The 54,181-nt window shown below is 70.5% G+C and carries 63 protein-coding genes (2 of these 63 only partly in view); 15 read left to right on the top strand and 48 right to left on the bottom strand.

Going from position 1 to position 54,181, the window contains the following annotated elements; genetic code table 11:
• The 3 genes from ACF08N_RS06815 to ACF08N_RS06805 form a co-directional block, all read right to left on the bottom strand.
• Positions 1-1,012 carry the 5' portion of a sensor histidine kinase gene (locus tag ACF08N_RS06815; RefSeq protein WP_392323515.1) on the bottom strand. 191 nt of this gene lie to the left of the window's left edge, so 1,012 of the gene's 1,203 nt are visible here — the first part of the coding sequence; the start codon lies at positions 1,010-1,012; the stop codon falls past the left edge of the window.
• A 63-nt stretch (positions 1,013-1,075) separates the two neighbouring features.
• Positions 1,076-1,843: an ABC transporter permease gene (locus ACF08N_RS06810; protein WP_392323514.1), complete on the bottom strand. Its 768-nt coding sequence runs from the start codon at positions 1,841-1,843 to the stop codon at positions 1,076-1,078.
• A complete protein-coding gene (locus ACF08N_RS06805; protein ID WP_392323513.1) occupies positions 1,840-2,796 on the bottom strand; it encodes an ABC transporter ATP-binding protein in 957 nt (318 codons plus the stop codon). Before ACF08N_RS06805 ends, ACF08N_RS06810 begins: the two co-directional genes overlap by 4 nt.
• 483 nt (positions 2,797-3,279) lie before the next feature.
• On the opposite strand from ACF08N_RS06805, the gene ACF08N_RS06800 reads away from it, so the two are divergent.
• The 8 genes from ACF08N_RS06800 (at position 3,280) to ACF08N_RS06765 (ending at position 10,629) form a co-directional block, all read left to right on the top strand.
• Entirely contained in the window at positions 3,280-3,480 is a 201-nt protein-coding gene (locus ACF08N_RS06800; protein WP_392323512.1) for a hypothetical protein, read from the top strand.
• A gap of 74 nt (positions 3,481-3,554) precedes the next feature.
• Positions 3,555-3,716, top strand: coding sequence for a hypothetical protein (locus tag ACF08N_RS06795; protein WP_392323511.1), 162 nt, complete (start codon positions 3,555-3,557; stop codon positions 3,714-3,716).
• Between the two features lie 138 nt (positions 3,717-3,854).
• A complete protein-coding gene (locus tag ACF08N_RS06790; RefSeq protein ID WP_392323510.1) occupies positions 3,855-5,747 on the top strand; it encodes an alpha/beta fold hydrolase in 1,893 nt (630 codons plus the stop codon).
• Positions 5,744-6,352, top strand: coding sequence for a hypothetical protein (locus tag ACF08N_RS06785; RefSeq protein ID WP_392323509.1), 609 nt, complete (start codon positions 5,744-5,746; stop codon positions 6,350-6,352). Before ACF08N_RS06790 ends, ACF08N_RS06785 begins: the two co-directional genes overlap by 4 nt.
• Positions 6,353-6,483: 131 nt before the next feature.
• Entirely contained in the window at positions 6,484-6,645 is a 162-nt protein-coding gene (locus ACF08N_RS06780) for a hypothetical protein (RefSeq protein ID WP_392323508.1), read from the top strand.
• The gene (locus ACF08N_RS06775; protein ID WP_392323507.1) at positions 6,642-7,427 is read left to right on the top strand and encodes a class I SAM-dependent methyltransferase; all 786 of its coding nucleotides are present in this window, start codon (positions 6,642-6,644) and stop codon (positions 7,425-7,427) included. The genes ACF08N_RS06780 and ACF08N_RS06775 overlap by 4 nt, the downstream gene beginning before the upstream one ends.
• Complete coding sequence (locus ACF08N_RS06770) at positions 7,424-9,124, top strand: ABC transporter ATP-binding protein (RefSeq protein WP_392323506.1); 1,701 nt, start codon at positions 7,424-7,426, stop codon at positions 9,122-9,124. Before ACF08N_RS06775 ends, ACF08N_RS06770 begins: the two co-directional genes overlap by 4 nt.
• The gene (locus ACF08N_RS06765; RefSeq protein WP_392323505.1) at positions 9,121-10,629 is read left to right on the top strand and encodes a phytoene desaturase family protein; all 1,509 of its coding nucleotides are present in this window, start codon (positions 9,121-9,123) and stop codon (positions 10,627-10,629) included. The genes ACF08N_RS06770 and ACF08N_RS06765 overlap by 4 nt, the downstream gene beginning before the upstream one ends.
• A gap of 23 nt (positions 10,630-10,652) precedes the next feature.
• On the opposite strand, the gene ACF08N_RS06760 is transcribed toward ACF08N_RS06765, so the two are convergent.
• From ACF08N_RS06760 to ACF08N_RS06720, 9 genes are all read right to left on the bottom strand, one after another.
• Complete coding sequence (locus tag ACF08N_RS06760; protein WP_392323504.1) at positions 10,653-10,838, bottom strand: hypothetical protein; 186 nt, start codon at positions 10,836-10,838, stop codon at positions 10,653-10,655.
• A gap of 161 nt (positions 10,839-10,999) precedes the next feature.
• Positions 11,000-11,512, bottom strand: coding sequence for a tRNA (adenosine(37)-N6)-threonylcarbamoyltransferase complex ATPase subunit type 1 TsaE (tsaE, locus tag ACF08N_RS06755; RefSeq protein WP_392323901.1), 513 nt, complete (start codon positions 11,510-11,512; stop codon positions 11,000-11,002).
• Positions 11,484-12,719 carry an alpha/beta fold hydrolase gene (locus ACF08N_RS06750; RefSeq protein ID WP_392323503.1) on the bottom strand — a complete coding sequence of 412 codons (1,236 nt, stop codon included), beginning with the start codon at positions 12,717-12,719 and terminating at the stop codon, positions 11,484-11,486. Before ACF08N_RS06750 ends, tsaE begins: the two co-directional genes overlap by 29 nt.
• A 10-nt stretch (positions 12,720-12,729) precedes the next feature.
• Positions 12,730-13,920: an alanine racemase gene (gene alr / locus ACF08N_RS06745; protein ID WP_392323502.1), complete on the bottom strand. Its 1,191-nt coding sequence runs from the start codon at positions 13,918-13,920 to the stop codon at positions 12,730-12,732.
• A gap of 57 nt (positions 13,921-13,977) precedes the next feature.
• Positions 13,978-15,444 carry an NAD(P)H-hydrate dehydratase gene (locus ACF08N_RS06740; RefSeq protein ID WP_392323501.1) on the bottom strand — a complete coding sequence of 489 codons (1,467 nt, stop codon included), beginning with the start codon at positions 15,442-15,444 and terminating at the stop codon, positions 13,978-13,980.
• A 402-nt stretch (positions 15,445-15,846) separates the two neighbouring features.
• Positions 15,847-16,215, bottom strand: a complete 369-nt coding sequence (locus tag ACF08N_RS06735; RefSeq protein ID WP_392323500.1) for a holo-ACP synthase — start codon at positions 16,213-16,215, stop codon at positions 15,847-15,849.
• 31 nt (positions 16,216-16,246) lie between these two features.
• Positions 16,247-18,094 carry a glutamine--fructose-6-phosphate transaminase (isomerizing) gene (gene glmS, locus ACF08N_RS06730; RefSeq protein ID WP_392323499.1) on the bottom strand — a complete coding sequence of 616 codons (1,848 nt, stop codon included), beginning with the start codon at positions 18,092-18,094 and terminating at the stop codon, positions 16,247-16,249.
• A 72-nt stretch (positions 18,095-18,166) separates the two neighbouring features.
• Positions 18,167-18,976, bottom strand: coding sequence for an ABC transporter permease (locus tag ACF08N_RS06725; protein ID WP_392323498.1), 810 nt, complete (start codon positions 18,974-18,976; stop codon positions 18,167-18,169).
• Positions 18,973-20,016 carry an ATP-binding cassette domain-containing protein gene (locus ACF08N_RS06720; RefSeq protein ID WP_392323497.1) on the bottom strand — a complete coding sequence of 348 codons (1,044 nt, stop codon included), beginning with the start codon at positions 20,014-20,016 and terminating at the stop codon, positions 18,973-18,975. The genes ACF08N_RS06725 and ACF08N_RS06720 overlap by 4 nt, the downstream gene beginning before the upstream one ends.
• Before the next feature lie 165 nt (positions 20,017-20,181).
• Between ACF08N_RS06720 and coaA the strand changes: the two genes are divergently transcribed.
• Together coaA and ACF08N_RS06710 are read left to right on the top strand one after the other, a co-directional pair.
• A complete protein-coding gene (coaA, locus tag ACF08N_RS06715; RefSeq protein WP_392323496.1) occupies positions 20,182-21,177 on the top strand; it encodes a type I pantothenate kinase in 996 nt (331 codons plus the stop codon).
• Positions 21,178-21,188: 11 nt separating this feature from the next.
• Positions 21,189-22,145: a DUF389 domain-containing protein gene (locus ACF08N_RS06710; RefSeq protein WP_392323495.1), complete on the top strand. Its 957-nt coding sequence runs from the start codon at positions 21,189-21,191 to the stop codon at positions 22,143-22,145.
• Between the two features lie 31 nt (positions 22,146-22,176).
• Here ACF08N_RS06710 and glmM read toward each other — a convergent pair whose 3' ends face one another.
• The 4 genes from glmM to ACF08N_RS06690 all read right to left on the bottom strand — a co-directional run bounded on the left by glmM (position 22,177) and on the right by ACF08N_RS06690 (position 26,598).
• On the bottom strand, positions 22,177-23,535 hold the full coding sequence (glmM, locus tag ACF08N_RS06705; protein WP_392323494.1) for a phosphoglucosamine mutase: 1,359 nt from the start codon (positions 23,533-23,535) through the stop codon (positions 22,177-22,179).
• Between the two features lie 171 nt (positions 23,536-23,706).
• Positions 23,707-24,219, bottom strand: a complete 513-nt coding sequence (rpsI, locus tag ACF08N_RS06700) for a 30S ribosomal protein S9 (RefSeq protein ID WP_392323493.1) — start codon at positions 24,217-24,219, stop codon at positions 23,707-23,709.
• A gap of 41 nt (positions 24,220-24,260) precedes the next feature.
• On the bottom strand, positions 24,261-24,704 hold the full coding sequence (gene rplM / locus ACF08N_RS06695) for a 50S ribosomal protein L13 (protein ID WP_177148633.1): 444 nt from the start codon (positions 24,702-24,704) through the stop codon (positions 24,261-24,263).
• A gap of 274 nt (positions 24,705-24,978) precedes the next feature.
• Positions 24,979-26,598, bottom strand: coding sequence for an ABC-F family ATP-binding cassette domain-containing protein (locus ACF08N_RS06690; protein WP_392323492.1), 1,620 nt, complete (start codon positions 26,596-26,598; stop codon positions 24,979-24,981).
• A gap of 55 nt (positions 26,599-26,653) precedes the next feature.
• Between ACF08N_RS06690 and ACF08N_RS06685 the strand changes: the two genes are divergently transcribed.
• Positions 26,654-27,619, top strand: a complete 966-nt coding sequence (locus tag ACF08N_RS06685; protein WP_392323491.1) for a hypothetical protein — start codon at positions 26,654-26,656, stop codon at positions 27,617-27,619.
• A 201-nt stretch (positions 27,620-27,820) separates the two neighbouring features.
• Complete coding sequence (locus ACF08N_RS06680) at positions 27,821-29,095, top strand: LPXTG cell wall anchor domain-containing protein (protein ID WP_392323490.1); 1,275 nt, start codon at positions 27,821-27,823, stop codon at positions 29,093-29,095.
• A gap of 75 nt (positions 29,096-29,170) precedes the next feature.
• On the opposite strand, the gene truA is transcribed toward ACF08N_RS06680, so the two are convergent.
• The 32 genes from truA to ACF08N_RS06520 form a co-directional block, all read right to left on the bottom strand.
• Positions 29,171-30,028 carry a tRNA pseudouridine(38-40) synthase TruA gene (gene truA, locus ACF08N_RS06675; RefSeq protein WP_392323489.1) on the bottom strand — a complete coding sequence of 286 codons (858 nt, stop codon included), beginning with the start codon at positions 30,026-30,028 and terminating at the stop codon, positions 29,171-29,173.
• Positions 30,029-30,111: 83 nt separating this feature from the next.
• Positions 30,112-30,597 carry a 50S ribosomal protein L17 gene (gene rplQ, locus ACF08N_RS06670; RefSeq protein ID WP_392323488.1) on the bottom strand — a complete coding sequence of 162 codons (486 nt, stop codon included), beginning with the start codon at positions 30,595-30,597 and terminating at the stop codon, positions 30,112-30,114.
• Between the two features lie 107 nt (positions 30,598-30,704).
• Positions 30,705-31,727 (bottom strand): DNA-directed RNA polymerase subunit alpha, encoded by a 1,023-nt coding sequence (locus ACF08N_RS06665; protein WP_003956430.1) that lies wholly within the window; start codon positions 31,725-31,727, stop codon positions 30,705-30,707.
• 123 nt (positions 31,728-31,850) lie between these two features.
• Positions 31,851-32,255 (bottom strand): 30S ribosomal protein S11, encoded by a 405-nt coding sequence (gene rpsK, locus ACF08N_RS06660; protein ID WP_003948617.1) that lies wholly within the window; start codon positions 32,253-32,255, stop codon positions 31,851-31,853.
• A gap of 64 nt (positions 32,256-32,319) precedes the next feature.
• Entirely contained in the window at positions 32,320-32,700 is a 381-nt protein-coding gene (gene rpsM, locus ACF08N_RS06655) for a 30S ribosomal protein S13 (protein WP_177148628.1), read from the bottom strand.
• 190 nt (positions 32,701-32,890) lie between these two features.
• Positions 32,891-33,004, bottom strand: a complete 114-nt coding sequence (gene rpmJ, locus ACF08N_RS06650; protein WP_003956441.1) for a 50S ribosomal protein L36 — start codon at positions 33,002-33,004, stop codon at positions 32,891-32,893.
• A 58-nt stretch (positions 33,005-33,062) separates the two neighbouring features.
• The gene (gene infA / locus ACF08N_RS06645) at positions 33,063-33,284 is read right to left on the bottom strand and encodes a translation initiation factor IF-1 (protein ID WP_003956442.1); all 222 of its coding nucleotides are present in this window, start codon (positions 33,282-33,284) and stop codon (positions 33,063-33,065) included.
• A 170-nt stretch (positions 33,285-33,454) separates the two neighbouring features.
• Positions 33,455-34,291 carry a type I methionyl aminopeptidase gene (map, locus tag ACF08N_RS06640; RefSeq protein WP_392323487.1) on the bottom strand — a complete coding sequence of 279 codons (837 nt, stop codon included), beginning with the start codon at positions 34,289-34,291 and terminating at the stop codon, positions 33,455-33,457.
• Positions 34,292-34,389: 98 nt separating this feature from the next.
• Positions 34,390-35,055: an adenylate kinase gene (locus ACF08N_RS06635; protein ID WP_392323486.1), complete on the bottom strand. Its 666-nt coding sequence runs from the start codon at positions 35,053-35,055 to the stop codon at positions 34,390-34,392.
• Complete coding sequence (gene secY, locus ACF08N_RS06630; protein ID WP_392323485.1) at positions 35,055-36,374, bottom strand: preprotein translocase subunit SecY; 1,320 nt, start codon at positions 36,372-36,374, stop codon at positions 35,055-35,057. Before secY ends, ACF08N_RS06635 begins: the two co-directional genes overlap by 1 nt.
• Before the next feature lie 213 nt (positions 36,375-36,587).
• Positions 36,588-37,043 carry a 50S ribosomal protein L15 gene (gene rplO / locus ACF08N_RS06625; protein WP_177148624.1) on the bottom strand — a complete coding sequence of 152 codons (456 nt, stop codon included), beginning with the start codon at positions 37,041-37,043 and terminating at the stop codon, positions 36,588-36,590.
• A gap of 1 nt (position 37,044) precedes the next feature.
• The gene (gene rpmD / locus ACF08N_RS06620; protein WP_392323484.1) at positions 37,045-37,227 is read right to left on the bottom strand and encodes a 50S ribosomal protein L30; all 183 of its coding nucleotides are present in this window, start codon (positions 37,225-37,227) and stop codon (positions 37,045-37,047) included.
• Positions 37,227-37,832: a 30S ribosomal protein S5 gene (gene rpsE / locus ACF08N_RS06615; protein ID WP_005313527.1), complete on the bottom strand. Its 606-nt coding sequence runs from the start codon at positions 37,830-37,832 to the stop codon at positions 37,227-37,229. The genes rpmD and rpsE overlap by 1 nt, the downstream gene beginning before the upstream one ends.
• A gap of 39 nt (positions 37,833-37,871) precedes the next feature.
• Positions 37,872-38,255, bottom strand: coding sequence for a 50S ribosomal protein L18 (gene rplR, locus ACF08N_RS06610; protein WP_177148623.1), 384 nt, complete (start codon positions 38,253-38,255; stop codon positions 37,872-37,874).
• 3 nt (positions 38,256-38,258) lie between these two features.
• Positions 38,259-38,798 carry a 50S ribosomal protein L6 gene (rplF, locus tag ACF08N_RS06605; RefSeq protein WP_018847495.1) on the bottom strand — a complete coding sequence of 180 codons (540 nt, stop codon included), beginning with the start codon at positions 38,796-38,798 and terminating at the stop codon, positions 38,259-38,261.
• Between the two features lie 21 nt (positions 38,799-38,819).
• On the bottom strand, positions 38,820-39,218 hold the full coding sequence (gene rpsH / locus ACF08N_RS06600; RefSeq protein WP_018847496.1) for a 30S ribosomal protein S8: 399 nt from the start codon (positions 39,216-39,218) through the stop codon (positions 38,820-38,822).
• 209 nt (positions 39,219-39,427) lie between these two features.
• Positions 39,428-39,613, bottom strand: coding sequence for a type Z 30S ribosomal protein S14 (locus tag ACF08N_RS06595; protein ID WP_003956452.1), 186 nt, complete (start codon positions 39,611-39,613; stop codon positions 39,428-39,430).
• 5 nt (positions 39,614-39,618) lie between these two features.
• On the bottom strand, positions 39,619-40,176 hold the full coding sequence (gene rplE / locus ACF08N_RS06590) for a 50S ribosomal protein L5 (protein ID WP_392323483.1): 558 nt from the start codon (positions 40,174-40,176) through the stop codon (positions 39,619-39,621).
• The gene (gene rplX, locus ACF08N_RS06585; protein ID WP_005313570.1) at positions 40,176-40,499 is read right to left on the bottom strand and encodes a 50S ribosomal protein L24; all 324 of its coding nucleotides are present in this window, start codon (positions 40,497-40,499) and stop codon (positions 40,176-40,178) included. Before rplX ends, rplE begins: the two co-directional genes overlap by 1 nt.
• Before the next feature lie 2 nt (positions 40,500-40,501).
• A complete protein-coding gene (gene rplN / locus ACF08N_RS06580) occupies positions 40,502-40,870 on the bottom strand; it encodes a 50S ribosomal protein L14 (protein ID WP_003956455.1) in 369 nt (122 codons plus the stop codon).
• Positions 40,871-40,971: 101 nt separating this feature from the next.
• Positions 40,972-41,256 carry a 30S ribosomal protein S17 gene (gene rpsQ, locus ACF08N_RS06575; RefSeq protein WP_039656223.1) on the bottom strand — a complete coding sequence of 95 codons (285 nt, stop codon included), beginning with the start codon at positions 41,254-41,256 and terminating at the stop codon, positions 40,972-40,974.
• Positions 41,256-41,480, bottom strand: coding sequence for a 50S ribosomal protein L29 (rpmC, locus tag ACF08N_RS06570; protein WP_010036720.1), 225 nt, complete (start codon positions 41,478-41,480; stop codon positions 41,256-41,258). The genes rpsQ and rpmC overlap by 1 nt, the downstream gene beginning before the upstream one ends.
• On the bottom strand, positions 41,480-41,899 hold the full coding sequence (gene rplP / locus ACF08N_RS06565) for a 50S ribosomal protein L16 (RefSeq protein ID WP_073753483.1): 420 nt from the start codon (positions 41,897-41,899) through the stop codon (positions 41,480-41,482). The genes rpmC and rplP overlap by 1 nt, the downstream gene beginning before the upstream one ends.
• A gap of 5 nt (positions 41,900-41,904) precedes the next feature.
• Positions 41,905-42,732: a 30S ribosomal protein S3 gene (rpsC, locus tag ACF08N_RS06560; protein WP_177148620.1), complete on the bottom strand. Its 828-nt coding sequence runs from the start codon at positions 42,730-42,732 to the stop codon at positions 41,905-41,907.
• Positions 42,732-43,079 (bottom strand): 50S ribosomal protein L22, encoded by a 348-nt coding sequence (gene rplV, locus ACF08N_RS06555; protein WP_009327087.1) that lies wholly within the window; start codon positions 43,077-43,079, stop codon positions 42,732-42,734. Before rplV ends, rpsC begins: the two co-directional genes overlap by 1 nt.
• Positions 43,080-43,122: 43 nt before the next feature.
• Entirely contained in the window at positions 43,123-43,404 is a 282-nt protein-coding gene (gene rpsS / locus ACF08N_RS06550; RefSeq protein WP_215183662.1) for a 30S ribosomal protein S19, read from the bottom strand.
• A 12-nt stretch (positions 43,405-43,416) separates the two neighbouring features.
• Positions 43,417-44,253 carry a 50S ribosomal protein L2 gene (rplB, locus tag ACF08N_RS06545; RefSeq protein WP_177148618.1) on the bottom strand — a complete coding sequence of 279 codons (837 nt, stop codon included), beginning with the start codon at positions 44,251-44,253 and terminating at the stop codon, positions 43,417-43,419.
• Between the two features lie 39 nt (positions 44,254-44,292).
• Complete coding sequence (gene rplW / locus ACF08N_RS06540; RefSeq protein WP_215183665.1) at positions 44,293-44,616, bottom strand: 50S ribosomal protein L23; 324 nt, start codon at positions 44,614-44,616, stop codon at positions 44,293-44,295.
• Positions 44,616-45,269 carry a 50S ribosomal protein L4 gene (gene rplD / locus ACF08N_RS06535; protein WP_392323482.1) on the bottom strand — a complete coding sequence of 218 codons (654 nt, stop codon included), beginning with the start codon at positions 45,267-45,269 and terminating at the stop codon, positions 44,616-44,618. The genes rplW and rplD overlap by 1 nt, the downstream gene beginning before the upstream one ends.
• Positions 45,270-45,274: 5 nt before the next feature.
• Positions 45,275-45,919: a 50S ribosomal protein L3 gene (rplC, locus tag ACF08N_RS06530; protein ID WP_005313592.1), complete on the bottom strand. Its 645-nt coding sequence runs from the start codon at positions 45,917-45,919 to the stop codon at positions 45,275-45,277.
• Positions 45,920-45,933: 14 nt separating this feature from the next.
• Entirely contained in the window at positions 45,934-46,242 is a 309-nt protein-coding gene (gene rpsJ, locus ACF08N_RS06525; RefSeq protein ID WP_003948644.1) for a 30S ribosomal protein S10, read from the bottom strand.
• 815 nt (positions 46,243-47,057) lie between these two features.
• Complete coding sequence (locus ACF08N_RS06520; RefSeq protein ID WP_392323481.1) at positions 47,058-48,818, bottom strand: carbamoyltransferase; 1,761 nt, start codon at positions 48,816-48,818, stop codon at positions 47,058-47,060.
• 227 nt (positions 48,819-49,045) lie between these two features.
• Here ACF08N_RS06520 and ACF08N_RS06515 point away from each other — a divergent pair, with 227 nt between their 5' ends.
• From ACF08N_RS06515 to ACF08N_RS06505, 3 genes are all read left to right on the top strand, one after another.
• On the top strand, positions 49,046-50,716 hold the full coding sequence (locus tag ACF08N_RS06515) for an RNA ligase family protein (protein WP_392323480.1): 1,671 nt from the start codon (positions 49,046-49,048) through the stop codon (positions 50,714-50,716).
• A 2-nt stretch (positions 50,717-50,718) separates the two neighbouring features.
• On the top strand, positions 50,719-53,700 hold the full coding sequence (locus ACF08N_RS06510; protein ID WP_392323479.1) for a poly(A) polymerase: 2,982 nt from the start codon (positions 50,719-50,721) through the stop codon (positions 53,698-53,700).
• 206 nt (positions 53,701-53,906) lie between these two features.
• Positions 53,907-54,181 carry the beginning of a PIG-L family deacetylase gene (locus tag ACF08N_RS06505; protein WP_392323900.1) on the top strand. Its footprint extends 1,873 nt past the window's final position, so 275 of the gene's 2,148 nt are visible here — the first part of the coding sequence; its start codon is at positions 53,907-53,909; its stop codon lies beyond the right edge, outside the window.

Genomic DNA, 54,181 nt, shown 5'->3' with positions numbered 1-54,181 from the left:
TGCGGGAGAGGTGGATGGTGCAGTCGCCGGCATGGGAGTGGCGCAGCACATTGGTGACGCCCTCACGGACGGCCCAGCCGAGGGCGGTCTGGGCCTCCTGGGTCAGGGGCGGTTCCGACGCGTTGCCGTCCTGGCGGATGTGGCAGGTGATGCCCGCGGCCTCCAGCACGGAGCGGGCGCCCTGGAGTTCGGTGGCGAGATCGGTGGTGCGGTAGCCCTTGACGACGTCCCTGATCTCCTTGTGGAGGCCGCGGGTGAGGCTCTGCACCTCCGCCAGCTCGGCCCGGGCCTTGGGGTCCTGCGTGAGCCGTTCGGCCAGTTCGGACTTGAGGGCGATCACCGCCAGGTTGCGTCCGATGACGTCGTGCAGGTCGCGCGCGAAGCGCAGGCGCTCCTCGGCGACGACGAGCCTGGCCTGGGCCTCGCGGGCGGCGTTGAGCTGCCACAGCACGGCGAGAAACCACAGCGAGGAGCGCATCAGCACGCCGATGACGGTCCAGGCCGCGATCGTGAAGGCGAGTACGGCGGGGGCGGCCGCGCGGTCGAGGAACAGCGCGACCGCACCGGCCGCGGCGGACTCGGCGAGAGCCACGCCGGCGTACTTGACCGGGCCGAGCAGGGGGGAGAGGGCGAAGGCCGGCGGGATGGCCACCACGATGGAGGCGGTGACCAGGGTGCGTACGCCGTCGAGCCGGCCGGTGCTGTACGCGTAGGGCAGCAGGGCCAGTTCGAGGAGGGTCACCGCGACCATGGCGCAGGCGAGCACCGTCGGCCGGGTGACCCGGCCGACGCCGTAGGCGACGGCGGTCGTGGCGCCGACTCCCTGTACGGCGGTGAGGGCGGCGATCCACCAGCCGACGGCGGGGGGTGCGTGGGCGGCACCGAGACGGGTGAGCAGCGGCCAGAGAAGCGAGGCGAGCAGCAGCCACGGCATGAAGCACAGCATCCACCGGGTCTGTTCGGTCGCTCTCCTGACGTCCGTGCCGTACCGCGCCGTCTCCAGGTCGGTCATGCCCCGTCCCCCGCCCTCCTGCGGTGCCGCTCCCGCCCGCCCTGCCCGTTCTCGCGCGCCGGTTCACCCACGCGGCTCCCAGCGGAACCGGCGCTGCGCCCCCCATGCGGCGAGAGCCGTCCAGACGAGCAGTGTCACGACCCTGGCCGCCGAGTCAATCATCCCGGCGTCGTGACCGGTCCACCCGGACCGCACCAGTTCGATGACCGGGGTCAACGGGAAGAAGCGCAGGACGTCGCCGAGGGCTCCGGGGAGCACCTCCAGCGGAATGAGGGTGCCGGAGGTGAGCAGCAACAGCAGGAAGCCGATGGTGCTCACACCCTGGGCGCTCTCCGCAGTGCGGGCGACGGCGGTGCTGATCGCGGCCGCGGAAGCGGTGAGCAGCGTGCCGAGCAGGATGCCGAGGACGACCAGGTGCGGGGCGGCGGGTGCGCCGAGGCCGGCGATGAGCGAGACGGCGGTGGCGATCAGGGCGAACTGGACGGCGGCGGCGACGGCCATCGGGACGGCCGGGCTCGCGAGGATGACGAGGTCGCCGACCTCTCCGGTGCGCAGCCGCTTCAGGACGTGCTCCTCGCGGCGCAGGACGTAGACGCCGATGAGGGGCGCGTACAGGGCCATGATCAGGACGATCCCGGCGCTGGTGGAGATCATCACCTGGCCGATGGCGAGCCCGGCGTCGTCGAGGTCGAACTGTTTCATGATCGTCGTGGTCCCCATGACGATCAGCACGGGGACGACCATGACGTTGAACAGATTGCTCTTGCTGCGCAGGAAGAGGGTGAGTTCGACCCGGGAGAGCGCGGTGAGGTGGGTGGCGTGGGTGCTCATGCGGGTTCCTTCGTTTCCTTCCCGGCGATCCGCAGAAAGGCTTCCTCCAGGGAAGCCGAACGGGCGTCGAGTCCGTGCAGGACGACTCCCCTGCCGCGGGCCCAGGTGAGGACTTCGGTGGTGGTGTGCTGGAGGTCCCCGGTGGACAACTCGACGCGGCCGTCGGCGGTGACCCCGGCTTCGGCCCTCAGGTCGGCGGCGGGCGGCAGGTCGTCGGGGCCGAGGCCCGGCGGGAGGCGGAAGCCGAGGGTGGAGGGGTGGGCGGCGACGATGTCGTCGACGGTGCCCGTCGCGGCGATCCGTCCCGCGTGCATGACCGCCAGTTGGTCGGCGAGTTGTTCGGCCTCTTCGAGGTAGTGCGTGGTGAGCAGGATCGTGGTGCCCTCGGTGCGCAGCCGCCTGATGATCTGCCAGGTGTCGTGGCGGCCCTCGGGGTCCATGCCGGTGGTGGGCTCGTCCAGGAAGAGCAGCTCCGGTCGTCCGAGGGTGGCCAGCGCCAGATCCAGCCGCCGCTTCTCGCCGCCGGAGAGGTTCTTGACGGCGACGTCCTTGCGTCCGGCCAGACCGACCATGGAGACGGCCTCGCCGACCGGGCGGGGGGCCGTGGTGCAGGAGGCCCACATGCGGACGGTCTCCGACACGGTCAGATCCGTGGGAAATCCGCCGTGCTGGAGCATCACTCCGGTACGCGGGCGCACGCGCTTGCGATCCCGTACGGGGTCAAGTCCTCCGAAAAGGCGGATCGTTCCCTTCGTGGGCCGGGCAAGGCCCTCCAGAAGCTCCACGGTTGAGGTCTTTCCGGCGCCGTTGGTTCCGAGAAGAGCGAACAACTCCCCTTTGCGCACGGCGAGTTCGATGCCGCGGACCGCGTCGAAGCCGCGCGGACCCTCGGGTCCGTACCGGCGCCAGAGACCTGTGACCTCGATCACATTCGGCTGGATCGTGACTGTCATGCAGAACATGTTCACGGACCACGAACCACGGTGGCGGTGAGAGGCGTCATGGGTTCGCATGACAGACATCACGGCGCTCCATGACATCCGTCATTCTCCGGAAGGACATCGTCCGAATTTCACTGTGATCCAGGTCATATTCCGAACCTCCCGGATGGTGTTTCCATCCGTTCACGCCGCCTGGCGATCGCCTCGGAACGACTACCCGATGGCAGACCGGACAGCGCAACAGGGGGACGACATCCGATGCCTGACACGGCTTCATGTGCCATGGGGGCCGACGGCATGTCACGGACGGCAAACGGGGCGGAATTCATCATCTGCGATGCGGGGGACACCGGCGGCTCATGCCGTCACTCCCCTGTCGTACGGGCCTGATCTCCGACTCGGCTCCCTGACCACTCCCGGCGGCGTACAGCCGCTCCGCACCCCTTCGCGGAGCGGCTGATCACCACTGGAAATCCTTTACAGAAAAGGAATGTCATGACCGAGATCGTTTCCTTCGTCAACGGCCTGGACCTCGGCACCATCGAGGCGGCCGGCGCCCACACCGACCAGACCCCGGTCCTCGCCACCCCGGCCGCCGCGCTCGCCGCCATCGGCGGCGCCAAGGCCGTCGGCGCCTTCGTCGGCGGCGCGACCCTGGTCGGCGGCGCCTACGCCCTCGGCCGCGCGGTCGGCTGACCCGACCCGCAGCCCCCCTCACCACCTACCGCTCCGGCGCCACCGCGCCGGACGGCGATCCGAAAGGACGCGAGATGAACGACGTCACCAACGCCGTGAACGAGATGGAGCTGCCCGTGGAGGGCGTCATCTTCCCCGACGCCACCCCGGTTCTGGCCACACCCGGCGCCTTCCTGGGCGGCGTGGCGATCTCCTCCGCCGTGGTCGGCGCGTTCGAGCTCGGCCGCAACGGCTGACACGCGAACGGCTGACAGCTGCCGGCCCCTGACCGGGGCAGGCAGGTGCTCTCCGGCTGCCGGGCCAGAGGTGCGTTCTGGCCCGGCAGACCCCTGCCAACCTAGACCTCCCCTGCGGGGCGCCGCGAAAGGGACTTCGTGAAATTCGCCAAAAAGATCACCGCCGCGGTGTTCGGTCCGGTTCCCCTGAGCCGGGACCGTGCCCTCGGCCTGTCCGAGCGGCTCGCCGCCGTCACCACGCTGACGTCGTCTCTCGAATACCTTTCGCAGCGCAAGGAGATACGCAAGGGAGGACTCAACGACTGGGACATCGTCAAGGACGTCCAGGCCGAATCCACCCCGCTCGTCCGCCGGTTACTGAACACGGTCAGCGGACCGAGGACGACCACGGCCCTGCACGTCGCGCGCGCAGTGGTCTCCGCCGGCATGCTGCTGCCCGGCAACTCCCGCCGGCGCGGCGCCGGAAGCCTCTTCCTCGGCGCGACGTCCGCCCTGCTCTACCCGCGCCACCGCTACGGCACCGACGGCTCCGACCAGGTGACGATCCTGGTCCAGACGGCCACCGGCGCCGCCCGAATGGTGCCGTCCCCCGAGGCGAAGGACGCGCTGCTCTGGTACGTCGCGCTCCAGGCCAACCTCTCGTATCTGATCTCCGGCTGGGTCAAACTCCTCGGCGAGCCCTGGCGCGACGCCTCCGCGCTCGGCGGCGTGATGCGCACCCGCACCTACGGCCACCAGGGCATGTTCCGCTGGACCCAGGACCATCCCAGAACCGCCAGGTACCTCACCCACGGCGTGCTCGCGCTGGAGTGCCTCTTCCCTCTCGCCTACGCCGGCGGCGGCCGTCTGGCCCGGCCCGTCATCGCCAGTGCCGCCGCGTTCCACCTGGCCAACGGCTACTTCATGGGCCTCGGCCGGTTCGTGACCGCGTTCACCGCCATGCACCCGATGGTCGCCTACACCTCGGCGCCCCGAAGCCACCCCGCCGTCGCCGGACGCGACGACCGTGCCCTGCCCGCCGCGCTGACGCTGCTCGCCGGAGCCGCGGTGATCGCCGCCGGGACGGCCGTCCAGCGACGCCTGCGCACCACCGAGGGCTGGCACACCTCCCGCGTGCTGACCAGCCGCCACGACAACGAGCTCCAGTACGAGGTGCTCTCCCACGGGGACGGCGAGCGGCCCGTCATGGTGTTCGCCGCCGGGATGGTCTCCACCAGCGAGCATTTCTCGTGGATCACCGAGCGCCTCGCCAAGGAGACCGAGTACGGCGTCATCACCTACGCCCGGGCCGGCTACGCCGGAAGCCGCCGCGGGTCCACCGCCCGGTTCGGGTTGCGGGAGTCCGCCGACGACCTCGTGGACCTCGTGGGCGGCGCCGTCGCCCCGCACCGCAAGGTGGTGCTCGTCGGCCACTCGCTCGGCGGTGAGATCGCCCGCCGCGCCGCCCGGCAGCTGGGCGACCGTCTGCACGGCATCGTCTACCTCGACTCCTCCCACCCCGACGAGCTCAACCGCTCCAAGCAGCAGAGCGACACCGCGGAGAGGCTGCGCGGCTCCCTCACCCAGATGACGTGGTTCCTGCGTCTGGGCACCGGCGTTCTCATGGCCCGCCCGGACTGGATCGAGGCGCTGCCCGTCGCCTACCGCAAGAAGGCCTTCGCCCAGTACGCCGATGCGCGGATGTGGGAGGCCGGACGCCGTGAATGGGACGCGGTGGAAGCCGACTTCCGGTCCTTCTCGGGCGAACTGGAGACGATCGAGGGGGCGCACGGCCTGGTCGTCTCCGCCCAGCAGACCGTCGACCGCGACCCCGACCAGCTGCTGATGCACAAGGAGCTCGCCGAGGCGCACCGGGGAGGCCGCACCGACATGCTGGTCGTCGAGGGCGCCGGGCACGACACCGTGCTCACCCAGAGCCGCTTCGCCCACCGGGTGGCCGACCGCATCACCGCGTTCTTCGACGACCTCGGCCCGGGCGGCCCGCCGGCCGCGGCAGCCGGCCCGTCCACCGACCAGGAGGCCTCCCGGTGACCACCCCCCGCGCCGTCGCGTCGAGCCTGTTCACCGGCAGGGGCGCCGGCTGGCGTCTGGCCGGGGCCGCGATGCTGGTCGGCACCCTCGCCGCCCAGCACCCGAACCCGATGTTCAACCGGCTGCAGCTCAAGGACACCTTCTCGGTGCTGCCGAACTGGCGGTTCTTCGCACCCACCCCGGCCATGCACGACTACCACTTCCTCTACCGCACGCTGGACGCCGACGGCACCACATCCCCGTGGCGGGGCGTCGATGTCATCGAGGGCCGCAAGCCCTGGCAGATCGCCTGGTTCCCGACCCGCCGGCCCGAGAAGGCCGTCTTCGACATCTGCAGCGAGATCCTCCACGTCATCGACAAGGGCTTCGCCGTGGTGACCCGCACCTCCGCGTACCGGACGCTCACCGAGTACCTGCGCGCGACCGTCGACGCCCAGGGTGACGCGGCCCGTACGGTCAGGGGCTTCCAGTTCGCGCTGGCCCGTGCCACCGGTTACGACAGGAGCGGCGATCCCGAGATGGTGTTCGTCTCCCCCTACACCCCGTACGCCCCGCACACGAGCGCGGTCCCCCCGACGCCCGCCGAGACCGAAGCAAGGAGCTGACCGTGGCCGCCTACATCGTCGTCGCCATCGGAGCCGTGATCGCCGGAGCCATCGCCTTCGGTGTGCTCAAGAGGTAACCGTCCATGTCACACACGCCCCCGGAGGCCGGGGGCGGCGGAAGGGAGAGCGGGATGAACAAGACCGCACTGGCCGGGTGCCTCGTCGTGGCGTTCGGCGTGATCGGTTTCCTGGCCGGTACCGGAGTCATCAATGTCGCTGTCGCCAGTGGCGCCGGACTCGCGCTGCTCCTCGCGGCCGGCGTCGAACTGAACAGGAAGAGGAAGGGCCAGTGAACGCAGTCAACGACATCGGCTACGGACGGCAGTTCGCCGGCTGGTACGACCGGCTCTTCCCCAAGGACGCGTCCGCCGCCGACACCGCGCGGCGCATAGCCTCGCTCCACCCCGATCCCGCCTCGGGCACCGTCGAGTTCGGCGTCGGAACCGGCCGGATCGCGCTGCCGCTCGCCCGGCGCGTCGGGCGGATCACGGGCATCGACTCCTCACCCGAGATGCTCGACGGCCTGCGTACCGCCCTCGGCGGCGACACCGCCGTCGAGCCCGTGCACGCGGACATCCGCACCTACACGGCCGACCGCACCGCCGGACTCGTCTACTGCGTCTGCGGCACCCTGTCCATGCTGCTCACCGCCGACGAACAGCGCCAGGCGATCCGGCGCGCCGCCGACCTGCTCGGCCCCGGCGGACGCCTCGTCGTGGAGACCCACAACAAGCCCGCCATCCTCGCCCTCCACGAAGGGCGCAGCCACGCCACGTACTTCACCCCGTACCCGGAGCCCGGCACCGGACTGCAGACCCACTCCACCCTGCTGCCGGAACGCGACCTGTGGCACTGCTCCCACATCTGGTACGAGTCCGACGGCACCACCCGCGTCGGCACCGAGCTGTCCCGGCTCACCCACCCGGACGAGGTCGACGCCTACGCCCGTGACGCCGGTCTGGAGCCGGAGAGCCGCACCGCGAGTTGGTCCGGCGACGGCGACCCGTACACCGAGCAGTCCCCCATGTTCGTCTCCACCTACGTCAGGTCCGCGCACGCCGAGGCCGCGGCGTGAACGTCTGGAAGATCGCCCGCAGGCACCGCGCACTGCTGCTGACCGGCATCGTCCTCGGCGTCGCCGGCGCGGCGGCGACCCTGGCCCAGCCCGTGGTCATCGGCGAGATGATCGAGGCCGTCGCGGCGGACCGGTCGCTGACGGGCCCGATCCTGCTGGCCGCCGGTCTGTTCGCCGCCGACGCCGCTCTCGCCGCGGCGCATGCGTACGCCATCGGCCGGGCCGGGGAGAACGTCGTCCACGACATCCGGCACACGCTGGCCGCCCGGCTGCTGCGCTCCCGGCTCGCGTCCTACAACCGGTGGGACCAGGGCGATGTGTTCACCCGGATGGTCACCGACACCTCACTGGCCCGCATCTGCATGACCCAGGCCCTCGCCCAGATCGTCACCAGCGCCTTCATGGTCGTCGGCGGGATCGCCCTGATGGCCTGGCTCGACCCGCTGCTGCTCGCCACCACCCTCGGCTGCCTCTCGGTCGCCAGTGCGGTCTCGCTGCTGCTGGCACGTCAGGTCCGGCGGGTGTCGGTGGGCAACCGCGAGGACACCAGCACCTTCGGCTCCGCCCTGATGCGCGTCATGGGTGCCCTGCCGACCGTCAAGGCGTCCCGGGCCGAGGCCCGCGAGACGGCCCACCTCACCGGCCTCGCCCAGCGGGCCCGGCGCTCCGGCATCCGCGTCTCCGCACTGTCGGCGATGCTGACCCCGGCCATGAACGTCGGCACACAGGTCGCGCTGACCGTCGTCATCGCCTGGGGCATGGCCCGCGTGGCCACCGGCGACATGGCACCCGCCGATCTGACGTCGTTCCTGATGTACCTCTTCTACCTGGTGTCGCCGCTGGTGATGCTGTTCATGTCGATCGCCCAGTTCCAGCAGGGCAGGGCTTCCGTCGACCGCATCGCCGAACTCGGCACCATCGAACAGGAGGACGGCGGCGACGGCCCCGAGGCGGCCGTCGAGGGGCACGGCCTCTCCTTCGAGAACGTCTCCTTCTCCTACCCCGGAAGCGACACCGTCGTCCTCGACGGCGTGTCCTTCACGGTCCCCGAGCGCGGACTCACCGCCGTCGTCGGCCCGTCCGGCGCGGGCAAGAGCACCGTGTTCCAGCTCGTCGAGCGCCTCTACGAACCGGTGTCCGGCACAGTGCGCATCGGCCGCACCGACACCGCCCGGATGCCACTGGCCCAGCTGCGCTCCCTCGTCGGCTACGTCGACCAGGAACACACCCTGCTGCGCGGCACCATCCGCGAGAACCTCCTCTACGCCGCCCCGGACGCCGCGGAGGCGGACATCGACGAGGCGCTGCGCATGGCCCATCTCACCGAGGTGATCGCCGCCCTGCCCGACGGCCTCGACACCGAACTCGGTGAACGCGGCTCCGGCCTGTCCGGCGGCCAGCGCCAGCGACTGGCCATCGCCCGCTCCCTCCTGCAGCACCCCAGGATCGTGCTCCTCGACGAGGCCACCGCCCACCTCGACGGGGACTCGGAGGCGGCCCTGCACGACAGCATCGCCACCATCTCCCGCCGGTGCGCGGTCGTCGTCATCGCCCACCGCTTCTCCACCATCACGCAGGCCGAGAAGATCATCCTGCTGGACGCGGGCGCGGTGCGGGCCACCGGAACCCACGCCGACCTCACCGAGAGCAGCAGCCTCTACCGCAGACTCGCCGAACACCAGATGGCCACCGCATGACCGCGGACGCCGCCGTCGTCGGCACCGGCCCCAACGGACTCGCCGCGGGAGTCACCCTCGCCCGCGCCGGTCTGACGGTGGAGCTGTACGAGAAGGCCGACACCATCGGCGGCGGCCTGCGCACCACGCCGCTGTTCGACCGCGACGTGTCGCACGACATCTGCTCGGCCGTCCACCCGATGGCCGCCGCCTCCGCCTTCTTCCGCCACTTCGACCTGCCCGCACGCGGGGTGCGGCTCGTCCAGCCCGACATCCCCTACGCCCACCCCCTGCCCGGCGGCCGGGCCGCGGCGGCATGGCGCAGCATCGCCCGCACCGCCGACCACCTGGGCGCGGACGGGCCACGCTGGGCCCGCCTCATGGGGCCCCTCGCCACCCGCTCCAGCGCCCTCGTCGACCTGATGCTCTCCAGCCACCGCGCCGTGCCCCGCGATCCGGTCGCACCCCTGCTGCTCGCGCCCCGTGTCCTCGCCCATGCCACCTCCCGCACGCCGTTCACCACCGAACCGGCGCGGGCACTGCTGACCGGTGTGGCCGCGCATGCCGTCGGCACACTGCCCTCGGTGGCGTCCGCGGCGGTCGCGATGCTCCTGGCCCACACCGCCCACAGCAGCGGCTGGCCCCTGCCGGAAGGCGGCAGTGTCCGCATCGCCGACGCCATGGCGGCCGACATCACCGCCCACGGCGGCATCTTCCACACCGGACACCACGTCCGGGACCTGGCCGAACTGGGCGATGTCCCGCTCGTCCTGCTGGACGTCGGCCCGAGAGAACTCCTCGCCCTTGCCGGGCAGCGCCTGCCCGCCCGCTACCGGCGCGCCCTGCACCGGTACCGGTACGGCCCGGGGGCGGCCAAGGCCGACTTCCTCGTCAACGCCCCCATCCCCTGGACCGACCCGCTCGTGGGGCAGGCGGGCACGGTGCACCTCGGCGGCACCCGGGCCGACATCGTCCGGCAGGAGAACGCGGCCGTGGCGGGGGAACGCGTCGAGGACCCGTTCGTACTGGTCGTCGATCCGGCCGTCACCGACCCGTCGAGGGCTGCCGGCGGCAGACGGCCCGTGTGGGCCTACGCCCATGTCCCCCACGGCGACACCCGCGACCCCGTCGACCTGATCCGCCGGCGCATCGAGGAGTACGCCCCCGGATTCACCGACACGGTCATTGCATCCCGCGGCCTCTCGGCCGCTCGGTTCGAGACGTACAACCCCAACTACGTGGGCGGGGACATCGCGGCCGGCGCCATGACCCTGCGCCAGGCGCTCGCGCGCCCGACAGCGCGGTGGGACCCGTACACGACGCCGCTTCCCGGCGTGTACCTGTGCTCGGCGTCCACTCCGCCCGGGCCGTCCGTGCACGGCATGTGCGGGTATCTCGCCGCCCTGTCCGCGCTGCGCCGTCACCACGGCATACGGATCGCACCCGACCTGTCGCCGGACGGGAGGACTCCTCCGATGCCTGCGCGCGGTGACGTACGGCCCTCCGCTCCGCGGAACGGAAGGTGACAGTCTCCCGCCGCGCGGGCCCGCTACGCGGCGTCGCGCCGCGCCTCGGCCGGCTCCTGCGCCCGCGGCGCCTCGCGCGGCGGGGTCGACACCGCACTGGCCGCCGCGCAGGACGCCAGCAGGTCACGCATCGACAGCGCCGGTGCGTGCGGCACGGGTGCCGCGGTCGACTGCTGCCGGTTGTGCGGTTCGCGCTCCGATGCCGACATGGACGCCTCCTGGTGGGCTCCGGGGGCAGCGTGGTTAGGTAGACCTAACCAGGTCTCGACACCATGTCATCACGCGTGGGACGCCGCGCGCAACATTTTCCCGACGTCTTGTCGGAACGTACGGCGTTTCGCCGCCGGGGCCGCGCCCGCGACCCTCCGGTTCAGGCCGGGTCCAGCCCCGCCCAGCGCTCCCCGTACCCGCGCACCACCACCTCGCGGCGGTCGTCCTCCGTGTCGCCCACGACCCGGTGGATCACCACGTGGAGCCGGTCCTCGGACAGGTCCTCGACCTTGCCCTCGCCCCACTCCACGACCACCACCGACTCCGGCAGAGAGACGTCGAGGTCGAGGTCCTCCATCTCGTCGAGACCCCCGCCCAGGCGGTACGCGTCGACGTGGACGAGCGCCGGGCCGCCCGTCAGGGAGGGGTGGACGCGGGCGATCACGAACGTCGGCGACGTGACGGCGCCGCGCACCCCGAGCCCCTCGCCCAGGCCGCGCGTCAGTGTCGTCTTGCCCGCGCCCAGCTCGCCCGTGAGCATCACCAGGTCGCCGGGGCGCAGCAGTTTCGCGAGCCTGCGGCCCAGCTCCTGCATCTGCTCGGGGGACTCGATCGAGAGGCGGGCGGAGCCGGCGACGGCCGACTCAGCCGCCGGGCTGTGCGGTGCTTCCAGCGGTGCTTCCATACGTGCCAACGTTAGCCGCTGCCGGGACCGCGCCGGCGCGGGCGAGCAGGTCCGCCAGCCGGTCGGTGACCGCCTCGGGATGCTCCAGCATCACGAGGTGCCCCGCGTCCGGCACGATCACCAGCTCGGCCTCCGGCATCAGATCGGCGATCGCCTCACTGTGCGTACCGGGCGTGACCAGGTCCTTGTCACCCGCGAGGACGAGGACCGGCATCCCCTCGAACACGACGAGTGCCTCGGCCTTGTCGTGCTCGGCGAAGGCCGGGTAGAACTCGGCGACCACATCGATCGGCGTCGACTCGATCATCCGTTCCGCGAACCGCGCGACCGCCGGGTCCACGTCCCTCGACGAGAACGAGTACCGCTTGATCAGCCCCGCGAACAGGTCCGCCGTCGCCCGCCTGCCCCGCTCGACCAGCTCCGCCTGCGAGCCGAGGGCCCGCAGCACCCCGGGCAGCACCCGGCGCACCGCGTTGACGCCCGCCACCGGGAGGCCGTAGCTGACCTCGCCGAGCTTGCCGGACGACGTGCCGATCAGGGCGATCGCGGCCACCCGCTCCCGTACGAACTCGGGGTAATGGGCACCCAGCGCCATCATCGTCATGCCGCCCATCGAATGGCCGACGAGCACCAGCGGGCCCTCCGGAGCCGCCGCGTCGACGACCGCCTTCAGGTCACGGCCGAGCTGGTCGATGGAGACCGGCACGCCGTCCGGGCCCGCCTGCGCGGCGCCGCGCGCCGAACGGCCGTGGCTGCGCTGGTCCCAGTACACCGCGCGCACCAGACCGCGCAGCGCCGCCCGCTGGAAGTGCCAGGAGTCCTGGCTGAGGCAGTAGCCGTGGCTGAAGACGACGGTCACGGGGGCGGGCGCCTTGCGGCCGAACATCCGGCGGCGGCGCGGTGCGGCCACCTCCGGGTCGACCTCCTCCACCTCGTAGTGGAGCTCGGTGCCGTCGTCCGCGACCGCCGTGCCCACCACACCGCGCAGCGACCCGTAGGGGCCGGCTGCGTCGAGAGCGAGCCGCGCCTTCCTGCGCATGCCGCGCCCGACGGTGAGCCGCTCGAGCGCTACGCCCGCGGCGGCACCGGCCGCGACCACACCTATCGCGGCGCCGGCGATGCCCGCCCTGCGCCAGTTGCCCGTGGCCACCGCTGCGGCGGCCTCGGCCACGTCCCCCGTGCTGGTCTCGCTCACCGTGCCTCTCCTACTCGTCGGTGGTGGTCCGCTCGTCGTGGTCCCCGGGAATCTCGTTCACATACACGCGCGGCACCCTGGCGCCGATGCGGGTGACGATCTCGTACGCGATCGTGTCCGCGGCCTGCGCCCAGTCCTCGGCGGTCGGCTCGCCCCGGTCGCCCGGGCCGAACAGCAGGGCCTCGGCCCCCTCCTCGACCGTCTGCCCGCCGAGATCGACGACGAACTGGTCCATCGCCACCCGTCCGGCGATCCGCCGCCACTTCCCGCCCACCAGCACCGGACCGCGGCCCGACGCATGACGCGGTATGCCGTCCGCGTAACCGAGGGGGACGAGGCCGAGCGTCGTCTCCGCGCCGGTGACGTAGTGGTGTCCGTAGCTGACGCCGTGGCCGGCGGGCACGTGCTTGACGAGCGCCACCGACGCGGCGAGCGTCATCACCGGGCGCAGGCCGAAGTCGGCGGGCGTGCCCAGCTCGGGGCTGGGCGACACCCCGTACACCGCGATCCCGGTCCGTACGAGATCGAAGTGGGCTTCCGGAAGGGTCAGCGTCGCCGGGGAGTTGGCGATGTGCCGCACCTCGGGCTCGATGCCCGCCTTCTCGGCGTGGTCGAGCATGTCCCGGAAGACGTGCAACTGGGCGGCGATCGAGGGGTGTCCGGGCTCGTCGGCGCAGGCGAAGTGCGACCACAGGCCCGTGACCTCGACCAGGCCCTCGTCCTCGGCGGCCCGCGCGGCCGCGACGAGGGCGGGCCAGTCGGCGGGCTGGCAGCCGTTGCGGCCCAGTCCGGTGTCGGCCTTGAGCTGGATCCGCGCCGGGGCGCCTGCCTCCCTGGCCGCCGCCGTGACCTCCTTCAGCGCCCACAGGCCGCTCACGGACATGTCGAGGTCCGCCTCGATGCCCTCGCGCCACGGGTCGCCCGGCGTCCACAGCCAGCACATGATCCTGCCGCCGACCCCGGCCGCGCGCAGGGCGAGCGCCTCGTGCGGGGTGGCCGTGCCCAGCCAGGTCGCCCCGGCGGCGAGCGCGGCACGGGCGCAGGGCACCATGCCGTGCCCGTACGCGTCCGACTTGACCACGGCCATCAGCGCGGCGCGCGGCGCGCGGGCACGCAGCGCGCGGACGTTGGCGCGCAGGGCCGCGAGGTCGATCTCGGCACGGGCTCTCGGCGGTGCGGGGGGCGGCGGTGTCTGGCTCATCGCGCCCAGTGTCTCAGAGCCGTACGACTCGATCCGTACCTGCGGCGGTCGACTGTGTCACTCGCCGGGCCGCCCTCCCGCCGCCGATCGGCTCACATCGTGCCAGGCGGCCGGGAGAGTCGCCGCCACCTCGTCCGCGATGATCGGCACGCCCCGCGCGGCGCGGATCCGGGCCGCGAGGCCGTGCAGATAGGCGGCGGCGGAGCCCGCGTCGCGCGCGTCGAGCCCGGCGGCCAGCAGCGAACCGGCGAGCCCGGAGAGCACGTCACCGCTGCCCGCGGTGGCCAGCCACGGCGTTCCCATCGGGTTGACGCGCACCGGGGAGCGGCCGCCGTCCGCGGCGGCGACCAGCGTGGTCGAGCCCTTGAGCAGCACGGTCGCCCCGAACCGCGCGGCCAGCTCCCGCACGGACGCGAGCCGCGCCGCCTCCACCTCATCGCGCGACACGCCGAGCAGGGCGGCGGCCTCGCCCGCGTGCGGCGTCATGAGGGTGGGGGCGGCCCGCTCGCGTACGGCGGCCGCGTCCAGCAGCCGCAGCGCGTCGGCGTCGACCAGTACGGGAACGTCCGAGGCGAGCACGTCCCGCACGGCGTCCCCGTTCTCCCCGATGCCCGGCCCGACGACCCAGGACTGGACCCGGCCGGCCTTCCCCGGCGGTCCCGCGTGCACCAGGCTCTCCGGGAAGCGCCCGATCACCGCGTCCGCCGCCGGCCCCACGTACCGCACGGCACCGGCGCCGCCGCGCAGCGCGCCCGCCACGGCGAGCACGGCCGCGCCCGGGTAGCGCGCGGACCCGGCGACGATGCCGACGACACCGCGGCGGTACTTGTCGCTCTCCGCGGCCGGCAGGGGCAACAGCCGTGCCACGTCCGCGTGTTGCAGCGCCTCCAGGTCCGGCACGGACGGCAGGTACTCCTCGATGCCGATGCCGACCAGCCGGACCGTGCCCGTGTACTCCTTGGCCGGGTCGACGAGCAGGCCGGGCTTGTACGTCCCGAACGTCACCGTCGTGTCCGCGCGCAGCGCCTCCCCCCGCACCTCGCCCGTGTCGGCCTCGATGCCGCTCGGCAGGTCGACGGCGACGACGACGGCGTTCGATCCGCGGGCGGCGCGCGCCACCGGCACGGCGTCCGGGCGCAGTCCGCCGTGTCCGCCGATCCCGGTGATGCCGTCCAGCACCAGGTCGGCGGAGGCGAGCGCCTCGAACGGGTCGTCCGCGACCCGGCCCCCGGCGGCGAGCAGGGCGGCGAGGCCCGCGGGGTGGGCCCGGTCGGGGGCGAGCAGCACCGCGGCGACCCCGGCGCCGCGCCGGGCGAGGCGCGCCCCGGCGAAGAGGGCGTCGCCGCCGTTGTCCCCGCTCCCGGCGAGCACCACGACGCGCGCGCCGTACACCCGGCCCAGCAGCCCGGCACAGGCGGCGGCGAGCCCGGCGGCGGCCCGCTGCATGAGCGCGCCGTCGGGCAGCCGGGCCATGAGCTGCACCTCGGCGTGCCGGACGGTCTCGACGCTGTAGGCAGTACGCATGCCCCCGAGTCTCCCCCACGCCCCCACCTCCCGCGCGAGGACGCCGCGCCACAAGTGTCGTGACGGACGCGCGAGTTAGCGCGCGGGCCGGGGGGACGTCGAGGAGCGGCCCTGGGGCCGGTAACTGTGCCCGGCGCGCCGGGTGATGGGGCCGCGCGCAGCGCCTCCGGAAGCCGCGTTACGCGCCTCCCGGAGGCCAGGGCCCCCGCCGCCTTCGCCCCGTCACGGCCCGCGGCGCGGGAACGCACGGCCCGCGGCGCGGGCGCCCACGGTCCGCACCGCCCCTGCCAGGGCGCCGCCCCCGCGCGGGAAGCGCCCCTCCGCGGCCGTCGCCGAGCCCGTGGCGGAGGGGCGCGCCGACGCGGACGGCGACCGCCGCGGCGGAAGTGCCCCCGGCGCGCCCTACCCCTCCGCGATCACCACCGCAGATGCCACCCCCGCGTCGTGGCTGAGCGACACGTGCCAGGACCGCACACCCAGCTCCGCCGCGCGCGCCGCGACCGTGCCGCGGACGCGCAGGCGGGGGCGGCCCGAGTCCTCCACGTAGACCTCGGCGTCCGTCCACAGCAGACCGGCCGGGGCCCCCAGCGCCTTGGCCAGCGCCTCCTTCGCGGCGAACCTCGCCGCGAGGGAGGCGTATCCCCTCCGCTCCCCGCTCGGCAGCAGCAACTCGTGTGCCACGAACAGCCGTTCCGCCATGCTCGGCGTGCGCTTCAGCGACGCGGCGAACCGGTCGATCTCGGCCACGTCGATCCCCACCCCGATGATCATGCGGCGACGCCCCCCGCTCCGTACCCGTCCCTCACTCCACCGTCACCGACTTGGCCAGATTGCGCGGCTGGTCGACCTCGTTGCCCCGGGCCGTCGCCAGTTCGCACGCGAAGACCTGGAGCGGCACCGTCGCGACCATCGGCTGGAGCAGGGTCGGCGTCGCCGGGATCCACACCAGGTGGTCCGCGTACGGCACGACCGACTCGTCGCCCTCCTCCGCGATCACGATGGTCCGCGCCCCCCGGGCCCGGATCTCCTGGATGTTGGAGACGATCTTGTCGTGCAGCAGCGAACGCCCGCGCGGCGACGGCACCACGACCACCACCGGCAGGTCCTCCTCGATCAGCGCGATCGGCCCGTGCTTGAGCTCGCCCGCCGCGAAGCCCTCCGCGTGCATGTACGCCAGCTCCTTGAGCTTGAGCGCACCTTCCAGAGCGACCGGATAGCCCACGTGCCTGCCCAGGAACAGCACCGTGTTCTTGTCCGCCAGGGAGCGCGCCAGCTCCCGCACCGGCTCCATCGTCTCCAGCACGCGCTCGACCTCGCCGGAGATCTGTGCCAGGTCGCGGATCACGGCCCGGATCTCGTCGCCCCACTTGGTGCCGCGCACCTGCCCCAGGTAGAGGGCGACCAGGTAGCAGGCGACCAACTGGGTCAGGAACGCCTTCGTGGAGGCGACCGCCACCTCGGGACCGGCGTGCGTGTACAGCACGGCGTCCGACTCGCGCGGGATGGTCGACCCGTTGGTGTTGCAGATGGCGAGCACCCTGGCGCCCTGCTCGCGCGCATGCCGCAGCGCCATCAGAGTGTCCATCGTCTCGCCCGACTGCGAGATCGCGACGACCAGCGTCCGCTGGTCCAGGATCGGGTCGCGGTAACGGAACTCGCTGGCCAGCTCCACCTCGCAGGGGATACGAGTCCAGTGCTCGATGGCGTACTTCGCGATCATGCCCGCGTGGAACGCGGTCCCGCACGCCACGATGACGACCTTGGTCGCCTCGCGCAGCGCGGACACCGGGATGCGTACCTCGTCGAGGCTCAGCGACCCCGAGGCGTCGATGCGGCCCAGCAGGGTGTCGGCGACGGCCTTGGGCTGCTCGGCGATCTCCTTGAGCATGAAGTAGTCGTAACCCCCCTTCTCGGCCGCGGAGGCGTCCCAGTCCACGTGGTAGGACCGCACGTCCGCGGGCGCCCCGTCGAAGCCGGTGACCGTCACGCCGTCGCGGCGGAGCTCCACCACCTGGTCCTGGCCCAGCTCGATGGCGGAGCGCGTGTGCGCGATGAACGCGGCCACGTCCGAGGCGAGGAAGGACTCGCCCTCCCCGACGCCCACGACCAGCGGGGAGTTCCGCCGCGCGCCGACCACCACGTCGGGTTCGTCCGCGTGCACGGCGACCAGGGTGAAGGCCCCCTCCAGCTGACGGCACACCAGCCGCATGGCCTCCGCGAGGTCCCCGCACGAGGAGAACGACTCCGCGAGCAGATGCGCCACGACCTCGGTGTCGGTCTCCGACGCCAGATCGTGCCCGCGCTCGGCCAACTCGGTCCGCAGCGCGGCGAAGTTCTCGATGATTCCGTTGTGCACGACGGCGACGCGTCCCGCATTGTCCAGGTGGGGATGCGCGTTGGCATCCGTCGGGCCGCCGTGCGTGGCCCAGCGCGTGTGCCCGATCCCGGTGGAACCGCTCGGCAACGGCCGTTCCACCAGCTCCTTGTCCAGGTTGACGAGCTTGCCCGCCTTCTTCGCCGCGGCGAGCCCGCCGTCCGCGAGGACGGCGACCCCGGCCGAGTCGTAGCCGCGGTACTCCAGTCGCTTCAGCCCGGCGATGACCACATCAAGCGCCGACTGCCCGCCGACGTAACCCACGATTCCGCACATGAGCGCAGCCTACGGCGCGGGAAGCGGCTCGGCAGCGGGTCCGCCCGCGGGAGGGAACCGCCGCCGCTCAGCTCAGACCTTCGCCCGGTAGGCCCGCATCGCCAGCGGGCAGAACACGGCGGCTATGCCCACGGCCCACAGCAGCGACCACAGCACCGGCTCGGCCACCGGGCCGCCCAGCAGCAGCCCGCGGAACGCGTCCGACAGATGGGTGACCGGGTTGACGTCGCTCCACGCCTGGAGCCAGCCCGGCATCGTGTCGACCATGACGAACGCGCTGCTGGTGAAGGTGATCGGGAAGATCAGCGTGAAGGCGAACGCCTGCACCTTCTCCACGTCGCCCGCCAGCATGCCGATCAGCACGGCGCTCCACGACACGGCGGCCGCGAAGACGACCAGCAGCAGCGCGCCGGCCAGGAATCCGCCGACGCCGCCGGTGACCCGGAACCCCAGCAGCAGGCCGAGTCCGATCATCAGCAGCATCGCCCACACATGCTTGGCGAGGTCGGCCGTGATCCGCCCGATCAGCGGCGCGGAGCGGGCTATGGGAAGGCTGCGCAGCCGGTCGAACACCCCTTTGGTCAGGTCGGTGTTGAGCGCCATGGCCGTGTACATCGTCATGAACAGGGTGTTCTGCACGATGATGCCGGGCAGCGCGTATTTCAGATACGCCTCCGGGGAGCCCGTCATCTGCCCGCCCAGGACGTAGGTGAACAGGAACACGAACATGATGGGCGTGACGCTGTAGTCCACCAGCTCCAGCGGGTTGTGCTTGACCGCCACCAGACTGCGCCACGCCATCGTGAGCGTCTGCTGCATCCAGGCCAGCGGTTTCACCCGGCCCGAACCCGTCAGCTGGGCGGTGATCGTCGTGGCGGTCATGCCGAACTCACCGCCCTCTCCCTGGCGCTGTCGTCACCGCCGCGGCCCTCCCCCGCGCTGCCGTCCCCGTCCGGTCCCGGCTCCGGTCCCGACCCGTTCCCGGACACCGGCTCTGCCTTGTGGCCGGTGAGCGCCAGGAAGACCTCGTCCAGCGAGGACCGCCGCAGGGTCAGCTCCCCCACCGCGATCCCCTCGCGGTCCAGTCGGCGCACGACCGTGGGCATCAGCTCCGGGTCCTTCACCGGGGCCGTGATCGACCCGCCCTCGATCCGGGCCCCGTCCCCGGCCGCGTCGACCACCAGCCGGTGCGTCGCCGGCAGGTCCTCGGCCCGGACCGGACGCAGCTCCAGCACCTGGCCGCCCACCTCGGACTTCAGCTGGTCCGGCGTGCCCTCGGCGATCACCCGGCCCTTGTCGATCACCACGATGTCGTCGGCGAGCACATCCGCCTCGTTCAGATACTGCGTGGTCAGCAGGGCGGTCGCCCCGTCGGCCACCAGGGCGCGCAGCATGTCCCACAGCTCGCCGCGGCTGTGCGGGTCCAGGCCGGTCGTCGGCTCGTCGAGGAAGAGGATGCTGGGCCGGCCGACCAGGCTCGCCGCGAGGTCCAGGCGCCGCCGCATGCCGCCGGAGAACGTCTTCGCGGCCCGGCCCGCCGCATCAGTGAGCTGGAACCGGTCCAGCAGCTCGGCCGCGCGGGCCTTCGCCTCACGTCTCGGCAGGCCCAGCAGACGCCCTATGAGCAGCAGATTCTCCGTGCCGGTCAGATTCTCGTCCACGGCCGCGTACTGCCCGGTCAGGCCGATCAGGGAGCGCACGCGGCCCGCCTCCCGGACGACGTCGTGGCCGGCCACCGAGGCCCGGCCGCCGTCGGGAGACAGCAGCGTGGCGAAGATCCGTACCGCTGTCGTCTTTCCCGCCCCGTTGGGACCCAGCAGGCCGAGCACCGAGCCGGTGCGGGCCGCCAGATCCACCCCTGCCAGCGCCTCGGTCTCCTTGAACCGCTTGACCAGGCCCTCCGCCTGGATCGCGTAGGTCATGGGATTGTCCCCTCGTGACTTCGCGGTTTTCGCGGGCGTCGCGGGTCGGCGCCCACTCTCAGGGACAACTGTGACGCACGCCACTGACATTCCAGCCGGGCGCCTGCCCGGCGGCGTGACCCACCCCACCCCCCACACAGGCCCCGCAGCCCCGACAATGACCGTGTGATCTCTTCGCCGCCACGAAGCGCCCACCGCCGGGCAGAGCCTGCGTCGACCCCGTACGTCGACCTCACCCGAGCGGAGTGGAGCGCCCTGCGCGAGAGAACGCCGCTGCCGCTGACCGCCGAGGAGGTCGAGCAGCTGCGCGGCCTGGGGGACGTCATCGACCTGGACGAGGTCCGGGACGTCTACCTGCCGCTGTCGCGGCTGCTGAACCTCTATGTGCAGGCCACGGCCGGCCTGCGCGGCGCCCTCAACACCTTCCTCGGCGACGCCGGCAACGGGCACGGCGCCCAGCGCGGAACGCCCTTCGTCATAGGCGTCGCCGGTTCCGTCGCCGTCGGCAAGTCCACGGTCGCCCGCCTGCTCCAGGCCCTCCTCGCCCGCTGGCCCGAGCACCCGCGCGTCGAACTCGTCACGACCGACGGGTTCCTGCTGCCGATGAAGGAGCTCCAGGCCCGCGGGCTCATGTCCCGCAAGGGCTTCCCCGAGTCGTACGACCGCCGCGCCCTGACCCGCTTCGTCGCCGACATCAAGGCGGGCAAGGACGAGGTCACCGCGCCCGTCTACTCCCACCTGATCTACGACATCGTCCCGGACGAGCGGCTGACCGTACGCCGCCCGGACATCCTCATCGTCGAGGGGCTCAACGTCCTCCAGCCCGCCCTGCCCGGCAAGGACGGCCGCACCCGGGTCGGTCTCGCCGACTACTTCGACTTCAGCGTGTACGTCGACGCCCGGCCCGAGGACATCGAGACCTGGTACCTCAACCGGTTCCGCAAGCTGCGCGAGACCGCCTTCCAGAACCCGTTCTCGTACTTCCGGAAGTACACCCAGGTCTCCGAGGAGGAGGCCCTCGACTACGCGCGGACCATGTGGCGCACCATCAACGGGCCCAATCTGCTGGAAAACGTCGCGCCCACCCGGGGCCGCGCCACACTGGTGCTGCGCAAGGGTCCCGACCACAAGGTGCAGCGCCTGTCCCTGCGCAAGCTCTAGGAGGAAACGGCGTGTTGCACCTGCGGCTCATCACCCCGGCCGACCGGACCGCCGAGGTGGTCTCCGTGCTGGAGAAGACGGTCGGCACGGCCCATCTCGTGGTCGTCCCGGGCGCGGCCCGTGAACCCCGGGGCGATCTGGTCCTGTGCGACGTGGCACGGGAGGCCGGGGACGAGTTGCTGTCCGAGCTGCGCGAGCGCGGCATCGACGAGTGCGGCTCCATCGCGGTCGACGACATCGGGCTGTCGCTGTCGGCCCGCGCGGAGCAGGCGGAGAAGGACGCACCGGGCGAGGCCGCGGACGCGGTCCTGTGGGAGCAGTTGTCCGGCGCCACGCACGAGGAGTCGACGCTCAGCGTCACCTACATCGCGTTCCTCGGCCTCGCGACGATGATCGCGGCCTGCGGCGTGGTGCTCGACAACGCGATCCTGATCGTCGGCGCGATGGCGGTGGGTCCCGAGTTCGGCCCGCTGGCCGGCTTCTGCACGGCGCTGGTGCGGCGGGCGCCGAAGCTCGCGTGGCGGTCGTTCCTCGCGCTGATCGCCGGGTTCGGCGCCGCGATGCTGCTGACGGTGGGCTTCAGCTTCCTCATGGACGCGCTGGACCTGTTCTCCGCCGCGAAGCTGGACGCCGATCGCCCCAACACGGCCTTCATCTACGCCCCCGACGAGTTCTCGTTCGTCGTCGCGGTACTGGCGGGCGCGGCCGGGATGCTCTCGCTGACCTCCGCCAAGTCCGGCGCGCTGGTCGGCGTGGCGATCTCGGTGACGACGGTCCCGGCGGCGGCGAACGCGGCCGTCGCGTTCAGCTACTCCGAGTACCAGCAGGCCTGGGGCTCCACCCAGCAGCTCCTGCTCAACCTGCTCGGCATCGTCCTGGCCGGCACGCTGACGCTGCTCCTGCAGAAGGGGCTGTGGCGCGCGAGCCGCAAGGGCACCCGTACGCAGCGCGAAGGGGCCCGTACGTGATCCCGTACGAGCCCCTTCACCGGCGCGGTTCCTAGCCGAGCGCCGACTTCACGACATCGGCCAGCCGGCCCGCGACGCTCTGCGCCTGCGCGAGGTCGGCGGCCTCCACCATGACCCGCACCAGCGGCTCGGTGCCCGAGGGGCGCAGCAGCACGCGGCCGGTGGCGCCCAGCTCGCGCTCCGCCTCGGCGACCGCCTGCGCCAGCTCGGCGGAGGTCGTGACCCGGGACTTGTCGACGTCGCGCACATTGATCAGCACCTGCGGCAGGCGCTGCATCACGCCCGCGAGCTCGGCCAGCGAACGGCCGGTCGCGGCGATCCGGGCCGCCAGCATCAGGCCGGTCAGCGTGCCGTCGCCGGTGGTGGCGTGGTCGAGGACGATGACGTGCCCGGACTGCTCGCCGCCGAGCGCGTAGCCCTGCGCCTTCATGGCCTCCAGGACATAGCGGTCGCCGACCGCCGTCTGGACCAGCTCGACGCCCTCGCGCTCCATGGCCAGCTTGAAGCCCAGGTTCGACATGACGGTGGCGACGACGGTGTTGCCGCGCAGCGTGCCCGCCTCGCGCATCGCGAGCGCGAGCACGGCGAGGATCTGGTCGCCGTCGACCTCGTTGCCGTCCGCGTCCACGGCGAGGCAGCGGTCCGCGTCGCCGTCGTGCGCGATGCCGAGGTCGGCCCCGTGCTCGACCACGGCCGCCTTGAGCATCTCCAGGTGCGTGGAGCCGCAGCCGTCGTTGATGTTCAGGCCGTCCGGCTCGGCGCCGATGGTGACGACCTGGGCGCCGGCCCGGGCGAACGCCTCGGGGGACACCCGGGAGGCGGCGCCGTGCGCCTCGTCGAGGACGATCTTCAGCCCGTCGAGACGGTTGGGCAGGACGGCGACGAGGTGGGCGACGTACTTGTCGAAGCCCTCGTCGTAGTCCGTCACCCGGCCCACGCCCGCGCCGGTCGGCCGGTCCCACGGCTCACCGGTGCGGTGCTGCTCGTAGACCTGCTCGATCCGGTCCTCCAGCTCGTCGGCCAGCTTGTGGCCGCCGCGCGCGAAGAACTTGATGCCGTTGTCCGGCATCGCGTTGTGGCTGGCGGACAGCATCACTCCGAGGTCGGCGCCGAGCGCGCCGGTGAGGTAGGCCACCGCGGGGGTCGGCAGCACACCGACGCGCAGCACGTCGACACCCGCGCTGGCGAGGCCGGCGACGACGGCCGCCTCCAGGAACTCTCCGGAGGCACGGGGGTCACGTCCGACCACCGCGGTGGGGCGATGGCCCGCGAAGGTGCCCGCCTCGGCGAGCACGTGCGCCGCGGCGACCGACAGGCCGAGCGCGAGCTCTGCCGTCAGGTCCGCGTTGGCGACACCGCGTACACCGTCCGTTCCGAAGAGTCGTCCCACAGTTGTCCTCCGAAAGAAGCTGAATGCGCGAATGTGTTCTCGTCGCAGGCCCGAGGTCGTCGGGCCGATGTCCAGGGTCGATAAACGAACGCCCCGGCAGCACGGAGTGCCGCCGGGGCGAACGTGAAGCCGTACAGAAGCCGTACCAGCTTGTACAGGCCAGCCTGCGGTTTAGCGCTTGCTGTACTGCGGAGCCTTGCGGGCCTTCTTGAGACCGGCCTTCTTGCGCTCGACCGCACGGTCGTCGCGGGAGAGGAAGCCGGCCTTCTTGAGCGCGCCGCGGTTGTTGTCCACGTCCGCCTCGTTCAGCGCGCGGGCCACGCCGAGGCGCAGGGCACCGGCCTGACCGGAGACGCCGCCACCCGAGATGCGGGCGATGACGTCGTAGCGGTTGTCGAGCTCGAGCACCTTGAAGGGCTCGTTGACTTCCTGCTGGTGCACCTTGTTGGGGAAGTAGTCCTCAAGGGTGCGGCCGTTGATCTTCCACTTGCCGGTGCCCGGAACGATCCGGACGCGGGCGATGGCGTTCTTGCGACGGCCCAGGCCGGCGGCCGGCTGCGGGTCGCCGAAGCGGGAAGCCATGGACTCGGAGGTGTACTCACCCTCGACCGGAACCTCGGTCTCGGTGGTGTACTGCTCGATGTCAACCTCTTCGAGCGGGGTCTCGGCGGTGGTCTCAGCCACGATTCTCCTCAGATTCTTTTCGTCTTAGGGGGTGGCCGGACTTACTGCGCGACCTGGGTGATCTCGAACGGGACCGGCTGCTGAGCAGCGTGCGGGTGGTTCTCACCCGCGTAGACCTTCAGCTTCGAGAGCATCTGACGGCCCAGGGTGTTCTTGGGGAGCATGCCCTTGACGGCCTTCTCGATGGCCTTCTCGGGGCTCTTCTCGAGCAGCTCGTCGTAGCGGACGGAACGCAGACCACCCGGGTAGCCGGAGTGGCGGTACGCCATCTTCTGGGTCCGCTTGTTGCCGGACAGGTGCACCTTCTCCGCGTTGATGATGATGACGAAGTCACCAGCGTCGACGTGGGGCGCGTAGATCGGCTTGTGCTTGCCCCGGAGAAGGGTTGCGGCGGTGGTCGCCAGACGGCCCAGGACAATGTCCTGCGCGTCGATGATGTGCCACTGGCGCGTCACATCGCCGGGCTTGGGGCTGTACGTACGCACGGTCGTAGCCTTCGCTTCTTCAGTGATGGAGGTCCTGACAAGGCCACCCGGACGATCACGACAGCCATGGCCGCACGCGGGGACGCAACCCGAATGCCTGCCGCTGGTCATCGGCCCGGTGGACCGGCGTAAGGGCCTCTCACGTGAGATAGAGCAAGCCAATACGCATAACGAACCAGAAGAATACCGTTGCCCCCCGTGCGGGGTCAAAACCGCCCCCCGCCCCGCCGGGCGGGAGCGGGCGGGGGAAGCGGGGAAACCGGCGCAGGCTTCCCTACCGCGCCCTCTCCACCCGGCGCTCGTCCCAGACCGGCTCCGGCGTCTCCCGCACCACGCCGTCCGAGCCGAACACCAGGTACCGGTCGAAGGACCGCGCGAACCACCTGTCGTGCGTCACCGCCAGCACCGTGCCCTCGTACGCCTCCAGGCCCCGCTGCAGCGCCTCCGCCGACTCCAGGTCCAGGTTGTCGGTCGGCTCGTCCAGGAGCAGCGCCGTCGTGCCGGCCAGCTCCAGCAGCAGGATCTGGAAGCGGGCCTGCTGGCCGCCGGACAGCTTCTCGAAGGGCTGGTCCCCCTGGCGCTCCAGCTCGTAGCGCCGCAGGACCGACATCGCCCCGCCCCGGTCCTTCGCGTGCTCCGTCCACAGGATGTCCACCAGCGTCCGTCCGAGCAGCTCGGGGTGCGCATGGGTCTGGGCGAAGTGCCCGGGGACCACCCGCGCGCCCAGCTTCCACTGCCCCGTGTGCGCGACGGAGTCGCCCGCCAGCAGCCGCAGGAAATGCGACTTGCCCGAGCCGTTCGAGCCGAGCACCGCCACCCGCTCCCCGTAGAAGACCTCCAGCGAGAACGGCTTCATCAGACCGGTGAGCTCCAGACCGGCGCAGGTCAGCGCACGCACACCGGTCCGGCCGCCGCGCAGCCGCATCCTGATGTCCTGCTCCCGCGGCGGCTCCGGCGGCGGGCCCGCCTCCTCGAACTTCTTGAAACGCGTCTGCATGGCCCGGTACCGCGAAGCCATGTCCGGGCTGATCGCCGCCTGCTGCCGCAGCCGGTGCACCAGCGCCTTCAGCCGCGCGTGCTCCTCGTCCCAGCGCCGCTTCAGCTCCTCGAAGCGCGCGAAGCGCTCCTTGCGCGCCTCGGGGAAGGTGGCGAAACCGCCGCCGTGGACCCAGACGTCGGACCCGGCGGCGCCCGGCTCCACGGCCACGATCCGCTCGGCCGCGCGGGACAGCAGTTCACGGTCGTGGGAGACGAAAAGGACGGTCTTGCGGGTCTCCTTCAGCCGCTCCTCCAGCCACCGCTTGCCCGGGACGTCCAGGTAGTTGTCCGGCTCGTCCAGCAGCAGCACCTCGTCCGGGCCGCGCAGCAGCGCCTCCAGCACCAGCCGCTTCTGCTCGCCGCCGGACAGCGTCCGCACCTGGCGCCACTGCGCCTTCTCGTACGGGACGCCGAGCGCCGCCGTGGTGCACATGTCCCAGACCGTCTCGGCCTCGTACCCGCGCGCCTCCGCCCAGTCGCTCAGCGCCTGCGCGTACGCCATCTGCGCCGCCTCGTCGTCGACGGTCATGACCCGGTGCTCGGCGGCGTCCACCGCGGCCGCCGCGTGACGGATCCGCGGCTGGGCCACGGACACCAGCAGGTCCCGCACCGTGCGCTCGTCGCGCACCGAACCGACGAACTGCGGCATCACCCCGAGCCCGCCGCTGACCGTGACCGAGCCTCCGTGCGGCTGCAGCTCCCCCGCGATGATCCGCAGCAGCGTGGTCTTGCCCGCTCCGTTGGCCCCCACCAGCGCGGCGACCGCGCCTTCACCGACACGGAAGGACGCATCGCCGAGGAGCACCCGCCCGTCCGGTAGGTAGTACTCCAGATGCGCGGCTTCTACGTGTCCCATGGGCCGATTGTCACCGCCCGTACCGCCCCCGCCCAACCGGTTTAGGATGCGCGGCATGAGCTTTGGGCAGGGGGGACCTCAGTGGGGGTCCGGCGGACAGCACCAGGACCCGTACCACCAGGGCCCCTTCGGCCAGGGGCAGTACGGACAGGATCCGTACGGTCAGGACCCGTACGGCAGCGGCCGGGGCGAGTACGGCGGGGACTCCGGCACCCCTGACTGGGCCGCCCTCGCCGAGGCCTCCGCCGCGCGCACCCGCCGCAAGCGCTGGCTGATGATCGGCGGCGGCGCGCTCGCCACCGCGCTCATCGCCGGGATCGTCGCGACGGCGATCGTCTCGTCGAACAGGGACGGCAGCGACACCGCGTCCGACAAGAGCGGCACCCTGCCCACCGCGCCCACACTGCCGCAGGACACCACCCAGCCGCAGCCGTCCTTCTCCTCGGTGGCGCCGCTGCCCCCGCCGAACCCCAAGGAGTTCGTCTCCGACCGCAAGAAGGACACGGCGCCGCTCAGCGCCGAAACCCTCTTTCCCGGCAAGAAGCTGACGATGGGTGACGGCGACCGCGTCTACACCAAAGGCGCCACGGCCCGCACCGGCAACTGCGCCTCCGTCACCAGCGGCGTCCTCGGCTCGGTCCTGGAGAGGCACGGCTGCGAACAGGTCTTCCGCGCCACCTACCTCAAGGACGGCATCGCGGTCACCGTCGGTGTCGCGACCTTCGAGAACGAGGCGAAGGCCAAGAAGGTCGTCCAGGAGGCGAAGGGCGGCATCGCGCCCCTGCCCGGCGCCGGCGTCCCCGCCTTCTGCAAGGGCGGCCCGGTCTGCCGGAACACGTACAACTCCTACGGCCGCTACGCCTACTTCACGATCACGGGCTACACGAAGGCCAAGTCGGTGACGACCGGCGACACCAAGGCGTACCGGTCCGGCGACGACATCGGCGAGTTCGCGTTCCGCCAGATCGTGCGCCGCGGCGAGGCCCAGGCCAGCGCGGCGGCGACGGCCCCGGCGCAGTAGCGCCGGGGGCGAGCCGCCGCCTCGGGCGCCTCGCACGGTCCGGCAAGCGCCTTGTGTGAACGAGGGGTTGCCTCCGGGCGCCCCACGGGCGTCTTTGCCGACTCGTGACCTGTCCTGCGGCAACTTTCGGACACCCCCGGCGATCCAATCACCGGGAGTCGCGCAGGCTTCCGCGGGGAGGGAGACAAACAGGTGGAGCGCATGGGATTCGACGTCCGTGCCGGAATGCGGCGCGCACTCGGTGTGGTGACGGCGGCGGCACTGCTCGGGCTGGGGGCACAGACGCCCGCCCAGGCCGAGACGCTCCCCGGTGAGAACGCCTTCGCCGTCGGCAACTTCACGATCAGCAAGGAGAGCAAGGTCGGGGACGAGCAGCCGCTGCACATCGCGTTCAAGAACCGCACCGACAAGCCGGTCGAGAACGCGATGCTGATCCTCAAGACCGGCCCGGGCCTGAAGTTCCTGGAGAAGTTCTCGAACTGCGAGTACGCGGAGCAGCCCAGGGGCTACTCCACGAGGTTCGCCATCTGTTCCTTCAAGGGCCTCTTCGAGCCCGGCAAGGCGTACCAGACCGACCAGGTCCTGACCCTGGCCACCACGCCCGAGGCGTACACGGACTTCTGGATCATCGAGGCCCAGCCCGACACACCCGCGCTCCGCGAGAAGGCGCGCGGAGACAGGACGTACCGGCCCGGCAGCGGTCCCGAACTGGCACTGACCGAGACGCCGACGTTCAAGGAGTCCTGGAGCGAGGACGCCGTCGACACCCACGACAACACGGCGGACTTCGGCGTCACCGGTGACAAGGCGACCGGCGCCCCCGGCAGCACGCTCACCATGGAGCCGACATGGCGGAACAACGGCCCGGCCAGCATCTCCGAGCCCTGGGACAGCTCGACCGTCGGCACCATCGAGATCACGCTCCCCAAGGGGGTGTCCATGGTGGACTCACCGTGCCGGAAGGTCGTCGAGGACGGCTCGAACGGCACCGTGAAGGGCGATGTCTGGTACAGCTGCGGGACCGGGCCCGGACCCTGGCAGGTCATGGCCGGTCAGCAGGGCACCATCAAGGCGACCTTGAAGATCGACAAGAAGGTCCGGCCCGGCACCCTCAAGGGCACGGTCAAGTGGACCACGCGGTACATCCACCACCACATGGGGCTCTCGGCCTTCGACAACACCCCGGCGAACAACTCCGCCCCCCTCGTGTTCGAGGTGACCGGTGACGGCACCCCCACCCCGTCCCCGAGCGGCACGCCGACGGCCTCGCCGTCGCCGAGCAGCACCGCGACCGCCCCGGCCGCCACGCCGAGCCCCACGAGCCCGGCACGGCCGACGGCCACCAGCACTCCCGCGGCCGGCGGAAACCTGGCCTCCACCGGCTCGTCCGCACTGACGGTCGGCTCGCTCGCCGCCCTGGCCGTGGCACTCGGCGGCGGCCTCTGGCTCTGGGCCCGCAGGCGCCGCACCGCCTGAGCCCGCCGCGTCAGAAGAAGGGGGCGGGCGCCGACCGGCGCCCGCCCCCTTCAAAAAACTCCGAATCAGGTCGGATCAGCAGCAGCCCGCCGCGCCCGGCAGCGACCGCCTGTTGCGTGCCTCCCGGTTACGGGCGGCCAGCAACCCGTCGGCCGGGTAGCCGACTTCCTCCAGCGTCAGCCCGTGCGGCCGTACGACGTGCACCGCCGAGTCCCGCACGCCCGCCGCCAGCACCTTCGCCGGCCACTCCACCGGCCGGTGCCCGTCGCCCACGAACAGCAGCGCGCCGACCAGCGAACGCACCATGTTGTGGCAGAAGGCGTCGGCCTTCACGGTCGCCGTGATGATCCCGGAGGCGTCCCGCTCCCACGACAGCTGCTGGAGCGTGCGGATGGTCGTGGCGCCGTCGCGCTTCTTGCAGTACGCCGCGAAGTCGTGTTCCCCCGCGAGCCGTGCGGCGGCGGCGTTCATCGCGTCCACGTCCAACGGCCAGTCGTGCCACAGGACATGACAACGCAGCAGCGGGTCGACGCCGCCGGGGTTGTCGGTCACCCGGTACGCGTAGCGGCGCCATATCGCCGAGAAGCGCGCGTTGAACCCCGCCGGGGCCTCCGCGACGCTCCAGATGCGGACATCGCGCGACAGCCGGCCCGCCAGCCGCTTGAGAAGCTTGTCCCGGTGCTCGGCCCACAGCTCCACGGGCAGATCGACGTGCGCCACCTGTCCGCGCGCGTGCACCCCGGCATCCGTGCGCCCGGCGACCGTCAGCTCGTACGTCACGGACGATCGCGTCACCGTACGGAGCGCGTCCTCGATCTCGCCCTGCACGGTCCGCTGCCCGCGGGCCTGCTTCGCCCAGCCGGAGAAGTCCCTGCCGTCGTACGAAAGATCCAGCCGCACCCGTACGAAGCCGGGCTCCACCTCATCGCTCACACCATCAATCCTCTCAAGCACCGGACACGGAACGGGCCCGCCCCCCCGAGGGGAGCGGGCCCGTGAAGCCGTCAGAACGCGGTTCAGGCGTCCTTCGCCTCGTCGGCCGGAGCCTCGTCGGCCTTGGTCTCCTCGACCTTGGCCTCCTCGGACTCCTTGACCGCACGCTTGGTGGCGGCCTCGGCCTCCGCGACGGTGGCCTTCTTCGCGATCTCACCCTCGACCAGCTCGATCACGGCCATCGGGGCGTTGTCGCCACGACGGTTGCCGATCTTCGTGATGCGGGTGTAGCCGCCCGGACGCTCGGCGTACCGCGGAGCGATCTCGGTGAACAGGGTGTGCACGACGCCCTTGTCCGTGATGGTCTGCAGCACCAGGCGACGGTTGTGGATGTCGCCCTTCTTCGCCTTGGTGATCAGGCGCTCGGCGACCGGACGCAGGCGGCGGGCCTTGGCCTCGGTCGTGGTGATGCGGCCGTGCTCGAACAGCGACTTCGCCAGGTTCGCGAGAAGAAGCTTCTCGTGAGCGGCGCTGCCACCGAAACGGGCTCCCTTGGTGGGACGCGGCATGGGGTTTCTCCTTGTGATCTGCACCGGCCGTGTCAGGTACCGGTGTCAGTTCCCTCCTGGCGGTCGCCGGAGGGTGTGCGGGGAGCCGGGGCTCCCCGCAAGCCTTCTCAGTACTGCTCGGTCTCGACGAACCCGGCGTCCGCGTCGTCGTCGGCGCCGAAGGCGTCGGCGGCGGCGGTCGGGTCGAATCCGGGCGGGCTGTCCTTGAGGGCCAGGCCCATGCCGGCCAGCTTCGCCTTGACCTCGTCGATCGACTTCGCACCGAAGTTGCGGATGTCGAGCAGGTCGGCCTCGGAGCGCGCCACGAGCTCACCCACGGAGTGGATGCCCTCACGCTTGAGGCAGTTGTACGAACGAACGGTGAGCTCGAGCTCCTCGATCGGCAGCGCCAGGTCGGCGGCGAGGGCGGCGTCCGTGGGGGACGGGCCCATGTCGATGCCCTCGGCGTCGATGTTGAGCTCGCGCGCCAGACCGAACAGCTCGACCAGGGTCTTGCCGGCGGACGCCATGGCGTCACGCGGGCGCATGGCCTGCTTGGTCTCGACGTCGACGATCAGCTTGTCGAAGTCGGTGCGCTGCTCGACTCGGGTCGCCTCGACCTTGTAGGTGACCTTGAGCACAGGCGAGTAGATGGAGTCGACCGGGATGCGGCCGATCTCCTGGCCCACCTGCTTGTTCTGCACGGCGGAGACGTAGCCGCGACCGCGCTCGACGGTCAGCTCCATCTCCAGCTTGCCCTTGCCGTTCAGCGTGGCGAGCACCAGGTCGGGGTTGTGCACCTCGACACCGGCCGGCGGGGCGATGTCAGCAGCGGTGACCAGGCCGGGGCCCTGCTTGCGCAGGTACATCACGACCGGCTCGTCGTGCTCCGAGGAGACGACCAGCTGCTTGATGTTGAGGATGAGGTCGGTGACGTCCTCCTTGACGCCCGGCACGGTGGTGAACTCGTGCAGGACACCGTCGATGCGGATGGACGTGACGGCCGCACCCGGGATCGAGGAGAGGAGCGTACGGCGGAGGCTGTTGCCGAGCGTGTAGCCGAAGCCCGGCTCCAGCGGCTCGATGACGAACCGCGAGCGGTACTCGTCGACAACCTCTTCGGTCAGCGAGGGGCGCTGAGCGATCAGCATGGTGAGATTCCTTCAGTCGTGGACGCCCGCTATTTGACGTCCTCTGATACAGGGTACGGGCGGTACGCCCCAAAAGGCCGTACCGCCCGGAACACCCTGGTCAAGCAGCCCAGCGGCCGCGCGTCAGACGCGGCGACGCTTCGGCGGACGGCAGCCGTTGTGCGGCGTGGGGGTGACGTCCTGGATCGAGCCGACCTCGAGGCCGGTGGCCTGGAGGGAGCGGATCGCGGTCTCACGGCCGGAGCCGGGACCCTTGACGAAGACGTCGACCTTGCGCATGCCGTGCTCCTGCGCGCGGCGGGCGGCCGACTCGGCGGCCATCTGCGCGGCGAAGGGGGTGGACTTGCGCGAGCCCTTGAAGCCGACGTGGCCGGCGGAGGCCCAGGAGATCACGTTGCCGGTCGGGTCCGTGATGGACACGATCGTGTTGTTGAACGTGCTCTTGATGTGCGCGTGGCCGTGAGCGACGTTCTTCTTTTCCTTGCGGCGCACCTTCTTGGCAGCGCCCTGACGACCCTTGGGGGGCATCTATAACTCCTACGGGAGGTGGTCGGTCCTACAGCGAAGACCGTGGACAGTCGTCCGCTGCGGACTACTTCTTGCCCGGCTTCTTCTTACCGGCGATGGCGCGACGCGGGCCCTTGCGGGTGCGCGCGTTCGTGCTGGTGCGCTGGCCGTGGACCGGCAGGCCGCGACGGTGGCGCAGACCCTGGTAGCAGCCGATCTCGACCTTGCGGCGGATGTTCGCCTGGATGTCGCGGCGGAGGTCACCTTCGGTCTGGAAGTTGACGTCCACGTACTCGCGAATCTTGACGAGGTCCTCTTCGGCCAGGTCACGAACGCGGATGTTGGGGTCGACACCGGTGGCGGCGAGGGTCTCCTTGGACCGGGTGCGCCCGATGCCGAAGACGTAGGTGAGGGCGACCTCAATACGCTTGTCGCGCGGGAGGTCAACGCCTTCAAGGCGTGCCATTCATGGCTCCTGTTGTAGTCGGAGGTCTTCCGCAAAGCCGTTCCGTGGTCGCCGACCCGTCGAAGCGGGTGGTACGCCCAGGTCTCCGGCCTCCACCGGAGGTGTCGCCAGCCGTAGCCAGGCGGGCCCTGCGTATGTACATGTTTTTACGTGCGTCGCGCGAAGAACTGCGAGTGCAGGTGGTCGTGCGTCAGCCCTGGCGCTGCTTGTGGCGCAGGTTGTCGCAGATGACCATGACCCGGCCGTGACGGCGGATCACCTTGCACTTGTCGCAGATCTTCTTGACGCTCGGCTTGACCTTCATGGGATGTGAGGTTCTCCGGGTCAGTGCCGACACCCCGCGGAAGGGGGCGCGACAAGATCTACTTGTAGCGGTAGACGATCCGCCCACGCGTCAGGTCGTACGGAGAGAGCTCCACCACGACCCGGTCGTCCGGGAGGATTCGGATGTAGTGCATCCGCATCTTGCCGGAGATGTGCGCGAGGACCTTGTGACCGTTCTGGAGCTCCACCTTGAACATGGCGTTCGGGAGGGACTCGATCACGGTGCCCTCGATTTCGATGGCACCTTGCTTCTTGGCCACGCTTCGCCTTTCGAATCGGCTACCTTGATCGACTCTCCTCCCCGAGTGCGGACACACGGGTACACGAGAGCCGACGCATCAGTCTACGTCAGGGCCTTCGAAAAGACGAATCCGGCAAGTTTGCCCACCGTAGAAGATCGTTACGCTCCGGGCGGGGAGCGGTCCGGCCGTCAGGCCAGGGGGTCCGGCGCCGCCGTGATGCCCAGCTCGGCCAGCTTCGCCTTGCCGCCGTCGGGGGCCGTCAGCACCAGCGGGCCCTCCTCCGTGAGCGCCACGGAGTGCTCCCAGTGCGAGGACCAGGTGCCGTCGGTCGTGACGACCGTCCAGTCGTCCTCGAGCACGTCGGTCAGCGGTGTGCCGAGCGAGACCATCGGCTCGATCGCGAGGCAGAAGCCGGGCACCAGCTTGGGCCCGCGGCCGCGCTTGCGGGAGACGTAGTTCAGCAGGTGCGGGTCCATGTGCATCTCGGTGCCGATGCCGTGGCCGCCGTAGTCCTCGATGATCCCGTACTTGCCGGTCGCAGGACGCGGCTGGCGGCGGATGTACGTCTCGATGGCGCGGGAGATGTCGACGAGCCGGTTGCCGTTCTTCATCGCGGCGATGCCGGCCCACATCGACTCCTCGGTCACCCGGGACAGCTCGATGAGCTCCGGTGCGTGACCGCTGCCCACGAACGCCGTGTACGCGGCGTCGCCGTGCCAGCCGTCGATGATCGCGCCGCAGTCGATGGAGATGATGTCGCCGTCCTTCAGGACGGTCTTCTCGTCGGGGATGCCGTGGACGACGACCTCGTTGACCGACGTGCAGATCGTCGCGGGGAAGCCGCCGTACCCGAGGAAGTTCGACTTGGCGTCGTGGTCGGCGATCACCTTGCGCGCGACCTCGTCCAGGTCACGGGTCGTGGCGCCCGGCACCGCGGCCTCGCGCGTCGCCGCGTGGATGGCGGCGACGACCAGTCCCGCCTCGCGCATCTTCGCGATCTGCTCGGGGGTCTTGATCTGCACCATTGCGGCGGGCGCCTTTCTCGGCAGGGAAAACGGGGGCTTATCAACAATACGGCCGCGGCGTCCGTCGGACACCGCGGCCGTACTCGAGACTGTCCGGATCAGGCCTGTGCGGCCTTGTCCGTCTGCAGGGCCTCCATCGCCCGGGCGGTCACGTCGCCGACCTTGCCCAGCGCGGAGATGGTGACCACCAGGCCCTGGGCCTTGTAGTAGTCGATGATCGGCTCGGTCTGCGTGTGGTAGACCTCGAGCCGCTTGCGCACCGTCTCCTCGGAGTCGTCGTCGCGCTGGTACAGCTCGCCGCCGCACTCGTCGCAGACGCCCTCGGCCTTCGGCGGGGTGTACGTGACGTGGAAGACGTGCGCGCTGTTGTTGCGGCACACGCGGCGGCCCGCGATGCGCTTGACGACCTCGTCCTCGGGGACCTCCAGGTCGAGGACGGCGTCCAGCGTGACGCCCTCGCCCCGCAGCATCTCGTCCAGCGCCTCGGCCTGGCCCACGTTGCGCGGGAAACCGTCCAGCAGGAAGCCGTTCACGGCGTCGGACTGGGCCATGCGGTCCTTGGCCATGCCGATGGTCACCTCGTCCGGAACCAGGTTGCCGGCGTCCATGTACGCCTTGGCCTGCTTGCCCAGCTCCGTGCCCTGCGAGATGTTGGCGCGGAAGAGGTCGCCCGTGGAGATGTGCGGGATCGACAGGTTCTTGGCAAGGTACGCGGCCTGCGTTCCCTTCCCGGCACCGGGCGGTCCGACAAGGACGATTCGCATCAGCGGAGGAACCCTTCGTAATTGCGCTGCTGGAGCTGGCTCTCGATCTGCTTCACGGTCTCCAGACCCACACCCACGATGATGAGGATGCTCGTCCCGCCGAACGGGAAGTTCTGGTTCGCGCCTCCGAAGCCTGCCAACGCCATCGTCGGGACAAGAGCAATCAGACCCAGGTACAGCGAGCCCGGCCAAGTGATCCTGTTGAGCACGTAGCTCAGGTACTCGGCAGTAGGACGACCAGCCCGGATACCCGGGATGAAGCCACCATACTTCTTCATGTTGTCCGCGACTTCCTCGGGGTTGAACGAGATCGCCACATAGAAGAAGGCGAAGAACACGATCAGGAGGAAGTACGTAGCGATGTAGTAGGGGTGGTCACCCTTGACGAAGTGGGCTTCGATCCAGGTTTTCCAGCCCGCGTCGGAGTTCGAGAACTGCGCGACGAGCGCGGGGATGTACAGCAGCGACGACGCGAAGATGACAGGAATCACACCTGCCTGGTTCACCTTGAGCGGGATGTATGTGGACGTACCGCCGTACGACCTGCGGCCGATCATGCGCTTCGCGTACTGCACCGGGATGCGGCGCTGGGCCTGCTCGACGAAGACGACGAGGCCGACCATCACGAAGCCGATCAGGATGACCGTGCCGAACTCGATCCAGCCGCCCGCGAGCTTGCCGCTCTCCTTGATGGCCCACAGGGCGCCCGGGAAGCCGGCGGCGATCGAGATGAACATCAGGATCGACATGCCGTTGCCGATGCCGCGGTCGGTGATGAGCTCACCGAGCCACATGACGGCGGCGGTGCCCGCGGTCATCGTGACGACCATGACGACGGTGGTGAAGATCGACTGGTCGGGCACGATCTGGTCGGCCACCGTGCAGCCGCTGAACAGCGCACCGCTGCGGGCGGTCGCCACCAGGCCGGTGCCCTGGAGCACGGCGAGCGCGACGGTCAGGTACCGCGTGTACTGCGTGATCTTCGCCGTGCCGGACTGCCCCTCCTTCTTGAGGGCTTCCAGCCGTGGGATGACCACGGTCAGCAGCTGAAGGATGATGCTCGCCGTGATGTACGGCATGATGCCCAGCGCAAAAATGGTGATCTGCAGCAGCGCTCCGCCGCTGAACATGTTCACCAGCCCGAACAGGCTGTTGTTGCCCTTCTGGGCCGCATCCACACAGATCTGAACGTTCTGATAATCCACACCCGGGACCGGAATGTGCGACCCGAGGCGGTACAGCACGATGATGGCCAGTGTGAACAGCAGCTTCTTGCGCAGGTCGGGCGTCTTGAACGCCCGGGCGAACGCGGTGAGCACGGTGCCTCCTGCGACCCCCGCGCTTCTGCGTCAGAGGTGACGGTCTTGAGGATCGACGAATACGTATCCGCACGGTTTGCCGGGTAGGCACACCGGGCTGAAGTTAACAGTGCACGCCACCTTACCGGCGACCATGCCCCCCTAGGAACGACCAACCGGGGATGCCCCTTTTGGGAGGCATCCCCGGCTGGATGTTCAGGCCATCGAGTCGTCTCAGACGAGCTCGGTGACGGTGCCGCCGGCGGCGGCGATCTTCTCCTTGGCGGAGCCGGAGACGGCGTCGACCGTCACCTGCAGCGCCACGGAGATCTCGCCCTGGCCCAGGACCTTGACGAGGCTGTTCTTGCGCACGGCACCCTTGTCGACCAGGTCGGCGACGGTGACCTCGCCACCCTGCGGGTACAGGGCGGCCAGCTTGTCCAGGTTCACGACCTGGTACTCGGTGCGGAACGGGTTCTTGAAGCCCTTGAGCTTCGGCAGCCGCATGTGGAGGGGCATCTGCCCACCCTCGAAGCGCTGCGGAACCTGGTAACGGGCCTTGGTGCCCTTGGTACCACGACCGGCCGTCTTACCCTTCGACGCCTCACCACGACCGACACGGGTCTTCGCGGTCTTGGCGCCGGGGGCGGGACGGAGGTTGTGGACCTTCAGCGGGTTCTGCTCCGCCATGTCAGTCGACCTCCTCGACCGTCACGAGGTGGCGGACGGTCTGCACCATGCCGCGGAACTCGGGACGATCCTCCTTGACGACCACGTCGTTGACCCGCTTGAGGCCAAGCGAACGCAGGGTGTCACGGTGGTTCTGCTTGCTGCCGATGTACGACTTCGTCTGCGTGATCTTGAGGCGAGCCATTACGCACCCGCTCCCGCACGCGCACGCAGCAGAGCCGCGGGGGCGACGTCCTCGAGGGGCAGACCACGGCGAGCCGCGATCTCCTCGGGACGCTGCAGACCCTTGAGGGCCGCCACGGTCGCGTGCACGATGTTGATCGCGTTGTCGGAGCCCAGGGACTTCGACAGGATGTCGTGAACGCCGGCGCACTCGAGCACCGCACGCACCGGGCCACCGGCGATAACACCGGTACCGGGGGAAGCCGGCTTGAGCAGGACGACGCCCGCAGCCTTCTCGCCCTGGATCGGGTGCGGGATGGTGCCCTGGATACGGGGGACCTTGAAGAAGTGCTTCTTGGCCTCCTCAACACCCTTGGCGATGGCGGCCGGCACCTCCTTGGCCTTGCCGTAACCGACACCAACGGTGCCGTCACCGTCGCCCACCACGACCAGCGCGGTGAAGCTGAAGCGACGACCACCCTTCACAACCTTGGCGACGCGGTTGATCGCGACAACGCGCTCAACGTACGCGGTCTTCTCGGCGGCAGCTGCGCCGCCGTCACGGCCCTTCCGGTCCCGCCGCTCGCCGCCACCGGCACCGCTTCCGCGGCGCTGGGGTCCAGCCATTGGAATTACCTCTCTCTTTATCCGCTAGCTACGGCAGGCTCAGAACTTGAGCCCGGCTTCGCGGGCGGCGTCCGCCAGGGCGGCGATGCGCCCGGCGTACTGGTTGCCACCACGGTCGAACACGACAGCCTCGACACCGGCGGCCTTCGCACGCTCGGCGACCAGGGCGCCGACCTGCTTGGCCTGCGCGGACTTGTCGCCCTCGCCACCCCGGATGGAGGTGTCCAGGGTCGACGCCGACGCCAGGGTGTGACCCTTGATGTCGTCGATGACCTGGGCGACCATGTGGCGGTTCGAGCGCGTCACGACCAGGCGCGGACGCTCGGCCGTGCCCGAGACCTTCTTGCGGACGCGGATGTGGCGGCGCTTGATGGCAGCAGCCTTGTAGGCCTTGCCCTTGGCGATCTTCACACCGTATGCCATGGCTTACTTACCCGCCTTTCCGACCTTGCGGCGGATGACCTCGCCCGCGTACTTCACGCCCTTGGCCTTGTACGGGTCGGGCTTGCGCAGCTTGCGGATGTTCGCGGCGACCTCGCCGACCTTCTGCTTGTCGATGCCCTCGACCGAGAACTTGGTCGGCGACTCGACCTTGAAGGAGATGCCGTCAGGCGCCTCCACCAGGATCGGGTGGCTGTAGCCGAGCTGGAACTCCAGGTTGGAGCCCTTCGCGGCAACGCGGTAACCGACACCGCTGATCTCGAGCGCCTTGGTGTATCCCTGGGTCACACCGGTGATCATGTTCGCCACCAGCGTGCGGGACAGGCCGTGGAGGGCCTTGTTCTGACGCTCGTCGTTGGGGCGGGTGACGTTCAGAACGCCGTCCTCACCCTTGACGATCTCGATCGGCGCGGCGACGGTGTGCGTGAGGGTGCCCTTGGAACCCTTCACAGTGACCGTGCGGCCATCGATGGTGACGTCCACACCGGCGGGAACCTGGATGGGGAGCTTGCCGATTCGCGACATGAGCTTTTCCTCCGTTCCCGACTACCAGACGTAGGCGAGGACTTCCCCACCCACGCCCTTCTTCTGCGCCTGCTGGCCGGTCAGGAGACCGTGGGACGTGGAGATGATCGCCACGCCCAGGCCGCCGAGAACCTTCGGCAGGTTGGTGGACTTCGCGTAAACGCGCAGACCCGGCTTGGAGATGCGCTTGATGCCGGCGATCGAACGCTCACGGTTCGGGCCGAACTTCAGCTCCAGGACGAGGTTCTTGCCGACCTCGGCGTCCTCGACCTTCCAGCCGGTGATGAAACCCTCCTGCTGGAGGATCTCCGCGATGTGCGACTTGATCTTGCTGTGCGGCATCGCCACGGAGTCGTGGTATGCCGAGTTCGCGTTCCGCAGACGCGTAAGCATGTCTGCGATCGGATCAGTCATGGTCATGAATTGGCCTTCGGCCTCTCTCGCCGGGGTTTCCTGTATGCGCCATCCCTCTCCCCACACAGGGGCGGGACGGGTGCGGCGCGGGGACCTACGGCGTAGTAAGTCGTACGGGCGGCGGACGCCCAACCCTCCTAGCCTAAGCCATGGAGGGAAGGGCCTCCGCCATACCCAGTGCTTACCGAGAGACTCCGGTCATCCCAACGAGGGGATTACCAGGAGCTCTTGGTCACGCCCGGCAGCTCGCCACGGTGAGCCATCTCACGAAGGCACACGCGGCACAGGCCGAACTTGCGGTACACGGAGTGCGGACGGCCGCAGCGCTGGCAGCGGGTGTACGCGCGCACACCGAACTTCGGCTTACGAGCAGCCTTGGCAATCAGAGCCTTCTTCGCCATCTCGCTCACGCCTCCTTGAACGGGAAGCCGAGGTGACGAAGGAGGGCGCGGCCCTCGTCGTCGTTGGTCGCCGTGGTGACCACGGTGATGTCCATACCCCGGACACGGTCGATCTTGTCCTGGTCGATCTCGTGGAACATGACCTGCTCCGTGAGACCGAAGGTGTAGTTGCCACGGCCGTCGAACTGCTTGGGGGACAGACCACGGAAGTCGCGGATGCGCGGGAGCGCGAGCGACAGGGTGCGGTCCAGGAACTCCCACATGCGGTCGCCACGGAGCGTGACGTGGGCACCGATCGGCTGACCCTCGCGCAGCTTGAACTGCGCGATGGACTTGCGGGCCTTGGTGACGGCCGGCTTCTGACCGGTGATCGTGGTGAGGTCCTTGATGGCACCCTCGATCAGCTTGGAGTCGCGGGCGGCGTCGCCCACACCCATGTTGACCACGATCTTGACGAGGCCGGGAACCTGCATGACGTTCTCGTACGAGAACTCCTCACGCAGCTTGCCCGCGATCTCCTCGCGGTACTTCGTCTTCAGACGCGGAGTGGTGGTGGTAGCCATCAGATGTCCTCACCCGTCCGCTTGGCAACGCGGATCTTGTTGCCCTCGTCGTCGAAGCGGAAACCGACGCGGGTCACGACCTTCTTGCCGTCCTTCTCCACAACGAGCTGAACGTTGCTCACGTGGATGGGGGCCTCGGTGGTGACGATGCCGCCGGTCTGCGAACCACGAGCGGTCTGGCCGGCCTTGGTGTGCTTCTTGACCCGGTTGACACCCTCGACCAGGACGCGGTCCTCGCGGGGGAAGGCCGCGATGACCTTGCCCTGCTTGCCCTTGTCCTTGCCGGTGATGACCTGTACCAGGTCGCCCTTCTTGATCTTCATGCTTACAGCACCTCCGGCGCGAGCGAGATGATCTTCATGAACTTCTTCTCGCGCAGCTCACGGCCCACGGGGCCGAAGATACGGGTGCCGCGAGGGTCGCCGTCGTTCTTCAGAATGACGGCGGCGTTCTCGTCGAAGCGGATGTACGAGCCGTCCTGGCGGCGGCGCTCCTTGACGGTGCGAACGATGACCGCCTTGACGACGTCACCCTTCTTCACGTTGCCACCGGGGATCGCATCCTTGACGGTGGCGACGATGACGTCACCGATGCCCGCGTAGCGGCGACCGGAACCACCGAGAACACGGATGCAAAGGATCTCCTTGGCACCAGTGTTGTCGGCGACACGCAGTCGCGACTCCTGCTGGATCACGTCTATCTCCTGATTGTCTGCCGGTTCCCGGCGGGGGCCTCACAGCGGAGGCCCCCACCGAGCCTGGCGGAACGAACTCGAAGGGTTACCCCTTCAAGCAATTACTTGGCCTTCTCGAGGATCTCGACGACGCGCCAGCGCTTCGTCGCGGACAGCGGCCGGGTCTCCATGAGGAGGACACGGTCGCCGACACCCGCGGCGTTCTGCTCGTCGTGCGCCTTGAGCTTGTTCGTACGGCGGATGACCTTGCCGTACAGCGCGTGCTTCACGCGGTCCTCGACGGCGACGACGACGGTCTTGTCCATCTTGTCGCTGACGACCAGACCCTCACGGGTCTTGCGGAAACCGCGGGCTTCCTTGTTCTCAGTCACGTTGCTCTCGCTCATCAGGCGCTCTCCACCGTCTCGATGCCCAGCTCACGCTCGCGCATCAGGGTGTAGATCCGGGCGATGTCCTTGCGGACGGCCTTCAGCCGGCCGTGGTTCTCGAGCTGACCGGTCGCCGCCTGGAAGCGGAGGTTGAACAGCTCTTCCTTGGCCTCGCGGAGCTTGTTGAGAAGCTCCTCGTTGCCCAGCTCGCGCAGCTCGGACGCCTTGGTACCGGCCGACATCACAGCTCACCTGCCTCGCGCTTGACGATCTTGCACTTCATCGGCAGCTTGTGAGCCGCTCGAGTCAGGGCCTCACGCGCGATCTTCTCGTTCGGGTAGGACAGCTCGAACATCACCCGACCGGGCTTGACGTTCGCGACCCACCACTCCGGGGAACCCTTACCGGAACCCATGCGGGTCTCGGCAGGCTTCTTGGTCAGCGGGCGGTCCGGGTAGATGTTGATCCAGACCTTGCCGCCACGCTTGATGTGGCGGGTCATCGCGATACGAGCCGCCTCGATCTGGCGGTTGGTCACGTACGCCGGAGTGAGGGCCTGGATGCCGTACTCGCCGAACGCAACCTGCGTACCACCCTTGGACATACCGCTGCGCTTCGGGTGGTGCTGCTTGCGGTGCTTGACCCTACGGGGGATCAGCATTTCGGTCAGGCCTCCGTTCCGGTGCTCTCAGCCGGAGCGGCGGCAGCGGCCTCGGCCTTGGGGGCCTCGGCAGCAGCAGCCTGCTGCGGCTTGCGACCGCGACCGCCACGCTCGCCACCGCGGCCACCACGGGCCGGACGGTCGGCACCGCCACGGGCCGGGCGGTTGCCGGCGCGGGCAGCAGCGTTCTCGGCGCGGACCTCGGCGATGTTCTTGACGTCGCCCTTGTAGATCCAGACCTTCACGCCGATGCGGCCGAAGGTGGTCTTGGCCTCGAAGAAGCCGTACTCGACGTTCGCGCGGAGCGTGTGCAGCGGCACACGGCCCTCGCGGTAGAACTCCGAGCGGGACATCTCGGCGCCGCCGAGACGGCCGCCACACTGGATCTTGATGCCCTTGGCGCCCGCCTTCATCGCCGACTGCATGCTCTTACGCATGGCGCGGCGGAAGGAGACGCGGGAGGACAGCTGCTCGGCAACGGCCTGGGCCACGAGCTGAGCGTCGACCTCGGGGTTCTTGACCTCGAGGATGTTCAGCTGGACCTGCTTGCCCGTCAGCTTCTCGAGGTCGCCGCGGATGCGGTCGGCCTCGGCGCCACGGCGGCCGATGACGATGCCGGGACGCGCGGTGTGGATGTCCACCCGCACGCGGTCACGGGTGCGCTCGATCTCAACCTTCGAGATGCCGGCGCGCTCCATGCCGGACGTCATCATCCGACGGATGGCGACGTCTTCCTTGACGTAGTCCTTGTACAGCTTGTCGGCGTACCAGCGGGACTTGAAGTCCGTGGTGATACCGAGCCGGAACCCGTGCGGGTTTACCTTCTGGCCCATTACCGGGTTCCTTCCTTGCTGCTGACGACCACGGTGATGTGGCTGGTCCGCTTACGGATCCGGTAGGCACGGCCCTGAGCACGCGGACGGAACCGCTTCAGGGTCGGGCCCTCGTCCACGTACGCCTCGCTGATGAACAGCGAAGAGGCGTCCGTGTGGTCGTAGTTGTGCGCGGCGTTGGCAATGGCGCTGTCCAGCACCTTGCCGACCGGCACGCTCGCGGCCTGCGGGGCGAAACGCAGGACCGCCTGAGCCTCCGTGGCGTCCATGCCACGGATGAGGTCCACCACGCGGCGGGCCTTCATGGGCGTGACGCGGATGTACCGCGCCTGGGCCCTGGCTTCCATGGTTGTCCCTTCGGTGTAAGTCATTAGTCGTTCCACCCCGCTGCTAGCGGCGCTTCGACTTCCGGTCGTCCTTGACGTGGCCGCGGAAGGTGCGAGTCGGCGAGAACTCGCCGAGCTTGTGGCCGACCATCGACTCGGTGACGAACACCGGGACGTGGGTCTTGCCGTTGTGCACCGCGATCGTGTGGCCCAGCATGGCCGGGACGATCATCGAGCGACGGGACCAGGTCTTGATGACGTTCTTGGAACCGGCTTCGTTCTGTGCGTCCACCTTCTTGATCAGGTGGTCGTCGACGAAGGGCCCCTTCTTGAGACTGCGCGGCATCTAAACCCGCTCCTAGCGCTTCTTGTTCGTCTTGCGGCGGCGGACGATGTACTTGTTGCTCGCCTTCTTGGGAGAACGAGTACGACCCTCCTTCTGACCCCACGGGGAGACCGGGTGGCGACCACCGGAGGTCTTGCCCTCACCACCACCGTGCGGGTGGTCAACCGGGTTCATCGCCACACCGCGAACGGTCGGGCGAACGCCCAGCCAGCGCTTGCGGCCGGCCTTGCCCCAGTTGATGTTCGACTGCTCGGCGTTGCCGACCTCGCCGATGGTGGCGCGGCAGCGGACGTCGACCAGGCGGATCTCGCCGGACGGCATACGCAGGTGGGCCATCTGGCCCTCCTTCGCCAGCAGCTGCACGGAGGCACCCGCGGAGCGGGCGAACTTCGCGCCGCCGCCGGGCCGCAGCTCGATGGCGTGGATGGTCGTACCGACCGGGATGTTGCGCAGCGCCAGGTTGTTGCCGGGCTTGATGTCGGCGGCCGGGCCGTTCTCGACACGGTCGCCCTGGTTCAGGCCACGCGGTGCGATGATGTAGCGCTTCTCGCCGTCTGCGTAGTGCAGGAGCGCGATGCGCGCGGTGCGGTTCGGGTCGTACTCGATGTGAGCGACCTTGGCCGGCACGCCGTCCTTGTCGTGACGACGGAAGTCGATCACGCGGTAGGCGCGCTTGTGGCCACCGCCCTGGTGACGGACGGTCACACGACCGGTGTTGTTACGGCCGCCCTTGCTGTGCAGGGGGCGGACCAGCGACTTCTCCGGCGTGGACCGCGTGATCTCGACGAAGTCGGCGACGCTGGAGCCACGACGGCCCGGAGTCGTCGGCTTGTACTTGCGGATACCCATTTCTCAGTCCTCGTCCGATATCGGACGACTCGACCTCCGTCAGGAGGTCGGGCCGCCGAAGATGTCGATACGGTCGCCCTCAGCAAGGGTCACGATGGCGCGCTTGGTGTTGGCGCGCTTGCCGAAACCGGTGCGGGTGCGCTTGCGCTTGCCCTGACGGTTGATCGTGTTGACCCCGGTGACCTTGACCGAGAAGACCGCCTCGACGGCCTGCTTGATCTGGGTCTTGTTGGCACGCGGGTCGACGATGAACGTGTACTTGTTCTCGTCCAGCAGCGCGTAGCTCTTCTCGGAAACAACCGGCTTGACAAGAATGTCGCGCGGGTCCGAGTAGGTCTTGCTGGTGATAGTGGCCTCGGACATCAGGCCTCGCTCCCTTCGGTGTCGTTGGCGGCCTTGGGGCCGGACACGAAGGACTCGAAGGCGGCCTGGGTGAAGACCACGTCGTCGGAGACGAGCACGTCGTACGTGTTCAGCTGGCCCGGCTCCAGGATGTGGACCTGGGGCAGGTTGCGGGCGGACAGCCACGCGGCCTCGTCGCTGCGCTCGGCGACCAGGAGCAGGTTCTTGCGCTCCGAGATCTTGCCGAACAGCGTCTTGGCGGCCTTGGTGGACACCGCGCCGTCGACCACGTCGGAGACGACGTGGATGCGGGAGTGGCGCGCCCGGTCCGAGAGGGCACCGCGCAGGGCGGCGGCCTTCATCTTCTTCGGGGTCCGCTGCGAGTAGTCACGCGGCACGGGGCCGTGGACGACGCCACCGCCGGCGAACTGCGGCGCACGGGTCGAACCCTGGCGGGCGCGGCCGGTGCCCTTCTGGCGGTACGGCTTCTTGCCACCACCGCGGACCTCGCCACGCGTCTTGACCTTGTGCGTGCCCTGACGGGCAGCGGCCAGCTGCGCGACGACGACCTGGTGGATCAGCGGGACGCTGACCTTGGCGTCGAAGATCTCGGCCGGGAGCTCAACGGTCCCGGACTTGTCGCCGGCGGGCGACAGAATGTCAATGGTGCTCATAGTCCTCAGGCCCCCTTGGCCGCAGTGCGGACCAGGACCAGGCCGCCGTTCGGACCGGGAACTGCGCCCTTGATGAGCAGCAGACCCTTCTCCGCGTCAACGGCGTGAACGGTCAGGTTCTGGGTGGTGACCCGCTCGTTGCCCATGCGGCCCGCCATGCGGAGGCCCTTGAACACACGGCCCGGGGTGGCACAGCCACCGATGGAGCCGGGAGAGCGGTGCTTGCGCTGGGTGCCGTGACCGGCGCCGAGGCCCTTGAAGTTGTGACGCTTCATGACACCGGCGAAGCCCTTGCCCTTGCTCTTGCCCGTGACGTCGACCTTGACGCCGGACTCGAACACCTCGGCAGTGATCTCCTGGCCCAGCGTGTACTCGCTGGCGTCAGGGGTGCGGAGCTCCACCAGGTGGCGGCGGGGGGTCACGTCGGCCTTGGCGAAGTGGCCCTTGAGGGGCTTGTTCACCTTGCGAGGGTCGATCTCGCCGAAGGCGATCTGGACCGACTCGTAGCCGTCGATGTCGTTCGTACGGACCTGGGTAACGACGCAGGGCCCGGCCTTGACAACGGTCACCGGGACGACACGGTTGTTCTCGTCCCAGACCTGGGTCATGCCGAGCTTCTCGCCCAGGACGCCCTTGATCTGCTTAGCCATCTCTTCCGCGCCTCTCAGAGCTTGATCTCGATGTCAACGCCGGCCGGAAGGTCCAGGCGCATCAGCGAGTCAACGGTCTTGGGCGTCGGGTCGAGGATGTCGATCAGGCGCTTGTGCGTGCGCATCTCGAAGTGCTCGCGCGAGTCCTTGTACTTGTGCGGCGACTTGATGACGCAGTACACGTTCTTCTCAGTGGGCAGCGGCACCGGGCCCGCGACCGACGCACCAGTGCGGGTCACCGTCTCGACGATCTTCTTCGCCGAGGAGTCGATGACCTCGTGGTCGTAGGCCTTGAGCCGGATGCGGATCTTCTGTCCCGCCATGGCTACTCAGTAGTCCTTTGTCTAGTGAAACGCTCTGGAACTCGGTGAGTCCTGCTCTCTTCTCCGACCCCCGCGGTCGGGCGTGTCGCACTCCCTCTACGAAGATCTCCCGAAGGATTTCCCAACCAAGGGGGTGCGGTCCCGAGGACCGCGGACCGGGGGAAGAGCTCCCACCGAGTGCCTGGCCGGTACCCCGCTGACACTTCCCGGAAGATTCCCGTACGTCCGACCCGCGTGGGATCGACGAGTACTGTGGGACTCGCTTCCGGTCCTCCCGGCGGGAGGCGCGCAGCATCGGCACTCAACCGAGCAACCCGGACAGTCTGCCACACGCTCCGGGCTCGTGGCCAATCGAGCCGAAGAGATTACCCCGCGGGGGTTGCGTGTCAAACCGCGGCACGCTGTTCGCCCCGCGGAGCGGTTGCCTCCGGGGCCCTGCCGGGCCTGTCGCATCCCGCTCCGGTCATCCCGATTCCGGGGTACGCGCGCGCGGAGCCACCCAGAAGACGAGCCCGAGCGCCAGGGCCGGCGCGGTCGGCAGCGCCGGCACCACCGCGACTGTGCTACCGACTCGTGCAGCAGCCAGGCCCCGGTCGGCCCGCCCGCGAGCATCGTGCCACCGAGGCCAGGCGACCCTCGGTCCGCGCACCGGTGGAGCGAAGGTCGGCACCGTCAGGCTCGCGGTGAGGGCCGGCCCGGCCCTGGGTTTCACACCGGGACGATACGGTCGCCCCGCGCGGAAACCCGGCACCTCCGGTACGCCCTCTCGCGGTGGAAGCGGAGGGCGCACCGACATCGTCTCGGCGGTCGGTTCCTCAGGGCCGTTCGACCAGGAACTCGTTCATGACCAGAACGTCCATGTTCGTCCGCAGGAAGCAGTCGAGTGCCTCCTGCGGCCTGCACACGATCGGCTCGTTCTCGTTGAAGGACGTGTTGAGCACCATCGGCACGCCCGTCAGGTCCCGGTACGCCGTGATCAGCTCGTGGTACAGCGGATTCTCGCTCGCATCGACCGTTTGCAGGCGTCCGGTTCCGTCGACGTGCGTGACCGCCGGGATCTGCGCGCGCTTTTCCTCGCGGATCGTGAACACCTTGCTCATGTAGGGCACGTCGTCGTCCGTCTCGAACCATTCGCCCACGTCGGCCCGGAGGATGGACGGAGCGAAGGGCCGGAATGACTCACGCCGCTTGATCTTCTCGTTGAGGATCTGCTTCATGTCGGCGCGCCGTGGATCGCCCAGGATCGATCGATTGCCGAGCGCGCGCGGCCCCCACTCCATGCGCCCCTGGAACCACCCGACGACACGTCCGGCCGCAAGCGCGTCCGCCACCCGCCGGCACAGCTCAGCCGTGTTCGCTGTCCGCACGACGCTCGCGCCGCCGAGCGCGGCGGCCTCCGCTTTCAGCAGCGCAGCGATCTCGGCCTGGCCGAACGACGGCCCCAGATAGGCACTCGCCCCGATCGTCGCCCGCTCCCCGGCATGCAAGCGATGCCAGACGTGGGCTGCGGCGCCGATCGCGCCACCCGCGTCGGGCTGCGAAGGCGGCATGTAGGCCCGCCTGAAGGGCGAGCGTTCGTAGATCTTCCCGTTGGCGACCGAGTTCTGGCCGCATCCCCCCGCGACGACCAGCGCGTCGCACGCATACCGGCGGTGGACCGCGTTGAGGAGGTGGAAGAACGCGTCCTCGTAGACGACCTGGGCGGACCGTGCGATGTCGCGGTGACGCTGGGTGAGATCGTCATGACGCGCGCGCGGTGGGCCGAGCAGATCCACCAGCGCCTCGCTGTACATGCCGTCGGCATGCGGAGTCTGGTTCGCCCACTCGTACGAGGTGCTCTCGCGGTGATGGCGGAAGAAGCCGAGATCGAGGCGGAACGTGCCGTCGTCCTCAAGGAGAACGACCTTGCGCAGGTGATCCACGTACGCGGGCTCGCCGTAGGGCGCGAGGCCCATGACCTTGTACTCGTCGCCGTAGTGGTGGAAGCCCAGGTAATGAGTGATCGTCTGGTAGAAGACTCCGAGCGAGTGCGGGAAATAGACCCGGCCGTCCAGGGACAGGTCGCCCCCGCGCCCGAAGCCCCAGGCCGTGCTCGCGAAGTCGCCGAAGCCGTCCACGGAAACCGCCACGGCCTCGGTGTAGGGCGAGGCGTAGAACGCCGACGCGAGATGCGCGAGATGGTGTTCGACGCGGTGGATCCTGCCTCGGAAGGCGCCACCGTGCCCACCGTCGAGCTCGGCGGCCTGGCGCATCATGCCCTCGACGTCCAGCCACGCGCGCGCATTGCGGAGCCGCTCGACCACGAGGCGCGGCGACGGTCTGTTGGCGAGCGTGTAGGCCACCTTCTTGCGGAAGCTGCTCCTCGGATCACGGTTGATGGCGACGTGATCGACGTCGCCGAGGCCGACGCCGCCTTCACGGAGGCAATAGCGGATCGCCTCGGTCGGCACTCCCGCCCAGTGCTTCTGCCGCCGGAATCGCTCCTCTTCGGCTGCGGCAACGAGCTCCCCGTCGACGAGGATGCAGGCCGACGAGTCGGCGTGATACGCGTTGATTCCCAGCACGATTTCAGCCATCGATCCTCTTCCCACCGTGGAGGGCCCCGGTCACCCTCCGCGACGGGGCGTTGACTCTACGCAGCGCTCCTACAGTAAGGAGGCGCCGGTCGCATCGGCGGGGAGACACACCTGGTGACCATGCACGCGCTCGGCGATACGGTCACCCGCGCGGAAAACCCGTCGAGGCACATCCGCGCGCACACTTAAAGTGACGGCGCAGCGGCTTTCACGGGGGAACGGTGACCATGCGTACGCACTATCCACGGACACGGCATCTGCCCTGGTCGCCCGGGGCGACCGCGGACGACGTACGGGTCACCGGCCTGGACGGGCTGCTCGGCCGCGAGGTCGTCGTCACAGAGAAGCTCGACGGTGAGAACACCACGCTCTACAGCGACGGTCTGCACGCCCGTTCGCTCGACTCGGCGCACCATCCGTCGCGCGCCTGGGTCAAGGCGCTGCACGGCCGGATCGGCCATGCCGTCCCCGAGGGCTGGCGGGTGTGCGGCGAGAACATGTACGCCCGGCACTCGATCGCGTACGACGACCTGGACGGCTACTTCTACGGCTTCTCCGTGTGGGACGCCGACGGGCGCTGCCTCGACTGGGACCGGACCGTTGCGTTCCTGCGGGAGCTCGGCATACCCGTGCCGCGCGTGCTGTGGCGGGGATTCCTCAGCGAAAACGCCGGGAGCGCCGAGAAGACGCTGCGCGCGCTGAAGCTCGACCTCACGCGGCAGGAGGGGTACGTCGTCCGGACCGCCGGGGGGTTCGCGGCCGAGGAGTTCGGGCGGCGCGTGGCCAAGTGGGTGCGGGCCGGGCATGTGCGGACCGATACGCACTGGATGCACGCGGCCGTCGTGGCGAACGGGCTCGGTCCGGACGCGCCGCTGTGGGCGGTCCGTTCGGGTGCGCCGGCCGACGCGGAGGCGCTGGCCGCCGCCGTCGGGGTCGCCGACGGCGACGCGGCGGCCCTCGGCAGGCTGGAGGCAGCGGGGACGCTGGGCGACGCCCGGCTCTCCGGCGTACTGGCCGCACTGCTGCACGGCAGCCGGCGGGCGTGGCTCGCGCCGAAGGTGGCCGCGGCGGGCGGCATGCCGCTCGCCCGGCGCGTCGCGGACCTCGTCGGGCTGGCCCCGGCGCTGCACCGGCCCTACCCGGACGAGGACCGGCGGGCCGGTCTGGTGCGCATGTCGTACGCCGCCGACCTCGGCGTCCTGCACGCCGTGGCGCGCGCGACGGCACCGGACGCCGAGGCGCGCGAGCAGGTGGAGTGGTCGGCCCTGCACGCCGAGGACGCCGCCCCGATGACAGGGCTCGACGAGGTCTTCGCGGACCTGGTGCCGGACGCCGCGGCCCGCTGCCGCGCCGAGGCGCGCGAGGCGTACGCACTCGGGCGGATCGGCACGGCCGAGGAGGCGGTGGCGGCGACGTGGCGGTGGCGTACGGGCGGCTTCCCGAAGCTGGTCCAGACGGTGGGCCCGTCGGGCAGCGGCAAGAGCACGTTCGCACGGGGACTCGCCGGGGTGGACGCGTACGTCTCGCTCGACGACCTGCGCGAGGCCCGCGGTTCACGCGCCGACCAGAAGGCCAACGCGGAGGTGCTGCGCACGGGGCTCGACCGGCTGGACGCCGCCCTGGCCGCGGGAGGCACGGTGGTGTGGGACGCGACGTCGCTCCATCAGCAGCAGCGCTCCCTGGTGCACGCGGTCGCCCGGCGCCGTGACGCGCTGATCACCCACGCCGTCGTCCTGGTCGACGAGGACGAGCTGGTCCGGCGCAACGGCGAACGCGAGCATCCGGTGCCGCCGCAGGTCCTCGCCGCCCAGCTGCACCGCTTCGGCCCGCCGTACCCGGGTCAGGCACACCGCACCTGGTACATCGGGGCGAGCGGGACGATCGAGGAGGAGGTGTAGAGGTGCGTACCAGCGAGGAGATCTACCACCGGGTGCGCTGGGACGCGCGTTTCGACCCGGCCCGCTTCGTGATCGGCGTCCTCCAGCGGGGAGCGTCGCCGAAGCGCCTGCCGCTGCCCGCGTTCGTGCCCGGCGGCGACATCCCCTGGCACCGGGTCCTGTTCTTCGAGGCCGACGGCGAGGTGGTCTGGGACCGGACCTCGGGCGTGGACCGGATCGACGACACGGACGCGGGGCGGGTGCGCGAGGCGCGCCGACTGCGGGCGCCGTTCTTCGCCGCCCGGACGCCGCACGCGTGGGACGGCGCCGACTGGGTGCCGGCGCGCACGCCCAGAGGGGCCGCGCCCGGGGCGTCCCTGCGCGTGCTGACGTGGAACACCCTGTGGGACCGCTACGACGCCGACCGCATCGACACCGCCCTGCGCAGGCCGCTGCTGCTGGCCGCGCTCAGGGACGCCGACGCCGATGTCATCGCGCTGCAGGAGGTCGAGCCCCGGCTGCTGACGATTCTGCTCGCCGAGCCGTGGGTGCGCGCCGCGTACACGCTCGGCACCGATCCGGGCGCGCGGGACGTCGACGAATGCGGTCTGCTCCTGCTGAGCAGGCTGCCCGTACGCGAGGCCGCACACCACGAGCTCGGCGCGCACAAGGCGGTGACCGCGCTCGTCGTGGAGACGGGCGCGGGGCCGGTCACGGTCGCCGCGACGCACCTCAGCAGCGATCACTCGGAGAACGGCGCGGGACGGCGCGATGCCGAACTGGCCGCCGTGGCCGAGGGGTTGGGCGCTCTGGACGGCGATGTCGTCCTGATGGGCGACTTCAACGACGGCACGGAGGCACCGGCGGCGGCCCTCGGCATGCGCGACGCCTGGAGTGAGGTCCACGGCCGGGGCGATACGACCCCGACCTTCGACCCGGGCGTCAATCCGCTGGCCGCGGTGTCCTCGTTGACCGGCCGGGCCTCCCGGCTGGACCGGGTGCTGCTGCGTGCGGAGGGCCTGCGGGTGCGTGAGGCCGTGCTGCACGGCGACGCGCCCACGGCGGAGGGCCTGTACGTCTCGGACCACTACGGGGTGCGGGCCGACCTGGACCTCGACGAAGACGCGGCCGGGGACGCGCCGCCGGACGTGCTCGCGTTGCGACCGACACCCCGCACGGCCGTGGCATGGCTCCCTCCCCAGGAGCTGTGGCCGCCGATCCAGCACATCCGCCGGGAGCACGACCGCCAGATCCGCCGCTGGCCGCCGCACGTCAATGTCCTGTTCGGCTTCCTGCCCGAGTCCGACTTCGAGCGGGCGGCCCCGCTGCTCACCGCGGCCGCGGCGGAGGTCGCTCCGTTCACCGCGCGGCTGGAGGGGGTGCACTGGTTCGGCCACCGGGAGGACGCCACCGTATGGCTCGACCCGGCGGCGGACGACGAGGAGCCGTGGGCCCGGTTGTACGAGGCCCTGGTGGAGCGCTTCCCCCTGTGCGCGGGGCGGCAGGGGCGGGCACAGGGGTTCACTCCTCACCTGTCCCTGGGGCGGACCCGCGATCCGCAGCGCGTGGCCGCGCGGTGCGAGGCCCTGCTCGGCGGCGGCATGACGGCCCGGATCGGCGAGCTGGTACTGCTGTCGCGCCGGGGGGACGAGCCGATGCGCGTCCGGGCGACGGTGGCGCTGGGCACCGGCGAGGTGCGGTGGGTGCCGGACGAGGCACCCGCGCCGGGGATCCCCGGCGCCGAGCGGCACGAAGCGGCCGACGCCGGGCGGCAGGCGACCGACGCGACCGGCAGCGCGCCCCGCTCCCCCGAGGCACGGTCCGCGACCGGCGGCGGTGCGCCGCGGGACACCGGCGCACCACCCGCCGTGCAGCCGCCCGCGGCCGGCGCAGTCCCGGTCGCGGAGGGCCCCGCGGGGCCCCCCGCGGACGCGCCGGCGGACGCGCGCGCCGGGCGCATCGCGGAGCGGGTCGCGGACGCGCTCCGCGACGGCGTCGTCCACGTGGTCGGCTCCCGGCAGATGGGCTGCGCGCTGCCCGGCGCGGACCTGGACCTGGTCGCGGCGCTGCCGGGCGACACCCGACTGGCGGACGTACGCGCCCGGTTGGCGGCGGCGCTGCCCGAGGCGAAGGACGTGCGGGAGGTGGTCGGCGCGCGGGTGCCCGGGCTGCGGCTGGAGGCCGGCGGCCTGACCGTGGACCTGGTCGTGGTACCCACCGGTTCGGCCGACCCCGCCACCGCCGTCGAGCACCGCATGGAACTGGGCGAGGCGGCGGCCGTCGCGCTCAGTGCCGTCAGCGACGCCGAAGCGGTGCTCGCGCTCGTCGGCGACCGTCGGGAGGCGTTCGCCCGGCTGGCCCTGGCGGTCAAGGCATGGGCGAGGGCACGCGGCCTGGACTCGGCACCGTTCGGCGGGCTGCCGGGCCTGGCGTGGTCGCTGCTCGCGGCCCGTACCGTCCGCGAGGCCGGTGACGTGCCGCCCGCCGAGCTGCTGCGGCACTTCTTCGCGACGTGGGCGGCCTGGGACTGGCGTGAACCGGTGGGCGCGCCCGAGGGCGCTGACCTGCCGGTGGTGATCACGACTCCCTCCGAGCCCCTGCGCCCGTGCAGCGACCAGGTCACGCCGGGCATGCGCGACCTGCTCACCCAGGAGCTGTTCCGCGCCTGGGAGTTGCTGGAGCAGGGCTCCGCCGGCCTGCTGTCCCCGCCGCCGCTGCACCGCCGGCACGCGGCCTGGGCGGTCGTGTCCGTACCGCCGGGTCCGGCCGAGGGCCGGGTCCGGGGACGGATGCGCGCGCTGCTCGCCGAGCTCTCCGAGGTGTGCCCCGACGCCCACGCCTGGCCCCGCCCCTTCGGCACGGACCCGGTCCGCCACGCGATCGGCCTGGGCGCGAACCCGCCGGACCGCGCGGTCATCGAACGGATCGCGGACCGGTGGCTGCGGGGGCTCACCGGTGTGACGCTGACGCGCGCCGAGGGCGGGGACGTGCCCACGCTGCGCTGACCGTGGCGGCGAGCGGCGAAGCGCACACGCGTTCCCAGGCAACCCGGGCCGCCGCGCCGCCGTCTTGCTGAGCGCGGAAGGGGTTTCTGACCGGCCCGTCCGCACCTGGGGAGATCACGGTACGCAGACGGGGGCACGGCACTGCCCGTCCGCTGCGGGGGGAAGCGGACGGAGCACCATCGGTGAAGGACAGAGCTGTCCGCGGGCTGCCCGCGGCCGCGCGCGAGGACCGTCAGGACACCGCCCACCGGAGGGGACCGCGCCGCCGCGGTGTCGTCGCCGCCGCCGCCGCGCTCGCCGCCCTCGCCGGCACGGGCACACTCGCCGCGTGCTCCGTGCCCGCCCCGCGGCGGAAGGGACCGGTGGCCGATCCCGCGCCCGGCATCCCGATATCCGGCTCCCGGCGTGCACAGCTGATGCAGATCCTGGCGCACCCCGACGACGACCTGTACTTCATGAACCCGGACACGCAGCAGATGCT

It is taken from the genome of Streptomyces sp. NPDC015127, assembly GCF_043080095.1.
In the GTDB taxonomy this organism is placed as follows: Bacteria; Actinomycetota; Actinomycetes; order Streptomycetales; family Streptomycetaceae; genus Streptomyces.
This window is presented reverse-complemented; position numbering and strand designations above follow the sequence as displayed.

What these genes read in the sequence shown, in the direction of transcription:
- alr (WP_392323502.1), bottom strand. Translation starts at nt 13,920, where the DNA reads ATGAGCCAGACACCGCCGCCCCCCGCACCGCCGAGAGCCCGTGCCGAG.
- rpsS (WP_215183662.1), bottom strand. Translation starts at nt 43,404, where the DNA reads ATGCCGCGCAGTCTCAAGAAGGGGCCCTTCGTCGACGACCACCTGATC.
- rpsJ (WP_003948644.1), bottom strand. Translation starts at nt 46,242, where the DNA reads ATGGCGGGACAGAAGATCCGCATCCGGCTCAAGGCCTACGACCACGAG.
- ACF08N_RS06805 (WP_392323513.1), bottom strand. Translation starts at nt 2,796, where the DNA reads ATGACAGTCACGATCCAGCCGAATGTGATCGAGGTCACAGGTCTCTGG.
- rplE (WP_392323483.1), bottom strand. Translation starts at nt 40,176, where the DNA reads ATGGCTACCACCACCACTCCGCGTCTGAAGACGAAGTACCGCGAGGAG.
- ACF08N_RS06800 (WP_392323512.1), top strand. Translation starts at nt 3,280, where the DNA reads ATGACCGAGATCGTTTCCTTCGTCAACGGCCTGGACCTCGGCACCATC.
- rplB (WP_177148618.1), bottom strand. Translation starts at nt 44,253, where the DNA reads ATGGGTATCCGCAAGTACAAGCCGACGACTCCGGGCCGTCGTGGCTCC.
- ACF08N_RS06690 (WP_392323492.1), bottom strand. Translation starts at nt 26,598, where the DNA reads ATGGGACACGTAGAAGCCGCGCATCTGGAGTACTACCTACCGGACGGG.
- rplO (WP_177148624.1), bottom strand. Translation starts at nt 37,043, where the DNA reads ATGGCGGAGCAGAACCCGCTGAAGGTCCACAACCTCCGTCCCGCCCCC.
- glmS (WP_392323499.1), bottom strand. Translation starts at nt 18,094, where the DNA reads ATGTGCGGAATCGTGGGTTACGTCGGCGGGCAGTCGGCGCTTGATGTG.
- ACF08N_RS06635 (WP_392323486.1), bottom strand. Translation starts at nt 35,055, where the DNA reads ATGCGAATCGTCCTTGTCGGACCGCCCGGTGCCGGGAAGGGAACGCAG.
- rpsM (WP_177148628.1), bottom strand. Translation starts at nt 32,700, where the DNA reads ATGGCACGCCTTGAAGGCGTTGACCTCCCGCGCGACAAGCGTATTGAG.
- rpsE (WP_005313527.1), bottom strand. Translation starts at nt 37,832, where the DNA reads ATGGCTGGACCCCAGCGCCGCGGAAGCGGTGCCGGTGGCGGCGAGCGG.
- ACF08N_RS06740 (WP_392323501.1), bottom strand. Translation starts at nt 15,444, where the DNA reads ATGCGTACTGCCTACAGCGTCGAGACCGTCCGGCACGCCGAGGTGCAG.
- ACF08N_RS06665 (WP_003956430.1), bottom strand. Translation starts at nt 31,727, where the DNA reads ATGCTGATCGCTCAGCGCCCCTCGCTGACCGAAGAGGTTGTCGACGAG.
- rpsQ (WP_039656223.1), bottom strand. Translation starts at nt 41,256, where the DNA reads ATGAGCGAGAGCAACGTGACTGAGAACAAGGAAGCCCGCGGTTTCCGC.
- rpsH (WP_018847496.1), bottom strand. Translation starts at nt 39,218, where the DNA reads ATGACCATGACTGATCCGATCGCAGACATGCTTACGCGTCTGCGGAAC.
- ACF08N_RS06795 (WP_392323511.1), top strand. Translation starts at nt 3,555, where the DNA reads ATGAACGACGTCACCAACGCCGTGAACGAGATGGAGCTGCCCGTGGAG.
- ACF08N_RS06515 (WP_392323480.1), top strand. Translation starts at nt 49,046, where the DNA reads ATGCGTACGCACTATCCACGGACACGGCATCTGCCCTGGTCGCCCGGG.
- ACF08N_RS06725 (WP_392323498.1), bottom strand. Translation starts at nt 18,976, where the DNA reads ATGACCGCCACGACGATCACCGCCCAGCTGACGGGTTCGGGCCGGGTG.
- ACF08N_RS06595 (WP_003956452.1), bottom strand. Translation starts at nt 39,613, where the DNA reads ATGGCGAAGAAGGCTCTGATTGCCAAGGCTGCTCGTAAGCCGAAGTTC.
- rplW (WP_215183665.1), bottom strand. Translation starts at nt 44,616, where the DNA reads ATGTCCGAGGCCACTATCACCAGCAAGACCTACTCGGACCCGCGCGAC.
- ACF08N_RS06720 (WP_392323497.1), bottom strand. Translation starts at nt 20,016, where the DNA reads ATGACCTACGCGATCCAGGCGGAGGGCCTGGTCAAGCGGTTCAAGGAG.
- rplP (WP_073753483.1), bottom strand. Translation starts at nt 41,899, where the DNA reads ATGCTGATCCCCCGTAGGGTCAAGCACCGCAAGCAGCACCACCCGAAG.
- rpsC (WP_177148620.1), bottom strand. Translation starts at nt 42,732, where the DNA reads ATGGGCCAGAAGGTAAACCCGCACGGGTTCCGGCTCGGTATCACCACG.
- rplX (WP_005313570.1), bottom strand. Translation starts at nt 40,499, where the DNA reads ATGAAGATCAAGAAGGGCGACCTGGTACAGGTCATCACCGGCAAGGAC.
- map (WP_392323487.1), bottom strand. Translation starts at nt 34,291, where the DNA reads ATGGTGCAGATCAAGACCCCCGAGCAGATCGCGAAGATGCGCGAGGCG.
- rpmJ (WP_003956441.1), bottom strand. Translation starts at nt 33,004, where the DNA reads ATGAAGGTCAAGCCGAGCGTCAAGAAGATCTGCGACAAGTGCAAGGTG.
- rpmC (WP_010036720.1), bottom strand. Translation starts at nt 41,480, where the DNA reads ATGTCGGCCGGTACCAAGGCGTCCGAGCTGCGCGAGCTGGGCAACGAG.
- ACF08N_RS06680 (WP_392323490.1), top strand. Translation starts at nt 27,821, where the DNA reads ATGGGATTCGACGTCCGTGCCGGAATGCGGCGCGCACTCGGTGTGGTG.
- ACF08N_RS06765 (WP_392323505.1), top strand. Translation starts at nt 9,121, where the DNA reads ATGACCGCGGACGCCGCCGTCGTCGGCACCGGCCCCAACGGACTCGCC.
- rplV (WP_009327087.1), bottom strand. Translation starts at nt 43,079, where the DNA reads ATGGAAGCCAGGGCCCAGGCGCGGTACATCCGCGTCACGCCCATGAAG.
- ACF08N_RS06735 (WP_392323500.1), bottom strand. Translation starts at nt 16,215, where the DNA reads ATGATCATCGGGGTGGGGATCGACGTGGCCGAGATCGACCGGTTCGCC.
- rpmD (WP_392323484.1), bottom strand. Translation starts at nt 37,227, where the DNA reads ATGGCTCGCCTCAAGATCACGCAGACGAAGTCGTACATCGGCAGCAAG.
- rplD (WP_392323482.1), bottom strand. Translation starts at nt 45,269, where the DNA reads ATGAGCACCATTGACATTCTGTCGCCCGCCGGCGACAAGTCCGGGACC.
- rplR (WP_177148623.1), bottom strand. Translation starts at nt 38,255, where the DNA reads ATGGCATACGGTGTGAAGATCGCCAAGGGCAAGGCCTACAAGGCTGCT.
- rpsK (WP_003948617.1), bottom strand. Translation starts at nt 32,255, where the DNA reads ATGCCCCCCAAGGGTCGTCAGGGCGCTGCCAAGAAGGTGCGCCGCAAG.
- ACF08N_RS06810 (WP_392323514.1), bottom strand. Translation starts at nt 1,843, where the DNA reads ATGAGCACCCACGCCACCCACCTCACCGCGCTCTCCCGGGTCGAACTC.
- ACF08N_RS06685 (WP_392323491.1), top strand. Translation starts at nt 26,654, where the DNA reads ATGAGCTTTGGGCAGGGGGGACCTCAGTGGGGGTCCGGCGGACAGCAC.
- rplQ (WP_392323488.1), bottom strand. Translation starts at nt 30,597, where the DNA reads ATGCCGCGTCCCACCAAGGGAGCCCGTTTCGGTGGCAGCGCCGCTCAC.
- ACF08N_RS06780 (WP_392323508.1), top strand. Translation starts at nt 6,484, where the DNA reads ATGAACAAGACCGCACTGGCCGGGTGCCTCGTCGTGGCGTTCGGCGTG.
- ACF08N_RS06520 (WP_392323481.1), bottom strand. Translation starts at nt 48,818, where the DNA reads ATGGCTGAAATCGTGCTGGGAATCAACGCGTATCACGCCGACTCGTCG.
- ACF08N_RS06760 (WP_392323504.1), bottom strand. Translation starts at nt 10,838, where the DNA reads ATGTCGGCATCGGAGCGCGAACCGCACAACCGGCAGCAGTCGACCGCG.
- rplF (WP_018847495.1), bottom strand. Translation starts at nt 38,798, where the DNA reads ATGTCGCGAATCGGCAAGCTCCCCATCCAGGTTCCCGCCGGTGTGGAC.
- rplC (WP_005313592.1), bottom strand. Translation starts at nt 45,919, where the DNA reads ATGGCTAAGCAGATCAAGGGCGTCCTGGGCGAGAAGCTCGGCATGACC.